The organism is Pseudomonas sp. (assembly GCF_017744435.1).
GTDB lineage: Bacteria > Pseudomonadota > Gammaproteobacteria > Pseudomonadales > Pseudomonadaceae > Aquipseudomonas.
In genome coordinates, this window is sequence record NZ_JAGIBG010000003.1 from 1 (window position 1) to 57,671 (window position 57,671).

At 65.2% G+C, this 57,671-nt stretch carries 45 protein-coding genes (1 of these 45 running past the window's edge); 21 read left to right on the forward strand and 24 right to left on the reverse strand.

What is annotated here, in order from left to right:
* Window positions 1-165: 165 nt before the first annotated feature.
* From J7573_RS03135 to J7573_RS03145, 3 genes are read right to left on the reverse strand one after another with little or no spacing between them, the layout of a single operon-like run.
* Window positions 166-2,553 (reverse strand): hybrid sensor histidine kinase/response regulator, encoded by a 2,388-nt coding sequence (locus J7573_RS03135; protein ID WP_294325568.1) that lies wholly within the window; start codon window positions 2,551-2,553, stop codon window positions 166-168.
* A 13-nt stretch (window positions 2,554-2,566) separates the two neighbouring features.
* Window positions 2,567-3,028: a response regulator gene (locus J7573_RS03140; protein ID WP_294325569.1), complete on the reverse strand. Its 462-nt coding sequence runs from the start codon at window positions 3,026-3,028 to the stop codon at window positions 2,567-2,569.
* Window positions 3,029-3,043: 15 nt separating this feature from the next.
* Window positions 3,044-5,293, reverse strand: coding sequence for an ATP-binding protein (locus J7573_RS03145; RefSeq protein ID WP_294325571.1), 2,250 nt, complete (start codon window positions 5,291-5,293; stop codon window positions 3,044-3,046).
* A gap of 256 nt (window positions 5,294-5,549) precedes the next feature.
* Here J7573_RS03145 and J7573_RS03150 point away from each other — a divergent pair, with 256 nt between their 5' ends.
* The 7 genes from J7573_RS03150 to J7573_RS03180 all read left to right on the forward strand — a co-directional run bounded on the left by J7573_RS03150 (window position 5,550) and on the right by J7573_RS03180 (window position 11,895).
* Window positions 5,550-6,077, forward strand: coding sequence for a spore coat U domain-containing protein (locus J7573_RS03150; protein ID WP_294325572.1), 528 nt, complete (start codon window positions 5,550-5,552; stop codon window positions 6,075-6,077).
* 30 nt (window positions 6,078-6,107) lie between these two features.
* Window positions 6,108-6,644 carry a spore coat U domain-containing protein gene (locus tag J7573_RS03155; RefSeq protein WP_294325574.1) on the forward strand — a complete coding sequence of 179 codons (537 nt, stop codon included), beginning with the start codon at window positions 6,108-6,110 and terminating at the stop codon, window positions 6,642-6,644.
* A gap of 19 nt (window positions 6,645-6,663) precedes the next feature.
* Window positions 6,664-7,197, forward strand: a complete 534-nt coding sequence (locus J7573_RS03160; RefSeq protein ID WP_294325575.1) for a spore coat protein U domain-containing protein — start codon at window positions 6,664-6,666, stop codon at window positions 7,195-7,197.
* Between the two features lie 15 nt (window positions 7,198-7,212).
* The gene (locus J7573_RS03165; RefSeq protein ID WP_294325957.1) at window positions 7,213-7,716 is read left to right on the forward strand and encodes a spore coat U domain-containing protein; all 504 of its coding nucleotides are present in this window, start codon (window positions 7,213-7,215) and stop codon (window positions 7,714-7,716) included.
* 40 nt (window positions 7,717-7,756) lie between these two features.
* Complete coding sequence (locus tag J7573_RS03170) at window positions 7,757-8,533, forward strand: molecular chaperone (RefSeq protein ID WP_294325577.1); 777 nt, start codon at window positions 7,757-7,759, stop codon at window positions 8,531-8,533.
* 108 nt (window positions 8,534-8,641) lie between these two features.
* Complete coding sequence (locus J7573_RS03175; RefSeq protein ID WP_294325961.1) at window positions 8,642-10,939, forward strand: fimbria/pilus outer membrane usher protein; 2,298 nt, start codon at window positions 8,642-8,644, stop codon at window positions 10,937-10,939.
* Complete coding sequence (locus J7573_RS03180) at window positions 10,930-11,895, forward strand: spore coat U domain-containing protein (RefSeq protein ID WP_294325579.1); 966 nt, start codon at window positions 10,930-10,932, stop codon at window positions 11,893-11,895. The genes J7573_RS03175 and J7573_RS03180 overlap by 10 nt, the downstream gene beginning before the upstream one ends.
* A gap of 118 nt (window positions 11,896-12,013) precedes the next feature.
* Here J7573_RS03180 and J7573_RS03185 read toward each other — a convergent pair whose 3' ends face one another.
* From J7573_RS03185 to J7573_RS03195, 3 genes are all read right to left on the reverse strand, one after another.
* Window positions 12,014-13,162 (reverse strand): M14-type cytosolic carboxypeptidase, encoded by a 1,149-nt coding sequence (locus tag J7573_RS03185; protein ID WP_294325580.1) that lies wholly within the window; start codon window positions 13,160-13,162, stop codon window positions 12,014-12,016.
* Between the two features lie 79 nt (window positions 13,163-13,241).
* Window positions 13,242-13,757 (reverse strand): DUF4880 domain-containing protein, encoded by a 516-nt coding sequence (locus J7573_RS03190; RefSeq protein WP_294325581.1) that lies wholly within the window; start codon window positions 13,755-13,757, stop codon window positions 13,242-13,244.
* Window positions 13,758-14,190: 433 nt separating this feature from the next.
* A complete protein-coding gene (locus J7573_RS03195; protein WP_294325582.1) occupies window positions 14,191-14,502 on the reverse strand; it encodes a hypothetical protein in 312 nt (103 codons plus the stop codon).
* Window positions 14,503-14,589: 87 nt separating this feature from the next.
* Between J7573_RS03195 and J7573_RS03200 the strand changes: the two genes are divergently transcribed.
* Window positions 14,590-15,297 (forward strand): LexA family transcriptional regulator, encoded by a 708-nt coding sequence (locus J7573_RS03200; RefSeq protein ID WP_294325584.1) that lies wholly within the window; start codon window positions 14,590-14,592, stop codon window positions 15,295-15,297.
* 118 nt (window positions 15,298-15,415) lie between these two features.
* Here J7573_RS03200 and J7573_RS03205 read toward each other — a convergent pair whose 3' ends face one another.
* The 4 genes from J7573_RS03205 to J7573_RS03220 are packed head-to-tail and all read right to left on the reverse strand — an operon-like array spanning window position 15,416 to window position 20,974.
* Window positions 15,416-17,368: an acetyl/propionyl/methylcrotonyl-CoA carboxylase subunit alpha gene (locus tag J7573_RS03205; RefSeq protein WP_294325586.1), complete on the reverse strand. Its 1,953-nt coding sequence runs from the start codon at window positions 17,366-17,368 to the stop codon at window positions 15,416-15,418.
* Complete coding sequence (locus J7573_RS03210) at window positions 17,365-18,180, reverse strand: gamma-carboxygeranoyl-CoA hydratase (RefSeq protein WP_294325588.1); 816 nt, start codon at window positions 18,178-18,180, stop codon at window positions 17,365-17,367. The genes J7573_RS03205 and J7573_RS03210 overlap by 4 nt, the downstream gene beginning before the upstream one ends.
* A 3-nt stretch (window positions 18,181-18,183) precedes the next feature.
* Complete coding sequence (locus J7573_RS03215; RefSeq protein WP_294325590.1) at window positions 18,184-19,791, reverse strand: carboxyl transferase domain-containing protein; 1,608 nt, start codon at window positions 19,789-19,791, stop codon at window positions 18,184-18,186.
* A gap of 19 nt (window positions 19,792-19,810) precedes the next feature.
* The gene (locus tag J7573_RS03220) at window positions 19,811-20,974 is read right to left on the reverse strand and encodes an isovaleryl-CoA dehydrogenase (RefSeq protein WP_103448111.1); all 1,164 of its coding nucleotides are present in this window, start codon (window positions 20,972-20,974) and stop codon (window positions 19,811-19,813) included.
* Between the two features lie 217 nt (window positions 20,975-21,191).
* Here J7573_RS03220 and J7573_RS03225 point away from each other — a divergent pair, with 217 nt between their 5' ends.
* Window positions 21,192-22,874 carry an AMP-binding protein gene (locus J7573_RS03225; protein ID WP_294325596.1) on the forward strand — a complete coding sequence of 561 codons (1,683 nt, stop codon included), beginning with the start codon at window positions 21,192-21,194 and terminating at the stop codon, window positions 22,872-22,874.
* A 116-nt stretch (window positions 22,875-22,990) separates the two neighbouring features.
* On the opposite strand, the gene J7573_RS03230 is transcribed toward J7573_RS03225, so the two are convergent.
* Together J7573_RS03230 and J7573_RS03235 are read right to left on the reverse strand one after the other, a co-directional pair.
* Window positions 22,991-23,227 carry a hypothetical protein gene (locus J7573_RS03230; RefSeq protein WP_294325600.1) on the reverse strand — a complete coding sequence of 79 codons (237 nt, stop codon included), beginning with the start codon at window positions 23,225-23,227 and terminating at the stop codon, window positions 22,991-22,993.
* Window positions 23,228-23,324: 97 nt separating this feature from the next.
* Complete coding sequence (locus tag J7573_RS03235) at window positions 23,325-23,486, reverse strand: hypothetical protein (RefSeq protein WP_294325603.1); 162 nt, start codon at window positions 23,484-23,486, stop codon at window positions 23,325-23,327.
* 140 nt (window positions 23,487-23,626) lie between these two features.
* Between J7573_RS03235 and J7573_RS03240 the strand changes: the two genes are divergently transcribed.
* The 3 genes from J7573_RS03240 (at window position 23,627) to glgB (ending at window position 31,314) form a co-directional block, all read left to right on the forward strand.
* Window positions 23,627-25,645 carry an alpha-1,4-glucan--maltose-1-phosphate maltosyltransferase gene (locus J7573_RS03240; protein ID WP_294325604.1) on the forward strand — a complete coding sequence of 673 codons (2,019 nt, stop codon included), beginning with the start codon at window positions 23,627-23,629 and terminating at the stop codon, window positions 25,643-25,645.
* 140 nt (window positions 25,646-25,785) lie between these two features.
* On the forward strand, window positions 25,786-29,103 hold the full coding sequence (gene treS, locus J7573_RS03245) for a maltose alpha-D-glucosyltransferase (protein WP_294325608.1): 3,318 nt from the start codon (window positions 25,786-25,788) through the stop codon (window positions 29,101-29,103).
* Window positions 29,104-31,314: a 1,4-alpha-glucan branching protein GlgB gene (glgB, locus tag J7573_RS03250; RefSeq protein WP_294325610.1), complete on the forward strand. Its 2,211-nt coding sequence runs from the start codon at window positions 29,104-29,106 to the stop codon at window positions 31,312-31,314.
* Between the two features lie 117 nt (window positions 31,315-31,431).
* Here glgB and J7573_RS03255 read toward each other — a convergent pair whose 3' ends face one another.
* The 9 genes from J7573_RS03255 to J7573_RS03295 form a co-directional block, all read right to left on the reverse strand.
* A complete protein-coding gene (locus J7573_RS03255; protein WP_294325612.1) occupies window positions 31,432-32,511 on the reverse strand; it encodes an autotransporter outer membrane beta-barrel domain-containing protein in 1,080 nt (359 codons plus the stop codon).
* Window positions 32,512-32,831: 320 nt separating this feature from the next.
* Window positions 32,832-33,626, reverse strand: coding sequence for an endonuclease/exonuclease/phosphatase family protein (locus tag J7573_RS03260; protein ID WP_294325614.1), 795 nt, complete (start codon window positions 33,624-33,626; stop codon window positions 32,832-32,834).
* Window positions 33,627-33,661: 35 nt separating this feature from the next.
* Window positions 33,662-35,815 carry a glycogen debranching protein GlgX gene (gene glgX / locus J7573_RS03265; protein WP_294325616.1) on the reverse strand — a complete coding sequence of 718 codons (2,154 nt, stop codon included), beginning with the start codon at window positions 35,813-35,815 and terminating at the stop codon, window positions 33,662-33,664.
* A 153-nt stretch (window positions 35,816-35,968) separates the two neighbouring features.
* Entirely contained in the window at window positions 35,969-36,235 is a 267-nt protein-coding gene (locus J7573_RS03270) for a DUF2934 domain-containing protein (protein ID WP_294325618.1), read from the reverse strand.
* 14 nt (window positions 36,236-36,249) lie between these two features.
* Complete coding sequence (locus tag J7573_RS03275) at window positions 36,250-39,024, reverse strand: malto-oligosyltrehalose synthase (RefSeq protein ID WP_294325620.1); 2,775 nt, start codon at window positions 39,022-39,024, stop codon at window positions 36,250-36,252.
* A complete protein-coding gene (gene malQ, locus J7573_RS03280; protein ID WP_294325622.1) occupies window positions 39,021-41,090 on the reverse strand; it encodes a 4-alpha-glucanotransferase in 2,070 nt (689 codons plus the stop codon). The genes J7573_RS03275 and malQ overlap by 4 nt, the downstream gene beginning before the upstream one ends.
* On the reverse strand, window positions 41,087-42,829 hold the full coding sequence (gene treZ, locus J7573_RS03285; protein ID WP_294325624.1) for a malto-oligosyltrehalose trehalohydrolase: 1,743 nt from the start codon (window positions 42,827-42,829) through the stop codon (window positions 41,087-41,089). The genes malQ and treZ overlap by 4 nt, the downstream gene beginning before the upstream one ends.
* Before the next feature lie 13 nt (window positions 42,830-42,842).
* Window positions 42,843-44,402: a glycogen synthase GlgA gene (gene glgA / locus J7573_RS03290; RefSeq protein WP_294325626.1), complete on the reverse strand. Its 1,560-nt coding sequence runs from the start codon at window positions 44,400-44,402 to the stop codon at window positions 42,843-42,845.
* A gap of 522 nt (window positions 44,403-44,924) precedes the next feature.
* On the reverse strand, window positions 44,925-45,092 hold the full coding sequence (locus tag J7573_RS03295) for a DUF6026 family protein (protein ID WP_165837327.1): 168 nt from the start codon (window positions 45,090-45,092) through the stop codon (window positions 44,925-44,927).
* Between the two features lie 204 nt (window positions 45,093-45,296).
* Between J7573_RS03295 and gnd the strand changes: the two genes are divergently transcribed.
* From gnd to J7573_RS03330, 7 genes are all read left to right on the forward strand, one after another.
* Window positions 45,297-46,277 carry a phosphogluconate dehydrogenase (NAD(+)-dependent, decarboxylating) gene (gnd, locus tag J7573_RS03300; protein WP_294325629.1) on the forward strand — a complete coding sequence of 327 codons (981 nt, stop codon included), beginning with the start codon at window positions 45,297-45,299 and terminating at the stop codon, window positions 46,275-46,277.
* Entirely contained in the window at window positions 46,277-47,782 is a 1,506-nt protein-coding gene (zwf, locus tag J7573_RS03305; protein ID WP_294325632.1) for a glucose-6-phosphate dehydrogenase, read from the forward strand. Before gnd ends, zwf begins: the two co-directional genes overlap by 1 nt.
* Window positions 47,783-47,908: 126 nt before the next feature.
* Complete coding sequence (locus tag J7573_RS03310) at window positions 47,909-49,705, forward strand: glycoside hydrolase family 15 protein (protein WP_294325635.1); 1,797 nt, start codon at window positions 47,909-47,911, stop codon at window positions 49,703-49,705.
* A gap of 106 nt (window positions 49,706-49,811) precedes the next feature.
* Window positions 49,812-50,090, forward strand: coding sequence for a type II toxin-antitoxin system RelE/ParE family toxin (locus J7573_RS03315; RefSeq protein ID WP_294325637.1), 279 nt, complete (start codon window positions 49,812-49,814; stop codon window positions 50,088-50,090).
* Window positions 50,091-50,105: 15 nt separating this feature from the next.
* On the forward strand, window positions 50,106-50,393 hold the full coding sequence (locus J7573_RS03320; protein ID WP_294325638.1) for a HigA family addiction module antitoxin: 288 nt from the start codon (window positions 50,106-50,108) through the stop codon (window positions 50,391-50,393).
* A gap of 59 nt (window positions 50,394-50,452) precedes the next feature.
* Window positions 50,453-50,809 carry a VOC family protein gene (locus tag J7573_RS03325; protein WP_294325639.1) on the forward strand — a complete coding sequence of 119 codons (357 nt, stop codon included), beginning with the start codon at window positions 50,453-50,455 and terminating at the stop codon, window positions 50,807-50,809.
* Window positions 50,809-51,429 (forward strand): TetR/AcrR family transcriptional regulator, encoded by a 621-nt coding sequence (locus J7573_RS03330; RefSeq protein WP_294325963.1) that lies wholly within the window; start codon window positions 50,809-50,811, stop codon window positions 51,427-51,429. The genes J7573_RS03325 and J7573_RS03330 overlap by 1 nt, the downstream gene beginning before the upstream one ends.
* Window positions 51,430-51,469: 40 nt before the next feature.
* Here J7573_RS03330 and preA read toward each other — a convergent pair whose 3' ends face one another.
* From preA to hydA, 3 genes are all read right to left on the reverse strand, one after another.
* On the reverse strand, window positions 51,470-52,744 hold the full coding sequence (preA, locus tag J7573_RS03335; RefSeq protein ID WP_294325640.1) for an NAD-dependent dihydropyrimidine dehydrogenase subunit PreA: 1,275 nt from the start codon (window positions 52,742-52,744) through the stop codon (window positions 51,470-51,472).
* Window positions 52,745-54,112, reverse strand: coding sequence for an NAD(P)-dependent oxidoreductase (locus J7573_RS03340; RefSeq protein WP_294325642.1), 1,368 nt, complete (start codon window positions 54,110-54,112; stop codon window positions 52,745-52,747).
* 126 nt (window positions 54,113-54,238) lie between these two features.
* On the reverse strand, window positions 54,239-55,678 hold the full coding sequence (gene hydA / locus J7573_RS03345; RefSeq protein ID WP_261940790.1) for a dihydropyrimidinase: 1,440 nt from the start codon (window positions 55,676-55,678) through the stop codon (window positions 54,239-54,241).
* A gap of 357 nt (window positions 55,679-56,035) precedes the next feature.
* Here hydA and J7573_RS03350 point away from each other — a divergent pair, with 357 nt between their 5' ends.
* Window positions 56,036-57,535 (forward strand): NCS1 family nucleobase:cation symporter-1, encoded by a 1,500-nt coding sequence (locus J7573_RS03350; protein WP_294325647.1) that lies wholly within the window; start codon window positions 56,036-56,038, stop codon window positions 57,533-57,535.
* Window positions 57,536-57,546: 11 nt separating this feature from the next.
* A protein-coding gene (locus tag J7573_RS03355) for a Zn-dependent hydrolase (protein WP_294325649.1) crosses the window boundary here: on the forward strand, window positions 57,547-57,671 show its 5' end (the start). The gene runs 1,159 nt beyond the window's last position; only the first 125 of its 1,284 coding nucleotides appear in the window; its start codon is at window positions 57,547-57,549; its stop codon lies off the right edge, out of view.

Sequence of the window (57,671 nt, forward strand, 5' to 3'; positions counted from 1 at the left end):
GTTAGATTCGCTTTGCCTGCACCGGCCTCTTCGCGGCGGTTCGGCGCCCCGACGCGCCCGCTCCCACAGGTACTGCACTGCCCTCAAGGGCGGCGATATCCCTGTGGGAGCGGGCGCGTCGGGGCGCCGAACCGCCGCGAAGAGGCCGGTGCAGGCAAAGCGAATCTAACTGGCTATCCGCAGCAGTTCATTCAGCACCCTGGCCAGTTCATCCGCCTGCACGGGCTTCTGCATCACCAGGCTCCCCGGCACTTCCAGCCCTTCCAGCTCCGCATACCCGGTCAGGAACACCACCGGCAACTGCGGGTAGCGGTCGCGCGCTGCGAGGGCCAGTTGGCCGCCGTTGAATTCGGGCATGGCAAAGTCAGTCAGCAGCAGATCGATATCGTCGTCCAGCAGGGCCAGCGCCTGCTCCCCACTGTGCGCCTGGCGCACCTGGTAGCCATACTGGCGCAGCACGTCACCGAGCATGTCGCGTACCAGGTGATCGTCATCCACCAGCAGCACCGTGCGGTCCCGGCCACTGTCATCGCTCGGCAGGGCGGCTGTCGGCGCTACAGGATCGATGGCCATCTCCTGCTTCACCGCCGGCAAGTACACCGCCACCTGGGTACCATGGCCAGGCTCGGTATCGATGCGCACACCGCCGCCGGACTGCTTGGCAAAGCCAAACACCTGGGCCAGGCCCAGGCCAGAGCCCTTGCCGATGTCCTTGGTGGTGAAGAATGGCTCGAACACCTTGGCCAGCACCTCTTCACTCATGCCGCAGCCGGTGTCACGGATGCTCAGCATCACGTACTCGCCGGGCTCGGGATCTTCCGGGCGCTGCGGGCGGGCCTTGATGCGGGTGTTTCGGGTCGACAGGGTCAACTGGCCGCCTTCGGGCATGGCGTCGCGGGCGTTGATGGCCAGGTTGAGGATGATCATCTCGGTCTGGGTCGGATCGGTCAGCGCCTGCCACAGGCCGTGGTCCAGGTCCAGGCGCACCAGGATGTTGCCGCCGAGGGTGCGGCGCAACAACTCTTCCAGGCCGGCGAGGGTGCGGTTCAGGTTCAGCGGCACCGGTTCCAGGCGCTGGCGACGGGAGAAAGCGAGCAATTGCGAGGTCAGCTTGGCGCCGCGTTCACCGGCTTCGCGGATATGCGTCAGGCGGCTGCGGGCCTTGTCCAGGTTACCCTTGGCCAGGTCGCGCTCAAGGAAGCTGGCGCCGGTGAGGATGACCGTGAGCAGGTTGTTGAAGTCGTGGGCGACCCCGGCGGTGAGCTGGCCGACGGCCTCCAGCCGCTGCATCTGCTGCAGCGCCGCTTCGATGCGTTCGCGTTCGGTAATCTGTTCACGCAGCCGGGTGTTGGCTTCGGCCAGGCCCAGTGCCGTTTCGCGCTCGCTGGTGATGTCCCGCGCCACCACGTAGAGCAAGGTGTCTTCCGGCACCACCACCCAGGACAGCCAGCGCAACTGGCCGCTGGCATGCTGGATGCGGCCGACGAAGCGGGCGCTGGTACGACCGTGGGCGAGGGCGGCCAGCTCGGTGAGCAACGCCTCCTGATCCACTTCGGGCAGCAGGTGCAGCAGCGACGTCCGGCTCAGGCGCTCGCGGGAAAAGCCCAGGCTGGCCTCCCAGGCCGGGTTGAGGGCCACCGGGGTCAGGTCCTTGTTGAGCACCGCCAGCAGGTCCTGGGACAGCTCCCAGGCACGGTCCCGTTCACGGGTGCGGCGCTCGACCCGTTCGCCGAGCATTTCGTTGAGCTGCCTGAGCGCCTGGGTCGCCTGGCGCTGGGTATGGATGTCCTGCAGAACCCCGGAAAACCGCGTGCACTGGCCGTCGACGAACTGGCACTGGCCGCTGCTGAGCAGCCAGCGAGGCTCCAGGCCGTTGGGCTGGGCGATGCGGAACTCGACCCGGTACAGGCCGTCGCTGTCCGGGCGCATGGCCTGCTCGACGGCTTCGCGCACCTTGGCCTGGTCGTCGGGGTAGATGCCGGCATAGAACACCTGCAGGCTCATCTCGGTATTGACCGGCAGGCCGAACAGGGTCTTGCAACGGTCGTCCCAGACCAGCTGGCCCTGTTGCGGCCGGAAGTCCCAGGTGCCCATGCCGGCGGCATCGATGGCAATGCGTGCGCGGGCCTCGACTTCGGCCAGGGCTTCTTCCGCACGGCGCCGGCGCTGGCGCTCCTGCACTTCGGTGAGGGCCCGGCGCACGGCCTTGGGCAGCAGCGGCAGGTTCTTCTTCAACACATAGTCGGTGGCGCCCAGGCGGACCATTTCCACCGCATGTTCTTCGCCATAGATGCCCGAGAGAAAGATGAACGGCGTGTCCGGCGCCAGGCGCTGGGCGATGGCCAGCACCTCGGTGCCGGAAGAACCCGGCAGCACGCAGTCGCAAAGGATCAGATCGAAGCTGGCCTGGAGCAGCGCGTGCTCGACGCCGACATGGTCGAACACCAGCCGTGATTGCACCTGCAACCCGCTGCGCTCAAGGCGCATCAGGGTCAGCTCGGCATCCATCGAGCTGTCTTCGACCATCAACAATCTGAGCGGTGTCGGCAACATCTTGGTGGGGGCCTCAGTTACTGGCGCGACGGTTCAGGCGCAGCGAGCCGGGTGGCGGCTCGTTGAGTACTGCCCAGAATACCCCCAAGTCGGAAATCGCCGCGACGAACTCCTTGAACTCCACGGGCTTGACCACGTAGGCATTGACCCCCAGCTCATAGGCGCGCAGCAGGTCGGGTTCCTCACGGGAAGAGGTCAGCATCACCGTCGGGATGCTGCGCAGCTCTGTGGTGGCGCGGACTTCCTTGAGCACTTCCAGGCCATCGACCTTGGGCAGTTTCAGGTCCAGCAACAGCACGGCCGGGTTGCCATCGTCGCGATTGGCGTAAGCGTTGCGCCGCAGCAGGTAGTCGAGGGCATCGGCGCCGTCGCGCAGGACGATGACCTCGTTGGCCAGCTGGCTGCGCTCCAGGGCCAGCAGCGTCAACTCCAGGTCCCGGGGGTTGTCTTCGACCAGCAGGATGGGCTTGAGCATGGTGATAGGGGTACCTCAGTGGCTTGCCGGTTGGCGGGGCAGGGTGAAGTGGAAGCTGGCGCCCTGGTCGACCTGGCCTTCGGCCCAGACTCGCCCGTCATGGCGCTCGATGATCCGCCGCACGCTGGCCAGGCCGATGCCCGTGCCTTCGAAGTCTTCCATGCGGTGCAGGCGCTGGAACACCCCGAACAGCTTGTTGGCGTAGGCCATGTCGAAGCCTACACCATTGTCACGGATGTACACTTCGGTCTCGCCCCGGTGCTGGCGGGCGTGGATCGCGATGTGGGCGGGTTCACGGCCACGGGTGTATTTGATGGCGTTGGCGATCAGGTTGTGCAAGGCCATGTTGATGAACGCCGGGTCGGCGATCACCTTGGGCAGTGGCGCGATGTCCCAGACGATGTCGCGGCCTTCATAATCGGGGGCCAGTTCCTGGCGGATGCTGTCGACCAGCGCGTTGAGGTCGACATCCGACAGGCGCAACGCCGAGCGGCCCATCTGCGAGAAATTGAGCAGGTTGTCGACCAGGCTGCCGGCGAAGTGTGCGGCTTCCTCGATGTGCTGGAGGAAGCGCTTGCCGCGTTCGCTGAGGCCCTGGCCCTCGATTTCGCCGAGCAGCTCGGAATAGCCGGCGATGTGGCGCAACGGGGCGCGCAGGTCGTGGGACACACTGTAGGAAAAGGCTTCGAGCTCCTTGTTCGAGCGGCGCAGTTCGTTGGCCAGCTGTGCCAGCTCCTCGGCCTTGCGCAGCACGATCCCCAGCACTGCCGTGCGCAGTTCGAGCACGCCCTCGATGACCAGCGGGTCCCAGGGTTGGCTGTAGCCGCTGATCTGTTCCCGCCAGCGATCGAAGCTGTGGCGCGGGTTGAGCGCACCTTGGGCGTCGATCTGCTTGTCGGGGCGCCCGGCCCAGTCGACCGTGCGCACCTGCTCGGGGCGGAACCACAGCAGGTAATGCGAGTGGATCTGCGAGATGGCCACTGCCAGCACGCCGCCGGCATGGGTTGCCAGCTCTGGCAGCTCATCGATGTCATGGCGCAGGTTGTCGCTGTGGAACACCGTCTGCCCGCCGCGTTGCTCCAGCCAATGCACCAGGGCCGTGACTTGCGCCGCAGGCGGGGTCTGGCCGATCAGGTCGCAGCGCTCGGCGGAAATGACCGCCGCGCCGCTGGCCCCGGCGAATGCCAGCAGCACCTCGGGCAAGTCACGCAGGCCCTCACTGACGCTGTCGTGGTCGGCCATCGACGAGATCATGCGCACGATGTGCTGGCGCAGGTCGAGCAACTGGCGGGTCCTGACGTGCGACTCGCGGGTCTCGATCTGCAGCGACAGCACGCTGGCCAGCAGTTCGCAGGCGGTGCGAGTACGGAACTCGACCGCGCGCGGCTGGGCGTGGTGGCAGGAAATCAGGCCCCAGAGCTGGCCCTCGACCACGATCGACAGCGACATCGACGCCAGGGTGCCCATGTTGCGCATGTACTGCAGGTGCACCGGTGACACGCTGCGCAGGGCGGCGAAACTCATGTCCAGGGGCTTGCCGGTACGCGGGTTGATGGCGGGCAGCAGGGGTGAGGCCTGATAGTTGGCATCTTCGATCACGCGGATGCGGTTGACGCGGTACAGCTCGCGGGCCTGGCGCGGGATGTCCGCAGCGGGAAAGCGCAGGCCGAGGTAGCGCGGGTAATCGGCGTCGGCCAGCTCGGCGAGCACCTGGCCATTGCCCTCGGCGTCGAAGCAGTAGGCCTTGACCCGGCCGAAGCCGGTGATGCGCTTGACCTGCACCACGCACTGCTGGAGCAGTTCTGCGAGGCTGTCGGCATTGTGCAGGCTGCTGACGAATCCGCGCACCAGCGGGTAATAGTCGCCCTGGTCGGCCAGGTCCGCTGGCTGGCGGAACGGTTCGAACTCGGCGATCAGCACCTGGTCGTGGCGGTGCGTCAGCAGGCGCAGCGTGTCCGTGCAGGGTGCCCCTTGGCGCAAGCGCACATCGCCGATGTGGAACGGGAAGGCCTCGTCGTTGGGCAGGCGTTCGAGCCTGGCGCGCAGGTCGAAGCTTTCGCTAACCACCTCGGCGAAGGTGCAGCCGACCAACTCACGTGCTGGCAGCCCCAGCCACTGCTCGACGTTTTCGCTGGCCTGGAGGATGCGCAGGTCGTGCTCATCCAGTACCAGCAGAAAACCGTGCGGCTGGATGCTGCCGGGCACCTGGATCGGCTCCTCGGCGCAGCGCTCCATGGCTGCGCCGAACGCGTTGTCTGCAGTCATCAATGGAAAGGCTCCTGTGATGTTCTTCCATGCATGCCACCTGCGTCGGGTGCCGGGCACCGTAACAGAATGTCGACCGCTTTGCCGGCCCATGGCCATTGGAGGCACGGGATGCCCAGGGGTTCGCCCGGATTGGGAAATTTCTTGGTGGTTCGCCAGCGCTTTGTCGTTAACACAAAAGAATGGCACCCAGCCATCACGGTTCGGCCACCTGCTGCTACGCTCAAATTCACAATAGAGGAACAAGGAACATCCAGTGACGGAACGCTTTCTGGCCGCGCTGTTGGGCCTGTTTTTGAGCGGCATTGCCGGGGCGGCGGACTTCCTTGTGGAAGTGCGGGTCCTGGTAGAGCGTGGCTGCATGCTGACCCACCAACAGCGTGATGCGGGTGCACAGGCCCTGGGCGTGATCGACCTGGGCACTGCCGCACGCCTGGATGGGCCCGGCGGGCCATTGAGTGGTGTGCTGATCAACCAGCGGCCTCCGCGCCTCGAGTGCAACCCCGACACGCCTTACCAGGTGCGGGTCGACGGCGGTCAGCACGGCGGCGTCGGCGAACTGCGGTTTCTGGGCAGCGACGATGGCAAGGCCAGGCCGATCCCATATCGGCTGTACCGCGATGCTGCCTGGCGCGAGCCGGTTGTCGTCGGTGAGGCCCATGCCGCACGCGTACCGGACAGCGGTTCGGTTGAGCTGCCGCTTTACGCCCGTATCGACAAACTGGCCTGGGTGCCACGCGCCGGGCAGTACGCCGACCTGCTCAAAATCACGGTCACCTGGTAGCGAGGCCGCCATGCGCAAGGACGTCACGCCATGAACCGCACATCCATCCTGTTGCTCAGTCTCGGCCCGCTGCTGTTGCCCGGTGGCGCAGTGCATGGTAGCACCACCGGGTTCATCCAGGCGCGCCTGGTGATCAGCGCTGCCTGCCAGATCAACAGTGGTGACCAGCCGCCGGCCACGCTGGGCAACCCCGGCCTGATGGATTTCGGCCAGCGCGGCCCGAACTGGGACACGCCGCTGCGCAGCCGGGTCGACGAGGCAGGTGGCGAGGGTAGTTTGCAGATCAGTTGCACGCCCGAGGTCAGGGCGTTCAATGTGCGCATCAATGGTGGCCTGAATGGCGACGATGGCGTGCGCCGGCTCAGCAACGGCCGTGAAATGATCCCCTACCAACTGGCGGTCGACCCGGGTGGCAACAACCGCTACGGCATCGGCCAGGCCCGTGCCTTCACCATCAGCAGTTCCGAGCAGATTCCTATTCCCATCTACGGTGTGGTGGTGGCGCAACCGCGTGCGCTGCCGGCCGGGCTGTACCGCGACACCCTGAGAGTGACTTTGGACTGGTAAACGACGCAAGGAGACTCCGATGCGAACGACTTTCACCCATTGCATGCTCGCCGGCCTCGGCCTGGCCATGGCAGCTCACGCCCAGGCCGCCACGGTGACCGGGACCATCTCCTCGACCCTGACCCTGACCTCGGCTTGCCAGGTCAACGGCAGCGGCGGCACCTCAGGGATCAACTTCGGCGCCCTGAACTTCGGCACCCAGGACGCCCTGTTCACCACGGCCAGTGCCCAGGTGCTGGGCGGCGGCGGTGGCGCCATGAGTATCCTCTGTTCGGCCGGCACGGTACCCGCGATCCGCGTACGCGCCGGGACCCACGACGGTCAGTCGACCGGCGGTTCTCGAGCGCTGGCCGACGGCGCCGGCAATTTCGTGCCTTACGACTTCTACACCGATGCCGGGCACACCACGCTGCTGGCCATCGACGGCACCATCACCTTGCCGACCAGCACCGGCGTGGCGCAGACCGTCAACCTGTATGGCCAGGCGCGTGGCAAGGCCGGCCTGCCGGCCGGGACGTACACCGACACGGTGGCGGTCGAGCTGTCGTTCTGAGCCATGTTCGCCGCCATGCGCGCCTGGCTCGGTGGTTGCCTGACGGGGCTCGGCCTGTTGCTGGCCACGCCTCTGGATGCGGCGACCAGCAGTACTTTCCAGGTGAGCGCGCAGATCGTTGCCGGTTGCCTGGTAGTGGGCGGGGTGACCAGCTATGGCGTGCTCGATTTCGGCACCCAGTCGGCGCTGTCCACCGGCATTCTCAGTACCTCGCTGGGCGGTACCACGGTGACCTTCCAGTGCACCCCCGGGGTGACCCTGAGCATGAGCCTGGACGGTGGCCAGAACAGCGCCAGTGGTACGCGCAACCTCAAGCGCACGGGCGGCACACAGGTGCTGGCCTACCAGTTGTACCGGGACGCGGCCTACAGCCAGGCCCTGGGCATTGGCCAGAGCGTGGCGGTGAGCTACACCGACGCCACGGCCATCAAATTGCCGGTATATGGCCGTACCCAGTTGCCCGGCACCTTGCCGGCCGGGACCTATACCGATGTGGTGCAAGTATCGGTGACCTGGTGAGCACACCAGCACCCAAGAAAAAGAGACCAAGGAGAGTGGCATGTGGGTAGGCGCGAAGTGGGCGCAAGGTGTGATCGGTATGTTGTTGTTCGCGAGCCTGCCGGCGGGGGCGGCCACCTCGGTGCTGATCTGGCCGATCGACCCGGTGCTGGAGGCTGACCAGAAAGCCGGTGCGCTGTGGCTGGAGAACCGTGGCTCGGCGCCGGCCAGTCTGCAGGTGCGGGTGTTCGCCTGGCGCCAAGGCGACTACCAGGAACAGTTCCAGGCCCAACGCGAAATCATAGGCAGCCCGCCTGTAGCCACCATTCCCCCAGGGCAGAAGCAGCTGATCCGCCTGACCCGTACTGGCAGCTCGCCGGTCGGCCAGGAGCAGGCCTACCGCATCATCATCGATGAAATCCCTTCGCCATTGCCGACCGATGCTGCCAGCCAAGGCACCACGGCGGCGATCCGCCTGCAGATGCGCTATTCCGTTCCGCTGTTCGTCTATGGCGAAGGGCTGTGGGGCAAGGCTGACCCGCAAGGCAAGCGCAATGCCGACGGCGTCGGCAAGCCACAGCTCAGCTGGCGCCCGGTGATGGTGCAAGGCAAGCCCTATGTGGAGATGCGCAACACCGGCCCGGTACATGCGCGCCTGACCGATGTAGTGGTGCAGCAGGGCGGCCAGGGTAAACCCTTGGCCGAAGGCCTGCTTGGCTATGTGCTGCCCGGTGCCAGCATGCGCTGGCCGGCACCGGTGGCGCCGAACGCTGGCAGCGTGATCAAGGGGAGGGTGAACGGTCAGGAAACGGCCGAAGCGATCCGGCAAGGGCAATGAGCCCGCCGCTGAATGAAGGGCAAGGGCCATGGAGGACCTGGCAATGGTCGGAATCCGTGTGTGAGATGGCTGTCGCGGGCTTCGCGCTGCTGGTGCCTGGGGCTGAGCTTGTTCGGCCCCAGCCTGGCGTTGGCCGACGACTTGCCACCGCCGCCCAGCGAAACCACGGCCATTGCCGACGCCACGCTGTACCTCGACCTGCTGGTGAACCAAGTGCCCAGGGCTGAGCTGGTAGCGGTGCAGCAACGTGCCGGGCGCCTGTACCTGGGCAGCGATGTGCTGCGCAACCTCGGCATCCAGCTGCCGGGCGATCCGCAGGGTGAACTGGCGCTGGACGATGTACCGGGCCTGCACACCGATTACGACAGCCAGAACCAGCGCCTGCTGCTGCAGGTGCCACCGGCCTGGCTGCCAGACCAGCAGGTCGGTGACCGTGGCCTGTATCCGGCCAGCGAAGCGCGCAGCAGCTTCGGCGCCTTGTTCAACTACGACCTGTACCTCAACGACACCGACGATGGTGGTTCCTACCTGGCCGCCTGGAACGAACTGCGGCTGTTTGACAGCTGGGGCACGTTCTCGACCACCGGCCAGTGGCGCCAGTCGTTCAATGGCGCGCAGAGCGATGGCAGCCGCCAGGGCTTTCTGCGCTATGACACCACCTGGCGCTTCACCGACGAGCAGCGCCTGCTGACCTACGAGGCCGGCGACTTCGTCACCGGGGCATTACCGTGGACCAGCTCGGTCCGGGTCGGCGGTCTGCAGCTGTCGCGGGATTTTGGCGCGCGCCCGGACCTGGTCACCTATCCCTTGCCGGCCTTCGCCGGTGAAGCCGCGGTGCCGACCTCGCTCGACCTGTTCATCAACGGCTACAAGTCCAGCACGACCGAATTGCAGCCCGGCCCCTATACCCTGACCAACGTGCCGTTCATCAACGGCGCTGGCGAGGCAGTGGTAGTGACCACCGATGCCCTGGGCCGGCAGGTGTCCACTACCTTGCCGTTCTATGTCACCAGCAGCCTGTTGCAGAAAGGCCTGTCGGACTTCTCGGTGGCTGCCGGCAGCCTGCGGCGTGACTATGCCGTGGAAGATTTCGGCTACGGAACCGGTGTCGCTTCGGCCAGCCTGCGCCACGGCATCAGCGACAGCTTCACCCTGGAATCCCACGTCGAAACTGCCGAGTCGCTGCTGCTCGGCGGCCTGGGTGGCAACATGCGTCTGGGCACGTTCGGCGTGCTCAATGCGGCCTTGGCGCAGAGCCAGTTCGAGGGGGAGAAGGGCCATCAGGTTGCCCTTGGCTACCAGTACAACAGCCAGCGCTTCGGCTTCAACTACCAGCGCCTGCAGCGGTATGGCGAGTACTCGGACCTGACCCGGGTCGACACCCCCGACATGCAACTGAGCCAGCGCAGCGAGCAGGTGACCCTGAGCGTCAACCTCGACCAGTACGGCAGCCTCGGCGCCGGCTATTTCGATGTGCGCGCCGGCGACGACACGCGCACCCGGCTGATCAACCTGAGCTGGAGCAAGCCGCTGTGGGGCAACAGCAGCCTGTATCTGTCGGCCAACCGCGAGGTCGGCGACAGCAGCTGGGCAGTGCAGGCGCAAGTGGTGATCCCGTTCGACTTCGGCAGCACCCTGGCGGTGAGCACCGAGCGCAGCAAGGACGGCGAGCGCCTGCAACGGGTCAACTACAGTCGCGCCGTGCCGGTGGGCGGCGGCGTCGGCTACAACCTCGGCTATGCCAGCGGCAGCGACCGCGATGCCTATCGCCAGGCCGACGTCACCTGGCGCCTGCAGTCGGTGCAGTTGCAGGCCGGCGTGTACGGCAGCAGCGGCGAGATGACCCGCTGGGCCGACGCCAGTGGTTCGCTGGTGTGGATGGATTCCGGCGTGTACGCCGCCAACCGCATCGACGATGCCTTCGTGGTGGTCAGCACCAGTGGCTACGCCGATGTGCCGGTGCGCTACGAAAACCAGGAAGTCGGCCGCACCGACCGTAGCGGCCACCTGCTGGTGCCTTACAGCAGCGGCTACTATCGTGGCAAGTATGAAATCGACCCGATGGACTTGCCGCCCGATGTGCTGACGACGGAGGTCGAACAGCGGGTGGCGGTGCGCCGTGGCAGTGGTTACCTGCTGGAGTTCCCGATCAGGCGTGTCATGGCGGCGAGCGTCGAACTGGTCGATGGCAATCAGCAGCCGCTCAAGCTGGGCAGCAAGGTCACCCACCAGCAAAGCGGCAGCCAGGCGGTGGTCGGCTGGGACGGCTTGGTGTACCTGGAGAACCTGTCGCCGCACAACCGCCTGCAGGTGGCGTTGGAGGGGGGCGGGCAGTGCCAGGTCGAATTCGATCTGCCGGAATCGGCAGGCTCGATTCCGCTGATTGGTCCGCTGGTATGCAGATGAAAGGCCTGTTGTGCAGCCTGCTGCTGTTGCCGGCCGGTTCCGCCTGGGCGCTGTGCTCGTCGGTGGTAACCCAGCCCGCGGGATTCGGCACGGTCAACTCGACCCTGGTGCGTACCACGGTACAGAACGCTTCAAGCACCAACTCCGGGCTGCAGTGCACCGGCTCGCTGCTGAGCTTGCTCAGCTCCACCGACCACTTCTACGCCACCATCACGTCCTCCACCAGTGGGCTGGTCGGCCCTACGGGCGACGTCATTCCGTACACCCTGTACGCCGACAACAGCACCAGCTATCCGATCACCCGCGGCGTTGCCTTTGACTTCGCCCGTAATGGCATCCTCGATCTGCTGGGGTTGCTCAATGGCACCACACCCAAGTCCGTTCCGCTGTACATGAGGACCCAGGTCGGCAGCAACGTCGCCGCGGGTTTGTACCAGGAGACCCTGACCATTGCCTGGAGCTGGGACTACTGCTCCGGGATCGGTATTGGCAACCTCTGCGTGGGGCGCGACGTAGGCTCCGGCAGCCGGACATTGAACGTCAGCCTGACCGTGAGCAACGACTGCCAGATCACCACGCCCAACATCAGCTTCGGCAGCGCGCCGGTGGTGGCCGGGTTTGGCACGGTAAGCCAGAGCGTGAACCTATCCTGCACCAAGGGCAGTGCCTACACAGTGGGCTTGAATGATGGGGAGAATGTGTCGGGTGGGCGGCGGCGGATGAAGTCCACGGCCGGCAACTACCTGGCCTATGACATCTTCAAGAGCGCCGGCACCGTGCGCTGGGGCTCGCTGACCACGGCCCGGCGCTCCAGCAGCGATGCCGACGTGAACCCCGGGAACGGCACAGGCACCGGGAGCCAGGTGTTCAACTACAACGCCAAGGTCTATACCGACCAGGCCACACCGCCGGCGGCGAGTTACCTCGACAATGTGATTCTCGATGTGCAGTTCTAAGGGTGTAGTCCTGTACTGGCCCCTTCGCGGGCACGCCCGCTCCCACAGGGACCGCGCCGCCCCTGAGGTCACGCTGTACCTGTGGGAGCGGGCGTGCCCGCGAAGAGGCCGGTCCTGCTCAGCGCAGATCGTCGACCACTTTCAGCAAGGTCTCCAGCACCGCCCCAGCCAACGCCTTGGACCGCGCCCCTGACCACTGGGCCACCGGCTCCGGCGCATCGTCATGGTCCTTGAACGGCATCTCCAGGGTCAGCGACAGGCAGTCATAGGCCATCCCCACCGCATTGCACGCCAGCGTGGTATTCGCCTGGCCCGGCTCGTCCCGGGTGTAGCCATGCACTGTCTGGAAGTCTTTGGTCACGCTGCACAAGGTCGTGCGGAACTGCTCTTCCAGCTTGGCCAGCCGCGGCGTGTACCCTGGGTTGCCCTCACAGGCCGCAGTGAACACATGGGGGATTTCCTCATCCCCGTGCACATCGATGAACGCATCCACCCCGTACTGCTTCATCTGCGCCTGGGCGAAGAACACCTCCGGGCTGAGCTCGACACTGGCATCCTGCCAGGCCCGGTTCAGGTCCTTGCCCTTGAAGTTGGTGCGCAGGTGGCCGAGGAAGGCGCCGTCCGGGTTCATGTTCGGGATCAGGTACAGGTCGGCCTTTTCCAGCAGTTTCTGCACGCTTGGGTCATTGGCTTGCAGCCGGTCGATCACCCCCTCCATGAACCACTCGGCCATGTGCTCGCCCGGGTGCTGCTGGGCAATCAGCCACAGCTTGCGCTTGCCCGCCGCGCCATCACCTGCGCGCAGCAGCGGGATATCCCGGCCTTGCACGCTGCGCCCGTGAGCCAGCAGCTCGACGCCAGGAATCTGTTGGGCACGTTCGATCAGCTGATTGTGGCGGGCACGCGGGTAAGGCTCGAAGTAGGCGAACCAGACTTGCTCCTGCTCGGCCTTGAGCTCGAACGACAGCGCCTTGCCATCGAACTGGCTCGGCACGCGGAACCAGGTCTGTTGGTCGTAAGAGGCCACGGCGTTGTAGCCGCTCCAGGCGTTCTTGTAGGAAGACTCGCTGGCGTTGTCCAGGCTGAAGCGATGGACCTGGCCCGGGGTGAGGCCGCTGACCTTGAAGTGGAACCACTGGAAGTGGCCGCTGTTTGTGTCCGGGCGGATGGCCAGGTGCACCTGGGCCGGGTTGCTGGCATCCAGGATCAGGATGTTGCCGGAATCGAAATCGCAGTCGATTTGCAGGGGGGACAGCGTCACGGTCATTGCCAGACTCCTTAGGCATTGTTGTGACGGTTACTGTACACCGCTTGGCCAGCTTGCTGGGTCCCTGATAGGGCTCAAGTCACGCCCAATAGCCAAGTAGCAGCAATGCAGCCACGCCCAAGCCGACCGCCACTGAACACCCACCCACCGAAATTGCCGCCCGCCCTTGCCGGTACCAACCATCCTGCCCCAGCTCCCGCGCCGGGGCGAGCAGGCTGCGCCAGCGCAGTTCGGTGTCATGAAACGCCTGCAAATGCGCAGGCGCCGCATCCAGCCAACGGCGAAAATCGATGCGCTCGCACGATGTCACGTCAGGGCTCTGCAGCCGCACATACCATTGCCCGGCCACACTGGCCAACGCATCCCCGCGTGGTTGTACCACCTGCAGGGCCTGGTTCATGTTGCGTTCGATGCTGAGCAGCGGGAGGTCGAGGCGTTTGGCGATGCTGGCAAAGTCCAGCTGATCGAGGCGATTGAGCAGGAACACTTGCTGCACGCGCCGGGGCAGGCGCTTGAGTGCGAACAGCAGCGCAGTCTCGGCAGCCTGCTCGCTGGAAGGCGTGGGGTGCTCAAGGGGCAGCAGCAGACGGCTCATGGACAGCTCCTTGCTCGGGGTAGGGGTGGGGGCATCGTCCTTGATGCAGAAACAGCGTAGTCAAAACGAGATTGATTCTCAAGTGCTGATTCCGCAAAGATTTGTAATGAGCATTCACGCTCTGAAACACTTTTGCTATCATGCGCGCCATCAACGATCTTCATTAGCCTGAAGAGCCAAAAAAAATGACCCGGCAAAAAGCCGGGTCAAAAACCGTGATTAGCCTGATGAGGAGATAATCTGGAGCGACCTAAGCTCCGGGTTATCCAGCAGATCTTGCGATCAGCTGAGTGCAATAATAATCGTTATCATTTGCCAGTCAAATGAATTTTCATTTATCCGGTAAAAAAGTTTTACCGGTGCGCTTCCTCCTCCCGGCAAACGGGGCCTTTCGCCGATTTGCGGCCATCACGTTTCTCCCTTCTTTTTGTGCCTACAGCCCGTTCTGCAGGGCGCGCCTGTGCTCCAGCAGGGCCCTGGCCATATCGATCATGTGCATCAGTGCGAACGTCAGCTCGCGGGTGCTGCCTTCCTGATGGGTGGCGGTTTCGTGGGCGGTGGCGGCGGCACAGCGGAGCAATTCGATGGCGTGGTCCTGGGCCTGCTCGGCGGTGACGCCGGCGTGCAGGGTCCAGATCTGATTGTGCGCGCTGGGGCGCGTGGGGTTGGGGTTCAGGTAGTAGTCGAGGGCGCGGCGGGCCGCTTCGCTGTCGAGATCTGTTACGTCGTTTTTCGTTGGTTTCATCCTGATACCTGCGCAAGCCAATGGGAAAAGGTTCTGGCTGAGTTTAATACCTTGGGTATTTATGTGCTTTTCTAGAAATAATACTGAATGTTTATTGAGCGCCAGAAGGCAGTCCGTATCGTGCCAGCGATGAATATGGATAAATGGATTGCCCTCGTCCGTGACCGGATGGAGGAGTTGAAGCTCACTCAAGAGCAGCTTGCCGAGCGCGTTGGCGTGTCTCAAGGCAGCGTGGGGCATTGGGTGAACAAGCGGCGCCAGCCCAAGATCGAGTCGATGAACCGCACGTTCGTCGAGATTGGCATGCCCCACTACAGCGTCAGCTTGCAGCTACGCATTCAGGGGCAGGTTGGCGAGGAGCGTGGCATCTACGAGGTGGATGACGCCGATGACGAACTGGACCTCATGCAATACATCGTGTGTTTCCGCTACCCGGTGATGGCGTGGGATGAGCTAGGTGCTGCGGAAATTGGCGAGCCTGGTGTGTTCGAACAAACGGATTACCTGGCCCAGGGCAAAGCGTTCTGGCTGACCGTGGAAAACGACACGATGAGCTCGACCAGTGGCCGTAGCGTGCCGCAGGGCATGCGGATCCTGGTGGATCCGGGGCTGGAGGCGGAGCCCGGGCGGCTGGTGATTGCCCGGCAACCGGGGAAGACGGCGATTCTGCGCGAGCTGGCCGAGGAGGGTGGGCAGCAGTACTTGAAGGCGCTGAACCGCAGTTATCCGACGCTGGTGTGTGAAGAAGGTTGCGAATTTCTCGGGGTGGTCGTACGGGTGCACGGCGTCTTCTAGATCGCTGGGGCTGCTGCGCAGCCCTTTCGCGACACAAGGCCGCTCCTACAGGGTCACGCGATCCCCTGTAGGAGCGGCCTTGTGTCGCGAAAGGGGCGCAACGCGGCCCCCAGTTGTCTTACTCAGCCAGTTCGACCAGCACCGTCCCTTCGCTGACCATATCCCCTTCCTGGCAGAACAGCGCTTTCACCGTCCCACCATGGGGTGCACGAATGCTGTGCTCCATCTTCATCGCCTCCAGCACCACCAGTGCTGTTCCAGCCTCCACTACCTGCCCAGGCTCCACCAGCACCCGCACGATGCTGCCGTTCATGGGCGCCCCCAGCCCGCCCTGATGGCTGTGGCTGGCCTCGGCCTCGGCGATCGGGTCGAAGGCTTCGACGGCATGCACCTCGCCATCCCAGCGCAGAAACAGCGTGCCGCCGCGACGTACCGCCAGATAGCGGCGGCGGACACCGCCCTCGTCATGGCCCAGCTGTTCGCCATCCAGCTGCCAGGCCGAAGCGGCGCTGCGCTCCAGGGCCACCGCCTGGCTTTCGCCACCACTCACCAGGTGCAGGCTGCTGCGCGCCGGTAGCCCCAGGCGCAGGCCATTGCGCTCGGCCCATGGTGAGCGTGCATCGTCAGCCCGCTGATGCGGCGCCTGGCCTTGCAGCCAGGCTTCTGCTGCGGCTTCCCAGAAAGCCGCAGGCAATGCCTGAGGTGTTGGCAGCAGCACGTCCTGATGCCGGGGAATGAAGCCAGTATCCAGCTCGGCTGCGGCAAAGGACGGGTGGGCCAGGATGCGGCGGAGGAAGGCGATGTTGGTCTTCAGCCCGCCGATGGCGAATTCATCGAGCATCGCCAGCAAGCGCAGGCGTGCCTGCTCGCGGTCCTGACCCCAGGCAATCAGTTTGCCCAGCATCGGGTCGTAGAACGGCGAGACCACATCACCTTCGCTGACCCCGCTGTCCACCCGGCGGCCTTCGCCCGCTGCCGACTCGCGGTACAGCGTGAGCGTGCCAGTGGCTGGCAGGAATTCATTGGCCGGGTCCTCGGCATACAGGCGCACCTCGATGGCATGCCCGATCAGCGGCACCTGTGCCTGGGTGATCGGCAGCGGCTCGCCGCAAGCCACGCGAATCTGCCAGGCCACCAGGTCGAGGCCGGTGATGGCTTCGGTGACCGGGTGTTCGACCTGCAGGCGGGTGTTCATCTCCATGAAGAAGAACTCGCCACGGGCATCGAGCAGGAACTCGACGGTGCCGGCACCGACGTAGCCGATGGCCTGGGCCGCGCGTACCGCTGCCTCGCCCATCGCCTGGCGCAACTCGGCGGACAGGCCCGGCGCGGGCGCTTCCTCGACCACCTTCTGGTGGCGGCGCTGGATCGAGCAGTCCCGCTCGTTGAGGTACAGGCAGTTGCCGTGCTGGTCGGCGAACACCTGGATTTCCACATGGCGTGGCTTGAGCACGTACTTTTCCACCAGCATGCGCGCATCGCCGAACGACGACTGCGCCTCACGCTGGGCCGAGGCCAGGGCGTCGGCCAGCTGGCTTTCGTCTTCGACCACTTTCATGCCCTTGCCGCCACCCCCGGCGCTGGCCTTGAGCAGCACCGGGTAGCCGATGCGCTCGGCGGCGGCGCGGAAGGTATCCAGGTCTTGCGCTTCACCGTGGTAGCCGGGCACCAGCGGCACGCCGGCTTCTTCCATCAGTGCCTTGGCCGCCGACTTGCTGCCCATGGCATCGATGGCACTGGCCGGTGGGCCGAGGAAGATCAGCCCGGCCTGTTCGATGGCACGGGCAAAACCCGCGTTCTCGGACAGGAAGCCGTAGCCCGGGTGGATGGCCTGGGCACCACTGGCCTTGGCTGCGGCGAGAATCTTGTCGATCACCAGGTAGCTGTCGGCGGCCTTGCTGCCGCCCAGGTCGACGCGAATATCCGCTTCGCGGCTGTGGCGGGCATCACGGTCGGTGGCGCTGTGCACGGCGACGGTGGTCAGGCCCATGGCCTTGGCGGTGCGCATCACCCGGCAGGCGATTTCGCCGCGGTTGGCGACCAGCAGGGTGGTCAAAGCGGGGCGGCTCATGGGCGCGGCTCCTTCTTGTCGTCGGTTTGCCAGGCCGGGCGGCGCTTTTCCAGGAAGGCGCGCAGGCCCTCCTGGCCTTCGGCGCTGACCCGGATGCGGGCGATGGTGTTTTCACAGTAGCGGCGCAGGGCCGGGCTGAGTTCGCCGTCGTCCACTTCGCGCAGCAGGTCCTTGGTGGCGCGCAGTGCTTGCGGGCTGTTCTGCAGCATATTGCTCACCCAGGCTTCGACCTGTGCATCCAGTTCGCTGGCCGGGTACACCTCGGCCAGCAGGCCCAGCTCGCGGGCCCGCACGCCGCTGAAGCGCTCGGCGGTCAGGGCGTAGCGGCGCGCGGCGCGTTCGCCGATGGCCTTGACCACGAACGGGCTGATCACTGCCGGGGCCAGGCCGATGCGCACTTCCGACAGGCACAGCTGGGCGTCTTCGGCGCCAATGGCCATGTCACAGCAGCTGATCAGGCCCAGCGCGCCGCCGAAGGCCGCACCTTGCACCACGGCCAGGGTCGGCGCCTTGAGGCGGTGCAGGGCATACATCAGCTCGCCGAGCTCGCGGGCGTCATCCAGGTTGGTGTTGAAGTCCAGTTGCGCCGATTGCTGCATCCAGGCCAGGTCGGCACCGGCGCTGAAGTGCCGGCCGCGGCCGCGCAGCAGCAGGAAACGCAGGCCGGCGTCTTCGGCCAACTGGTCGAGGGCGACGATCAGCTCGCGGATCATCAGCGCGTTGAAGGCGTTGTTCTTGTCCTCGCGGCTCAGCCACAGGGTGGCGAAGCCGCGTGGGTCGCGAATCACTTCGAGGGTGCTGAAATCGCTCATGGGTCACATCCGGAAAATGCCGAAGCGGCTCTGTTCGATCGGGGCGTTCAGCGCGGCGGACAACGCCAGGCCGAGCACGTCGCGGGTTTGCGCCGGGTCGATGACACCGTCGTCCCACAGGCGGGCGCTGGAATAGTAGGGGTGGCCCTGGTGCTCGTACTGGTCGAGGATCGGCTGTTTGAGCTTGGCCTCGTCCTCGGCGCTGAAGGCCTGGCCGCTGCGTTCGCTCTGCTCGCGCTTGACCTGGGCCAGCACCCCGGCGGCCTGCTCGGCGCCCATCACGCCGATGCGGGCGTTGGGCCACATCCACAGGAAGCGCGGGTCGTAGGCGCGGCCGCACATGCCGTAGTTGCCGGCGCCGAAGCTGCCACCGATGATCACCGTGAACTTCGGCACCTGGGCGCAGGCCACGGCGGTGACCAGCTTGGCACCGTGCTTGGCGATGCCGCCTTCTTCGTACTTCTTGCCGACCATGAAGCCGGTGATGTTCTGCAGGAACAGCAGCGGGATGCCGCGTTGGCAGGCCAGTTCGATGAAGTGCGCGCCTTTTTGCGCGGCCTCGGCGAAGAGGATGCCGTTGTTGGCCAGGATCGCCACCGGGTAGCCGTGCAGGTGGGCGAAGCCGCACACCAGGGTGGTGCCGAACAGCGCCTTGAACTCATCGAATGCCGAGCCGTCGACCAGCCGCGCGATCACTTCGCGCACGTCGAACGGCTGCTTGGCATCGGCCGGCACCACGCCGTACAGCTCGTCGGCGTTGTACAGCGGTGCTACCGGCGCCTGGCGCTGCAGCTTGCCGAGCTTGTGCCAGTTGAGGTTGGCCACGCTGCGCCGGGCGATGGCCAGGGCGTGTTCGTCGTTGTCGGCATAGTGGTCGGCGACGCCGCTGGTGCGGCAGTGCACATCGGCGCCACCGAGGTCCTCGGCGCTCACCACCTCACCGGTTGCTGCCTTCACCAGCGGTGGCCCGGCGAGGAAGATGGTCGCTTGCTGGCGCACCATGATCGCTTCGTCGGCCATGGCCGGCACGTAGGCGCCGCCAGCGGTGCACGAGCCCATCACCACGGCGATCTGCGGGATGCCCAGCGCGCTCATGTTGGCCTGGTTGAAGAAGATCCGCCCGAAGTGCTCGCGGTCGGGGAACACTTCGTCCTGGCGCGGCAGGTTGGCGCCGCCGGAGTCCACCAGGTAGATGCACGGCAGGCGGTTCTGCAGGGCGATTGTCTGCGCGCGCAGGTGCTTCTTCACCGTCAGCGGGTAGTAGGAGCCGCCTTTGACCGTGGCGTCGTTGGCCACGATCATGCATTCCACGCCTTCGACGCGGCCGATGCCGGCGATCACGCCCGCCGCCGGTACGTCTTCGCCGTACACCTCATGGGCGGCCAGCTGGCCGATCTCGAGGAACGGCGAGCCCGGGTCGAGCAGGCGGTCGATGCGCTCGCGCGGCAGCAGCTTGCCACGCGAGGTGTGCCGCTCCTGGGCTTTGGGCCCGCCGCCCTGGGCCACCTGGGCGAGCAGGCCGCGCAGGGCCTGGACCTGTTCGAGCATGGCCGCGCTGTTGCCGGCGAACTCCGCCGAACGCGGGTTGATCTGGGTGTGCAAGGTAGCCATGTGCGCCCGTCCCTCGTGCTCAGCGGGTTTCGTTGAACAGTTCGCGGCCGATCAGCATCCGGCGGATTTCGCTGGTGCCGGCACCGATCTCGTACAGCTTGGCGTCGCGCAGCAGGCGGCCAGCCGGGAATTCGTTGATGTAGCCGTTGCCGCCGAGTATCTGGATCGCTTCCAGGGCCATTTGTGTAGCGCGTTCGGCGGTGTAGAGGATCACCCCGGCGGCGTCCTTGCGGGTGGTCTCGCCACGGTCGCAGGCCTGGGCCACGGCATACAGGTAGGCGCGGCTGGCATTGAGCTGGGTGTACATGTCGGCGATCTTGCCCTGGATCAGCTGGAACTCGCCGATGCTCTGGCCGAACTGCTTGCGGTCGTGGATGTACGGCACGACGAGGTCCATGCAGCTTTGCATGATGCCGGTCGGGCCGCCGGACAGCACCACGCGCTCGTAGTCCAGGCCGCTCATCAGCACGCGCACGCCGCCGTTGAGCTGGCCGAGGATGTTCTCTGCCGGCACTTCGACGCCGTCGAAAAACAGCTCGCAGGTGTTGGAGCCGCGCATGCCCAGCTTGTCGAACTTGTTGCTGCGGCTGAAGCCTTTCCAGTCACGTTCGACGATGAACGCGGTGATGCCGTGGGGGCCCTTGTCCAGGTCGGTCTTGGCGTAGATCACGTAGGTGTTGGCGTCGGGGCCGTTGGTGATCCACGTCTTGCTGCCGTTGAGCACGTAGTGGTCGCCGCGTTTTTCGGCGCGCAGTTTCATCGACACCACGTCGGAACCGGCGTTGGGTTCGCTCATGGCCAGGGCGCCGATGTGCTCGCCGCTGATCAGCTTGGGCAGGTACTTGAGCTTCTGCTCGTGGGTGCCGTTGCGGTTGATCTGGTTGACGCAGAGGTTGGAGTGGGCGCCGTAGGACAGCGCGACCGAGGCCGAGCCGCGGCTGATTTCTTCCATCGACACCACGTGGGCCAGGTAGCCCAGGCCGGCGCCGCCGTATTCTTCCGAAACGGTGATGCCCAGCAGCCCCATGTCGCCGAACTTGCGCCACATGTCGGCGGGGAACAGGTTGTCATGGTCGATCTGTGCGGCGCGCGGGGCCAGCTCGGCGGCAACGAAGGTGCGCACCTGGTCGCGGAGCATGTCGATGGTTTCGCCCAGGGCGAAGTTCAGGGTGGGGTAATGCATGCTGGGGCACCTTGTTGTTCTTGAAATAGGGGTAACACCGTATCTCAGGGTTCGGCGTCAAGCCTGGGGTCGGTGTCGTTTGTCACCTTTACGTTAACGTAAACCTGCCTTCTGTCACTGTCAATCGGCTCATCACCTTTACGTAAACGTAAATCTGCGCCAGAGTATTCCCAGCTCGTTTCAGCCGTGCCCAGAACAACCACAAGAAGGGACACCCATGAGTCAACCAAGCTACACCCGCGGCCGCCAGGACCAACCGCTGCTGACCCTGACCATCGGCCAGGCCTTCGATGCCACCGTGGCCCGCTGCGCCAACGGCGAAGCGCTGGTGGTGCGCCACCAGGGCCTGCGCTACAGCTGGCGGCAGTTGGCCGAACAGGTCGACCTGCATGCCCGTGCCCTGATGGCCCTGGGCGTGAACACCGGCGACCGGGTCGGCATCTGGTCGCCCAACTGCGCCCAGTGGTGCATTTTGCAGCTGGCCAGCGCCAAGGTCGGCGCGATCCTGGTCAACATCAACCCGGCCTATCGCGTGGGTGAACTGGAGTACGTACTACGCCAGTCCGGCTGCCGCTGGCTGGTGTGTGCCGATGCCTTCAAGAGCTCCGATTACCATGCCATGGTTCAGGCGCTGGTACCGGAACTGGCGACCAGCAACCTGGGTGAGCTGGCCAGTGAACGCCTGCCCGAACTGCGCGGGGTGATCAGCCTGGCGGCCAACCCGCCCAGCGGCTTCCTGCCGTGGCCGGCTTTGGCCGAGCGGGCAGGGCAGACTTCGACCGAAGCCTATGCGGCACGTCAGCAGGGCCTGCAGTTCGACCAGCCGGTGAACATCCAGTACACCTCCGGCACCACCGGCGCGCCCAAGGGCGCCACGCTCAGCCACTACAACATCCTCAACAACGGCTTCATGGTCGGCGAGAGCCTGGGCCTGAGCGAACGTGACCGCATGGTGATCCCGGTGCCGCTGTACCACTGCTTCGGCATGGTCATGGCCAACCTCGGCTGCATCACCCACGGCAGCACCATGGTCTACCCCAACGACGCCTTCGACGCCGAGCTGACCCTGCGCGCCGTAGCCGAGGAGCGCGCCAGCATCCTCTATGGCGTGCCGACCATGTTCATCGCCATGCTCGACCACCCTTCGCGCACGCAGCTGGACCTGTCGACCCTGCGCAGCGGCATCATGGCCGGCGCCACCTGCCCGATCGAGGTGATGCGCCGGGTGATCGACCAGATGCACATGGCCGAAGTGCAGATCGCCTATGGCATGACCGAGACCAGCCCGGTGTCGCTGCAGACCGGCCCGGAGGATGAACTGGAATTGCGCGTGACCACCGTCGGCCGCACCCAGCCACAGCTGGAAACCAAGCTGGTGGACGCTGATGGCTGCATCGTCGGCCGCGGCGAGATTGGCGAACTGTGCACCCGTGGCTACAGCGTGATGCTCGGCTACTGGGACAACCCCCAGGCCACGGCGGACGCCATCGACCCGGCCGGCTGGATGCATTCGGGCGACCTGGCAGTGATGGACGAGCAGGGCCATGTGCGCATCGTCGGGCGCAACAAGGACATGATCATTCGCGGCGGCGAGAACATCTATCCGCGAGAGCTGGAAGAGTTCTTCTACACCCATCCGGCGGTGGCCGATGCGCAGGTGGTCGGTATTCCGTGCAGCCGTTATGGCGAGGAAATCGTGGCCTGGATCAAGCTGCACCCGGGGCATAGCGCCACGGTCGAGGAATTGCAGGGCTGGTGCAAAGCGCGCATTGCGCACTTCAAGGTGCCACGGCATTTCCGCTTCGTTGACGAGTTCCCGATGACGGTGACCGGCAAGGTGCAGAAGTTCAGGATGCGCGAGATCAGTGTGGCGGAAATTGCCACTGTAACTGCCGGTTGATGTGTTGGCTTGTCCGGCCCTTTCGCGGGCACGCCCGCTCCCACAGGTACCGCGCCAGACTTGAAGACGGCGCGGTACCTGTGGGAGCGGGTTTACCCACGAAAGGGCCGGAAGGGTCAGCGCAGCTCCATTGCCTTGCAAAGCCCCGCGGCAAGCTCGGCAACGGTCTGGTAATCACGGCGCAAGTGCACGCCGTAACGTGCCTCCAGCCCCATCAGCGCGAATTCGCATTTATCCCTGTCCTGATGCGCCAGCCAAGTCCCCAGCCATGGATCGACCACCCCGGCATCCTGCAGGTAGTCGATTACTTGTCGCTCGAATTCCATGCGCAGCCAATGGGTCGCGATATGCACGATAGGGGCTCCTTGGCATAAAAAGGGAGCCCTCATCTTCAACACCGCCGGCAAACCGCGCTACTGGCAAAAATATCAGTCCGCCGTCGTCTACCCTTTAAGCCTTCACCGGTGGTTCTTCACTCGGCGGATCGCCCACTGTCGGCGGCATGGTCGGCTTGATCGGCAGCTCGTTCGGATCGTCTTCCGGCACGGGCGGCGGCAAGCTTGGGTCGTCGATATTGGGATCGGGTGTTTCCGGTGGAATCGGAATGTTCATTGCCTGACCTCGCGTGGATGAATTGAAGAGGTGCTGCAGGCTGTGACCGCTGGCAGCTGCCGTTCGCTCAATTTTTTTGAACCCCACGCCTGTGCCCGGCTCTGAACCCTTACCGCCACCAGCCTGAGGGAGCAAGGTCGATGTCACGAAACGAGCCCTTTGAAAGCGTGCCCATGGCGAACGATCACCCGGACCAGGCCATCAGCCTGTCCCAGGCGCTGCTGGCACCGCGCATCGTGATCGAAGACACCCAACCCGTGCTCGAAGCCGGCACCTTCGCCGCCAAGGCCATCAGCGGCCAGCCGGTCGCCGTCAGCAGCAAGGTCTACGGCGACGGCCACGACCGCCTGGCGGTGGTGCTCAACTGGCGCCAGGCTCACAGCCGCCGCTGGCACTGCGTGCCGATGCAATCGCCGGGCAACGACCTGTGGCTGGCCGAGTTCACCCCCACCGAACTGGGCCCGCACCTGTTCAGCATCGAGGCCTGGATCGACCCGTTCGCCACCTACTGCCACGACCTGGAGAAGAAGTACCACGCCGGGGTCGAGGTCAAACTGGAGCTGGAAGAGGGCCGACTGATGCTCGGCCAGGGTATCGACCTCAGCGAAGGCGAGCTGCGCGAGGAGATCCAAGCCTTGCAACAGCAGCTGGTTTCGCTCAAGGCCGATGACCAGGTGGCGTTGCTGCTGCACCCTGACACCGCCCGGCTGATGGCCGAAGCCGAGCACCGCAGCTACCTGACCCGCAGCCGTGAGTTTCCCGTCGATGTCGACCGGCCGGCTGCGCTGTTCGCCAGCTGGTACGAGCTGTTCCCGCGCTCGATCACCGATAGCCGCGAGCGCCACGGCACCTTCAACGACGTCCACGAACGCCTGCCGATGATCCGTGACATGGGCTTCGACGTGCTGTACTTCCCGCCGATCCACCCGATCGGCACCCAGCACCGCAAGGGCCGCAACAACGCCCTGCGCGCAGAGCCCGGCGACCCCGGCAGCCCCTATGCGATCGGCAGCCCGGAGGGCGGCCACGAGGCCATCCACCCGCAGCTGGGCACCCGCGAGGACTTCCGCCGGCTGGTCGCCGCCGCCGCCGAACACGGCCTGGAAATCGCCCTGGACTTCGCCATCCAGTGCTCCCAGGACCACCCCTGGCTGAAGGAGCACCCCGGCTGGTTCAGCTGGCGCCCCGACGGCACCATTCGTTACGCCGAGAACCCGCCGAAGAAGTACCAGGACATCGTCAACGTCGACTTCTACGCCGCCGACGCCGTGCCGAGCCTGTGGCTGGCCCTGCGTGACGTGGTGGTTGGCTGGGTCGAGGAGGGCGTGAAGACCTTCCGCGTCGACAACCCGCACACCAAGCCGCTGCCGTTCTGGCAATGGCTGATCGCCAATGTGCGCAGCCAGCACCCCGAGGTGATCTTCCTCGCCGAAGCCTTCACCAAGCCTGCGATGATGGCGCGCCTGGGCAAGGTGGGCTATGCGCAGAGCTACACCTACTTCACCTGGCGCAACAGCAAGCAGGAGCTGCGCGAGTACTTTGAGGAACTCAACCAGCCGCCGTGGCGCTACTGCTACCGGCCGAACTTCTTCGTCAACACGCCAGACATCAACCCCTATTTCCTGCACACCTCGGGCCGCTCCGGGTTTCTCATCCGTGCCGCACTGGCGACCATGGGCTCGGGTTTGTGGGGCATGTATTCAGGCTTCGAACTGTGCGAAGGCACGCCGCTGCCGGGCAAGGAGGAGTACCTGGATTCGGAGAAGTACGAGATCCGCCCGCGCGACTTCAACCAGCCCGGCAACATCGTCGCCGAGATTGCCCAGCTCAATCGCATCCGCCGGCAGAACCGAGCATTGCAGACGCACCTGGGCGTGGCGTTCTTCAACTGCTGGAACGACAACATCCTGTATTTCGCCAAGCGCACGCCCGAGCGCGACAACTACATCCTGGTGGCGATCAGCCTCGACCCGCACAACGCCCAGGAGGCCAGCTTCGAGTTGCCGTTGTGGGAGCTGGGGCTGGACGACAACGCCGACACCCTGGGCGAGGACCTGATGAACGGCCACCGCTGGACCTGGCATGGCAAGACCCAATGGATGCGCATCGAGCCCTGGCACCAGCCGTTTGGCATCTGGCGCATCGAGAAAGCTCGCTAGCACGGCACACCACTATCCCTGTGGGAGCGGGCGTGCCCGCGAACACCGGCAAAGCCGGTGCCATGCACCGAGGTGCCTGCTTCGCGGGCTAGCCCGCTCCCACAGGAAGTTGCGCGCAACCGGACAGAAAGGAGTCACCCATGGCCAAGCGTTCCCGCCCGGCAGCCTTCATCGATGACCCGCTGTGGTACAAGGACGCCGTGATCTACCAGCTGCACATCAAGTCGTTCTTCGATTCGAACAACGACGGCATCGGCGATTTCGCCGGCCTGATCAGCAAGCTCGACTATATCGCCGAGCTTGGCGTCAACACTCTGTGGCTGCTGCCGTTCTACCCCTCGCCACGGCGCGACGACGGCTACGACATCGCCGAATACAAGGCCGTGCACCCGGACTACGGCAGCATGGCCGACGCCCGCCGCTTCATTGCCGAGGCGCACAAGCGCGGCCTGCGGGTGATCACCGAGCTGGTCATCAACCACACCAGCGACCAGCACCCGTGGTTCCAGCGTGCCCGCCATGCCAAGCGCGGCAGCAAGGCGCGGGACTTCTACGTGTGGTCGGACGATGACCAGAAGTACGACGGCACGCGGATCATCTTCCTCGACACCGAGAAGTCCAACTGGACCTGGGACCCGGTCGCTGGCCAGTACTTCTGGCACCGGTTCTACTCGCACCAGCCCGACCTCAACTTCGACAACCCGCAGGTGCTCAAGGCGGTGATCGGGGTGATGCGCTTCTGGCTCGACCTGGGCGTCGACGGCCTGCGCCTGGACGCCATCCCGTACCTGATTGAGCGCGACGGCACCAACAACGAGAACCTCCCCGAAACCCACACAGTGCTCAAGGCGATTCGCGCCGAGATCGACGCCAACTACCCCGACCGCATGCTGCTGGCCGAGGCCAACCAGTGGCCCGAGGATACTCGCCCGTACTTTGGCGAAGGCGATGGCGACGAATGCCACATGGCCTTCCACTTCCCGCTGATGCCGCGCATGTACATGGCCCTGGCCATGGAAGACCGCTTCCCGATCACCGACATCCTGCGCCAGACCCCGGAAATCCCGGCCAACTGCCAGTGGGCGATCTTCCTGCGCAACCACGATGAGCTGACCCTGGAAATGGTCACCGACCGCGAGCGCGACTACCTGTGGAACTACTACGCCGAAGACCGCCGCGCGCGCATCAACCTCGGCATCCGCCGACGCCTGGCGCCGTTGTTGCAGCGTGACCGGCGGCGCATCGAGCTGCTCACCAGCCTGCTGTTGTCGATGCCCGGCACACCCACCCTGTACTACGGCGACGAACTGGGCATGGGCGACAACATCTACCTCGGCGACCGCGACGGCGTGCGCACACCGATGCAGTGGTCACCGGACCGCAACGGCGGTTTCTCCCGGGCCGACCCGCAGCGCCTGGTACTGCCGCCGATCATGGACCCGCTGTACGGCTACCAGACTGTCAACGTCGAGGCCCAATCCCACGACCCACACTCGCTGCTGAACTGGAACCGCCGCCTGCTGGCGGTGCGCAAGCAGCAGAAGGCCTTTGGCCGCGGCAGCCTGCGCACGCTGACACCGAGCAACCGACGCATCCTGGCGTATATCCGCGAGTACACCGACGAAGTCGGCAACACCGAGGTGATTCTCTGCGTCGCCAACGTCTCGCGTGCGGCCCAGGCTGCCGAGCTCGAACTGTCGCAATACGCTGACAAAGTGCCTGTGGAGATGCTCGGCGGCAGCGCCTTCCCGCCAATCGGCCAGCTGCCGTTCCTGCTGACCTTGCCGCCTTATGCCTTCTACTGGTTCCTGCTGGCTGCCCACGACCGCATGCCCAGCTGGCACGTTCAAGCTACCGAGGGATTGCCGGAATTGACCACGCTAGTACTGCGCAAACGCATGGAAGAACTGCTCGAATCCCCCTCCAGCGACACCCTGAACGACACGGTCCTGCCACAATACCTGCCCAAGCGCCGCTGGTTCGCCGGCAAGGAAGGCCCGATCGACCAGGTGCGCCTGCGCTACGGCGTGCGCTTTGGCACCGCCACCACACCGGTGCTGCTCAGCGAGATCGAAGTGCTCAGCGACGGCGTGGCCACCCAGTACCAGCTGCCGTTCGGCCTGCTGCCGGAAGAGCAGATCAACACGGCGCTGCCGCAGCAGCTGGCGCTGTCGCGGGTACGCCGTGGCCGCCAGGTTGGGCTGATCACCGACGCCTTCGTCCTCGAACCGTTCATCCGTGCCGTGCTGCGCGCCTGTCAGGACGGCATGCACCTGCCTTGCGGCAACGGCCAGGGCGAGCTGCGCTTCGCCTGCACGGCCCAGCTGGCCGGCCTTGAGCTAAACGAGGAAAGCGAGGTGCGCTACCTAAGCGCCGAACAGTCCAACAGCTCGGTGGTGATTGGCGACCGCGTGGTGCTCAAGCTGATTCGCCGGGTCAACCCGGGCATTCACCCCGAGCTGGAAATGAGCGCCTACCTCACTGCCGCCGGCTTCGCCAATATCTCGCCGCTGCTGGCCTGGGTCAGCCGCGTCGACGAGCAGGGCGCGCCGCACCTGCTCATGATCGCCCAGGGTTACCTGAGCAACCAGGGCGATGCCTGGGCCTGGACCCAGAACACCCTGGAGCGGGCCATCCGCGACGAGATGGAACCGACCAGCGTCGACGCCGAAGCGCACACCGACGCGCTGGCTGAGCTGAATGGTTTCGCCGCCTTGCTCGGCCAGCGCCTGGGTGAGATGCACCTGCTGCTGGCGGCACCGACCCACGATGAAGCCTTCCAGCCACGCCCCAGCGATGCCGACGACAGCCATCGCTGGAGCGCGCAGATCAGCGCCGAACTGAACCACGCTCTCGATCTGCTGGCCCAGCACCGCGAACACCTCGACACCGACAGCCAGGCCCTGGTCGACGACCTGCAACAGCAGCGTGACGGCCTGGCCCAGCACATCGCCAGGCTCGCCGAACAGGCCCAGGGCGGCCTGCTGATGCGCGTGCATGGCGACCTGCACCTGGGGCAGGTGCTGGTGGTGCAGGGCGATGCCTACCTGATCGATTTCGAAGGCGAACCGGCCCGTCCACTGGACGAACGCCGGGCCAGACACAGCCCGTACAAGGATGTCAGCGGCGTGTTGCGATCCTTCGACTATGCTGCTGCGATGATCTTGCGCAGCGCGTCTGCCGTGGACCTTTCCGACCCGGCGCGGCAAGCCCGGCAACGGGTTGCCCGGCAGTACCTGCACCAGTCGCGGCATGCCTTCGTCGAAGCCTATGGCCTGGCCACCGCCGCCATGCCCCACGCCTGGCAACAGGCCGAGGGCGAGCGCGCCGCACTGGAGTTGTTCTGCCTGGAAAAAGCCGCCTACGAAATCACATACGAAGCCGAGAACCGTCCGAGTTGGCTGGCCGTGCCCTTGCATGGCCTGCATGGACTGATCAGTACCTGGGGAGAGTCATAGATGAATGCAACCACGCGTGAAAACGGCGGCCTTCGGCAACGGGACCTGGATGCCCTGGCCCGCGCCGAGCACGCCGATCCCTTTGCAGTGCTGGGCCCCCATGGTGACGGGCAGGGCGGCGTGTTCGTCCGTGCCTTCCTGCCCAATGCCCTGAACGTGCGGGTGCTGGCGCGCCAGGATGGGCGCATCCTCGCCGAAATGGTGCAGGGCAGCCTGCCCGGCCTGTTCAGCGCGCACCTCGATGAGGCACAGCCGTACCTGCTGCACATCGGCTGGGCCGGTGGCGAGCAGGTGACCGAAGACCCCTACAGCTTCGGCCCGCAACTGGGCGACATGGACCTCTACCTGTTCGCCGAAGGCAACCACCGCGACCTGTCCGGACGTTTCGGCGCCCAGCCGATCCAGGTCGATGGAATCGACGGTGTGTGCTTCTCGGTGTGGGCGCCGAATGCGCGGCGGGTGTCGGTGGTGGGTGACTTCAACAACTGGGACGGTCGCCGCCACCCCATGCGCTTGCGCCACAGCGCGGGCGTGTGGGAACTGTTCGTGCCGCGCCTGGGTGTGGGTGAAACCTACAAGTTCGAAGTACTCGGCAAGGACGGCATTCTGCCGCTGAAGGCCGACCCGCTGGCCCGCGCTACCGAGCTGCCGCCGAGCACCGCGTCGAAGGTGGCCGCTGAACTGAGTCATGCCTGGCAGGACCACGACTGGATGGAACATCGTGCTCAGCGCCACGCCTACAGCGCACCGCTGTCGATCTACGAGCTGCACCCGGGTTCCTGGCAATGCGAGCTCGACGAGCTGGGTGAAGTGTCGCGCTACTACAATTGGCGTGAACTGGCCGAACGCCTGGTGCCTTACGTCCAGCAACTGGGTTTCACCCATATCGAGCTGCTGCCGATCATGGAGCACCCGTTCGGTGGCTCGTGGGGCTACCAGCCGCTGTCGATGTTCGCACCGACCTCGCGCTATGGCACGCCTGAAGACTTCGCTGCATTCATCGATGCCTGCCACCAAGGCGGCATCGGCGTGATCCTCGACTGGGTGCCGGCGCATTTCCCCACCGACGAACATGGCCTGGCCCGGTTCGACGGCACCGCACTGTACGAGTACGACAACCCGCTGGAAGGCTACCACCAGGACTGGAACACGCTGATCTACAACCTCGGCCGCAACGAGGTGCGTGGCTTCATGATGGCGTCGGCCTTGCACTGGCTCAAGCACTTCCACATCGACGGTTTGCGCGTCGATGCGGTGGCCTCGATGCTGTACCGCGACTACTCGCGCAAGGCCGGTGAGTGGGTACCCAACCGCCACGGCGGGCGCGAAAACCTCGAGGCCATCGACTTCATCCGCCACCTCAACGGCATCGCTGCCCACGAGGCACCGGGCGCACTGATCATCGCCGAGGAGTCCACCGCCTGGCCGGGCGTGAGCCAGCCGACCCAGCAGGGCGGCCTGGGCTTTGCCTACAAGTGGAACATGGGCTGGATGCATGACACCTTGCACTACATCCAGAACGACCCGGTGCACCGTACCTATCACCACAACGAGATGAGCTTCGGCCTGATCTATGCCTATTCCGAGCATTTCATCCTGCCGATCTCCCACGACGAGGTGGTGCACGGCAAGCACTCGCTGATCGACAAGATGCCCGGTGACCGTTGGCAGAAGTTCGCCAACCTGCGCGCCTACCTGACCTTCATGTGGACCCACCCGGGCAAGAAGCTGCTGTTCATGGGCTGCGAGTTCGGCCAGTGGCGCGAGTGGAACCACGACCATCAGCTGGACTGGTACCTGCTGCAATACCCCGAGCACCAGGGTGTGCAGCGCCTGGTCGGTGACCTTAACCGCCTGTACCGCGAGCTGCCGGCGCTGCACGAGCAGGACTGCCAGCCCCAGGGCTTCCAGTGGCTGATCGGCGATGACGCGCACAACAGCGTGTATGCCTGGTTGCGCTGGAGCAGCCAGGGCGAGCCGCTGCTGGTGGTGGCCAACTTCACCCCGGTGCCGCGCGAGGGCTACCGGATTGGCGTGCCGTTCGGTGAGCGTTGGCAGGAGCTGCTCAACAGCGATGCCGAGCTGTATGCCGGGTCGAATGTCGGTAACCTGGGGGCGGTGCAGAGTGATGAGGTGGCCAGCCATGGGCAGCCATTGTCATTGGCCCTGAACCTGCCGCCGCTGGGTGTGCTGGTGATGAAACCAGCCTGATTTATTGCCTGTACTGGCCTCTTCGCGGGCAAGCCCGCTCCCACAGGTAGTGCACCCACCTCAAGGTCTGTGTAGTACCTGTGGGAGCGGGTCTACCCGCGAAGGGGCCAGGCCTGCCTACCACCGCATCCGCACCCCAAGGCTGCCAATCAGCCCATTGATGTCGTTGCCATCCACATCACTGCTGTAATCGGCACTGACAAACAGCGCCACCGTCGGTGTCACCCGCGCCACCAACCCCAAGCCCAATTCCACCGTGGTCGAATAGCGCGAGCTGGAGATCTTGTCGACCTGGTCCAGCTTCACATCGTTGCCATCGTTGAAGTCATACCAGACGTTGGTCCGCACATAGGGTTCGATCGGCATGCCTTTCACATCGTAGCGTCCGGACAACTTGGCACCGACCCGGCCGCTCCAGCTGGGCTGGCTGTCGAACGCCTTCAAGGTCTCTGCCTGCACCTGGTTGCCCGGGAAGAACTGCTGGTTGATCAACTGCGCCTGGGGCTCGATGACCCAGCCACCCCCCAGGCCGATCGGGTAACCGCCTTCCAGCGAAAAGGTCATCGCATGGCCGCTGTCATCCAGGCGCTGGCCATTGTCGTCGCGGCCCATCACTTCGATGCGCGAGCCCATGGCCACGGCATCCAGGTGCCAGCCCTGTTCATGGGTCATGCTCCAGTACACCCCCAGGCTCTCGCCACTGAGGTTGACCGCGTTGCGCTGCTGATCCCCCAGCAACGGCCGCACACCGTTGAAGCTGCTCTGCAGGTTGTTGTGCCCCACGAAAATCCCCGCACGGTGGACGTTGCCATCGGCGGTTTCACGCACGAACAGGTCCGGGCCGATCATCAATTGCTGGCTGGGCGCTTCCAGTTGCTCTGGCATCCGCGCGCCAGGTTGCGGTGTGGCACCCGGGAAGAACTGTGCCCACTGGCCGCCCACCAGGTCGGGTGCCGGCAGGGTGTGCCGCTCGCCCATCTTCTCGCTGAAGGCGTTCAGCGTTCCCATGTTCAGGCCGCTGGCGCTGACCGGGTCGAGCGACAACGTCGGCACCGTCGCTTGTTGCAGGTAGCTGGGGGAGATCGGATCTTCCTGCAGTTCGAACGCGAAAGTTTCCACCGGGGTTGCCAGAAGCATCGACGTGGAAACCGCGTAGAAAATACGATCGAAGCGCAAGGGATTCGAGGTTCTTTTCATGGCGGATCTCCTCTGTTTTTTTGTGGTACAGCCCAAGGACCTGGCCTGCGCGTCACGAGCTGTACGACAAAAACAGAGGGCGACCCAAACCAGCACGCCAGCTTTCGCAGGCGCGAGCAAAGGCGCGAGCTAGAGGCCCGGCGCGAGTTTTTACATCTAGTGATAGTGTTCAGCTAAGGAGAGACCAGCGCTTGCGTCAAGAAAGCGTGAAAGGTCTGTTCAAACGCTGTGGCTGTCATTAACCCTTTGAATAATTGAGTTAATTTGTCGGGTATAGCGGGGATCGCTATTTCTGTGGCACTGGCTATGCCGAATCATTGTTACAACCTGACCTCCACGGCCAGTGGCAGATGGTCGGAAAGATGCGTCCAAGGTTTGTACCCCAGAATCTGCGGCGCATGGCTATCGGCATTGCGCAGGTAGATGCGGTCCAGGCGCAGCAGCGGCAGGCGAGCGGGGTAGGTGCGGGCGAGCAGGCCGTGGTGGCGCTCGAAGGCCTCGTGCAGGTCGCGCTGCAGGCGCAGGGTGCGGTTGCCGTGTTGCTGCCAGTCGTTGAAGTCGCCGGCGATGATCACCGGCGCATCGGCAGGTAGCCCATCGAGCAACTGGCGCAGCAGCTGCAGCTGCTTCTGGCGGTGGCTTTCCAGCAGCGACAGGTGCACGCAGATGGCATGCACCTGTCGCTGGCCGGGGACGTCGAGGATGCAGTGCAACAAGCCGCGCCGCTCGGGGCCGGTGATCGACACGTCGAGGTTGCGGTGTTCGATGATCGGGTACTTGGACAGCAGTGCATTGCCGTGGTGGCCGTCGGGGTAGACCGCGTTGCGGCCGTAGGCGAAGTCGCTCCACATGCTGTCGGCGAGGAATTCGTACTGCGAGGTCTGTGGCCAGCCAGGGTAGCGGGCGGCATGGCGGTCGTGGCTGCCGAGTACTTCCTGAAGGAACACGATATCGGCCTGGGTGCTGCGCACCGCCTCGCGCAGCTCAGGCAGGATGAAGCGCCGGTTGAACACGGTGAAACCCTTGTGCGTGTTCACCGTCAGCACCCGCAGGCGTTTCACGGGAGGGGCCTGGCGGGTGCTGGCGAAACCTGGGCTGCCGGCTTCGAGGTTCACGGTGACTCCTTCATAGTCGTTGAAGTCTGATGGGTTCAGTCTTCCTCGCGCTGCAACACCATCAACAGCAACGACCGACCCTTGACCTCGAACGTGCTGTCGAACTGCAGGTGTTGCGGCTTGCGCATTTCTGGCCGGTCAGTATCGATCAGGCAGCTCCAGTACTCGCCTTCCGGCACGCTCGGCAGCTGGAACGGCACCACATCATGGTGTGCGTTGACGATCAGCAGCATGGTCGCCTCCGACCCGGGCCGTGCGATGCCACTGACCTGTGCGCGGCCATCGATCAGCATGCCCAGGCAGCGCCCGTGCGGGTCTTCCCACTGCTCCACGCTCATCTCGCTGCCATCCGGCGCCAGCCAGGTGACGTCCTTGACCCCGATCGCCTCATTGTAATCGCCCACCAGGAACCGCGAACGGCGCAGCACCGGGTAGGCCAGGCGCAGGCGGGTCAGGCGCTTGACGAAGGCCAGTAGCTCTTCGCCGTCCTGGTCCAGGTCCCAGTTGACCCAGCCGATCTCGCTGTCCTGGCAATAGGCGTTGTTGTTGCCGTGCTGGGTGCGGCTGAACTCGTCGCCGGCGACGATCATCGGCGTGCCCTGGGCCAGCAGCAGCGTGGCGAAGTAGTTGCGCATCTGGCGCATGCGCAGGGCGTTGACCTGCGGGTCGTCGGTAGGGCCTTCCACGCCGCAGTTCCACGACAGGTTGTTGTCGGTGCCGTCCTGGTTGTTCTCGTCGTTGTCTTCGTTGTGCTTGCTGTTGTACGACACCAGGTCGCGCAGGGTGAAGCCATCGTGGGCGGTGATGAAGTTGACCGAGGAGTACGGCCGGCGCCCGCGATTGTTGAACAGGTCGCCCGAAGCGGTCATGCGTGAGGCGAAATCGGCCAGCTGGCCCTCGTCGCCTTTCCAGAAGGCCCGTGCGGTATCGCGGAAGCGGTCGTTCCACTCGGCCCAGCCCGGTGCGAAGTTGCCCACCTGGTAGCCGCCAGGGCCGCAGTCCCAGGGTTCGGCGATCAGCTTGACCTGGCTGAGCATCGGGTCCTGGCGGCAGGCGACGAGGAAGCCGTGGCGCTCGCTGTAGCCTTCGTGGTAGCGGCCGAGGATGGTCGCCAGGTCGAATCGGAAACCGTCCACGCGCATTTCCCCGGCCCAGTAGCGCAGTGAATCGGTGACCAGTTGCAGCACCCGCGGGTGGCTGAGGTCGAGGGTGTTGCCGGTACCGGAATCGTTGATGTAGAAGCGCTTGTCGTCGGGCATCAGCCGGTAGTACGAGGCGTTGTCGATGCCACGCATGGACAGGGTCGGGCCACGCTCGTTGCCTTCTGCGGTGTGGTTGTAGACCACGTCGAGGATCACCTCCAGGCCGGCGTCGTGCAGGTGCGCGACCATCTCCTTGAACTCGGCGATCTTGCCGCTGGCCAGGTAGCGCGGGTGCGGTGCAAAGAAGGCGATGCTGTTGTAGCCCCAGTAGTTGTTCAGGCCCTTCTCCAGCAGGTGCTGGTCGTTGACGAAGGCGTGGATCGGCAGCAGCTCGATGCTCGAAACGCCCAGGTCCTTGATGTGCTTGAGCAGCTCGTCGTTGGCCAGGCCGGCGAAAGTGCCGCGGAGTTTTTCCGGCACCGCCGGGTGGCGCATGCTGATGCCGCGGGTGTGGGCTTCGTAGATGATGGTGCGTTCCCAGGGTGTCTGCACCGGCTGGTCGCGGCCCCAGGTGAAGGCCGGGTCGATGACCTTGCATTTGGGCACGAAGGGCGCGCTGTCGCGTTCGTCGAACGACAGGTCGCCGTCGGGGTGGCCGATGGTGTAGCCGAACAGCGCCTCGGACCATTTCAGGCTGCCGACCAGTTGCTTGGCATAGGGGTCGATCAGCAATTTGTTGGGGTTGAAGCGGTGGCCGTTTTCCGGCTCGTAAGGGCCGTACACGCGGTAGCCGTAGACCAGCCCGGGATGAGCATCGGGCAGGTAGCCGTGGTAGATCTCGTCGGTGTACTCGGGCAGTTCGATGCGCTCGATTTCCTGCTCGCCGGTGGAGTCGAACAGGCACAGTTCGACCTTGGTGGCGTTGGCCGAGAACAGGGCGAAGTTGACCCCCAGGCCGTCCCAGGTGGCGCCCAGGGGGAAGGGCAGGCCTTCGCGGATGCGCGACGGGGCGACGGAGCGGGTTTTCTTCGGGGTGCGGGGGCTCATGGCGGTCCTCGATTGGCCGTGGTGGAGGGAGTGTTGCGGGGACCTGGGCCGGCCCCTTCGCGGGCGAGCCCGCTGTCACAGGTACTGCACTGCGCTTGAGGTGGGTGCAATCCGTGTGGGAGCGGGTTTACCCGCGAAAGGGCCGGAACAGGCTTAACCGGCAGTCGGCTTTTTCACTGCTCTGGGCTTCTTGGCAGCAGGCGTTTTCGCCGCAGGCAGGGCAGTCACCTTGGGCTCGGCAGGCGCCTTGGGCTTGGCCGGTGCCCGCTTGCGAGGTGCCGCCTTGGGTGCCAGCGCCTCGGCTTCGGCAAGCTTGCGGGCCATGTCCCAATGGCGCTCCTCTTGCCCCTCCGGCTTACCTTCCGATTCCCAGATCTGGTAAGCGAATTCGCGTACTCGTTTTTCTTCGACACTCATCACGACGCTCCTGAATGCTATGCATGTTCAATCAACAGGTTGACTGGAAATTGCGACAGAACCGCGCTCAACATCAGCTCCCTTGTAGGGCTGACAGCGGCCACACCGAAAAGTCCAGTCCAAGTGGCAGGCGACAAGGCAAACGGCAGGATCACCCGGGTGTCGTCCCAGTTCTGTGCCGGGATCAACGGTGAAGTGGCGCCGCCGAGCAGGCCGCTGGCCAGGCGCGGGGCGACGACGATGGCGCGTTGGCCTTCACCCAGGCGGGCGAAGGCGATGACCTGCTCGGCATGCCGGCCCTGCACGTTCAGCGGCAGGTAGGCGCCCCGGCGGAACAGCTCGGCATTGGCCTGGCGGCAGTCCAATACCCGGGCGATCAGGGCCTGCTTGATGCGGCCGTCGCGCCAGTGCGCCAGCAGCTCGGCGGGCGCGGTGGCATCGTCCAGGGTGCGACGCCTGCAAGCGTAGTCGACAGCGCGGCGGTTGTCCGGGTCGACCAGACTGAAGTCCCAGTATTCGTTGCCCTGGTACAGGTCGGGTACACCCGGCACGGTCATGCGCAGCAGGCTCTGCACCAGGCCGTTGAGGGCACCGGGGCAGGCGATCAGCTGTGCGGCATCGGCCAATGACTGGCGCAGCTGCTGGTTTTCCCGATCCAGCAGCAGGCCGTCGACATAGGCGGCGCAGGCCGTTTCATAGGCCTCGTTCGGCGCGCTCCAGCTGCTGCGCAGCTTGGCTTCGCGCAGGGCCTTCTGCTGCCATTGGCGGATGCGCTCGGCGTACTGGCGCAGTGCGTTGTCGTCGTGCAGGTCGAGGCTCAACGGCCAGCTGCCCAGCAACGTCTGCAACAGCAGCAGCTCATCGCCGGGGCTTGGCGCCACGCCGTCGTCCAGCTGTTCACGCAGCGGTGCGGCCAGCTCGCGCCAGTGCTCCACGCGGCTGGCCAACCAGGGCCCGCGCTCGCTCAGCACGGCCAGGCGCGCACGGCTGTCTTCGCCACGCTTGTGGTCGTGGGTGGCGGTGGCGAGCAGGTTGTCGGGGAAGTCGCGCAGGCGGCGCTGGGCCTCGTTATGGAAATGCTCGGGGCCGGCGCTGAAGCGCTCGGCCTCGAAGCCGACATCGTTGCGCGACAACAGCCGCGCCGAGCGATAGAAGGCGGTGTCCTCCACGGCCTTGGCGGCACTGGGGGCGGTGAGCTGCTGGAAGCGCACACAGGCATGGCGCAGGTGTTTGCGCGGTTTGCCCGGTGGCAGCTGGCGCCAGGGCTGCCCGCCGAGCCACTGTTCGAGCTGGTCGAGCAGTGGCCAGTCGGCCTCCCCCAGGTCATGGCGGGCACTGCTCAGGGCCTGCTGGAAGAACCGTTCATCTTCGGCCGGGCGCCCGCAGGCATTGAAGTAGGTGCGATACACCGGGTAATGCGCGATCAGCGCCTGCAATGCGCGGCGAATGGCGCCGAGGGTCAGGTCGCGGGTCATCAGGTCGTCGCGGGCGACCTGCAACAGGGCCTGGGCCACGGATTCGCAGTCGCCGGCCAGGCTGGCATTGAGCACCAGGTGGCGCGCCAGGCGCACTTCCTCGGCGAAGTCGGGGCGTTCGCTGACGGTGGCCCACAGCTCGGTCAGCGGCGCCTCGCCGGCCGGGTCGTGCTGCAGCAGCGAGACCTGGTTCATGAACTCGTAGCCGGTGGTGCCGTCGGTGAGCCAGTCGCGGTGCAGGTGTTCGTCGGCACCGAGGATCTTTTCCACGTAGATCGGGAAGTGTTCCAGCGCGGCCTGCAACGGGCGCCCGGCGAGCAGGCTGTCGACCCGGCGCCGCAGCTTGCGGCAATAGCCGCGCGGGTCGGCCAGGCCGTCGATATGGTCGATGCGCAGGCCGTCCACCAGGCCGCGCTCGATCAGCTCGAACAGCTTGGCGTGGGTCGCCTCGAACACCACGGCACGCTCCACCCGCAGGCCGCCGAGTTCGTTGATGTCGAAGAAGCGCCGCCAGTTGATGTCATCGGCGGCGGTGCGCCAGCTGGCCAGGCGGTAGGTCTGGCGTTCGAGCAGCAGGTGCAGGCGCTTGAAGCCGTGTTCGCTGCGGCTGTCGAAGGCGACCAGGGCCGATTCCAGGTCCGCGCCTTCGCGCACCAGGCGTGCCAGCTCGGCGTGCAGGGGCAGGGCGTCTGCCAGTGGCTCAGGCGCCTCGCGCAGTGCGGTGAAATGCTCGGCCAGGGCCTTCAGCGCAGGCTCGGGGCTCTGCGCGAGGATCCAGCCATAGTCCAGCGGGCATATCGGGAAGCGGTGCTGGTAGTGGGCGATCTGCAGCAAGCCCGATTGCTTGTCGAATTGCAGCGGGATTTCGCCGTTCTTCAGCGCTGCGCCATAGTCGCTGCCAAGGAACGGCAGCAGCAACTGCCCGGCCAGCAGCGGATCGCTGGAATGCCACTGGATGTCGAAAAACTCCGCATGAGGGCTGCGCCGGCCCCAGGCCAGCAGGCTCTGCCACCAAGGGTTGTCGGCGCCACCCACGGCCATGTGGTTGGACACGGTGTCGAGGATCAGCCCCATGCCATGCTGGCGCAGCGCAGCCACCAGCCGTTGCAACGCGGCCTCGCCACCTAGCTCGGGGTTGACGCAGGTCGGGTCGACCACGTCGTAACCGTGGCGCGAGCCGGCGCGGGCCTTGAGGATCGGCGAGGCATACAGGTGGCTGATACCCAACTGGGCGAAATACGGCACCAGTGGCACGGCGTCATCGAGGCTGAAGTCGCTGTGAAATTGCAGGCGCAGGGTCGCGGTCAACGGCTTCATCGGTCCCGCTCCCAGGCTTGCTCACGGGCTTGGGCCAGCACCTCCAGGCGCCGTGCGGCGTCTTCGTCGTCGAGCAGCTCGCGCACTGGTGCGGCGAAGCGCCGGCGCCAGTTGGGGTGGCCGCTGGTAGTGCCGGGCAGGTTGGGCTGCTCGTCGCTGCCGAGCAGGTCTTCCAGCGGGATCAGCACCAATGGGGCGCGGGTGTGGCCAACGTAGCGGATGGCGGCATCGATCAGCGCGTCATTGTCCGCCTGCGGGCCGTAGTTGGCTTCCAGGGTGCGGCGCAGGCCTTCGCACTCCTTCTGTCGCTCATGGCGCCAGTGCAGTTCGGTGGCGGCGTCGATCAGCTGCAGGCGCTGGCTCCATTCGATGTCGCGGCTTTGCAGCCAGCCGGCCAACGGTGCCAGGTCGTGGGTGCCGGTGGTGGCCAGGGCGTCGTCCGGCCAGTCGAGGATCGGTTTGAAGTGGCCGGGCTGGGTCTGCTCGAAAGGCAGCACGCGCATGCCCAGTACGGCCTTGGCCGCCAGCTGTTCGCGCAGGCCCTCGGGCACGGTGCCGAGGTCTTCGCCAAGGATGATCGCCTGGTGGCGCACCGACTCCAGGGCCAGCAGGCGCAGCAGGTCTTCCAGCGGGTAGTTGAGGTACGCGCCTTCGGCAGGCTTGCAGCCACGGGGGATCAGCCACAGCCGGCGCAGGCCCATCACATGGTCGATGCGCAGGCCACCAGCATGGGCCAGGTTGGCCCGCAGCATCTCGATGAAGGCACGGTAGCCGTTGCGCTTGAGGCCCTCGGGGGAGAAGGCGCAGATGCCCCAGTCCTGGCCCGAGCGGTTGAGGATGTCGGGCGGCGCGCCGACCTTGAGGTTGGCCAGCAGCTCGTCCTGGCGGCTCCAGGCCTGGCTGCCGGCACCATCGGCTCCGACGGCCAGGTCGGCGATCAGGCCGACCGCCATGCCGTTGCTGCGTGCGGCGTGCTGGGCGCGTTGCAGGCTGCGCTCGGTCAGCCACTGGCAGAAGGCATGGAACTCGACCTTGGCCGGGTACGCGTTGGCGAAGGCCTCGACTTCCGGGTGGTACGGGTCGTGCCAGGCGCTGGGCCAGTTGCGCCAGTCGGCGCCCAGGCCATGCTCGACCGCTTGCGCCTGCAGCACTTCAAAGCGGCAGTGGTGCTCCAGGGCCTGGCCGCGGGCCTCGCGGAAGCTGTCGAAATCCTTGCGCAGCGGGTGGTCGGCCTGGCTGAAGTCCTGGTACAGCGCTTCGAGCAGGCGCAGGCGGGCGTCGGCGGCACGGGGCCAGTCCACCAGCGGGCGCTGCTCCAGGTCTTCGAGCACTTGCTCCAGGCCACAGGCCTCGATCGCCATGCGCACGGCGCGCTCGCCCAGCAGCGCGGAGGGGCTGGCGTACAGGGTGTTGAGCAACAGGCGGCTGGACGGTGAGTAGGGGCTGTAGTGCTGCTGGTCGACGGCCGAGAGCGCGTGGATCGGGCTGATCGCCAGGGCATCGGCGCCGCGCTCGGCGGCGCTGCGCGCCAGTTGTTCCAGGGCCAGGCAATCGCCGTAGCCACCATCACCGCTGCGGCGCAGGCTGTAGAGTTGCACCGCCAGGCCCCAGCAGCGCGGCGGCGGTTCAGCGACCGCGTCGGCCAGGCTGTGGCAGCGCGGCGGAGCCACGGCGAGGGTGAAGCTGCGGTCGTTGATCTGCAGCAGGTGGTAGCCGACCGGTAGGCCGCCGGGCAGGTTGCCTTGGGCATCGAGGGTCAGGTACTGCAGGCGGTTGCTTTCCAGGGTACAGCGCACGGCGCTGCCCGGCGGGAAGTAGCGCTGCAGGGACAGTGGCTGGTCAAGGTCGGCGGTGATCAGCGGGGGCAGGTGATCGGCGTCTTCGGCGGCCTCCACGGCGCGCAGGCTGGCCTGGATGGCAGGCTCGTCGCCGGCGGGGTGGCCCAGGCCGTCGAGGACCTTGCGCAAGACCTCGTCGCTGACCTGTTGTGGCCGGTTGTTGGCGTCGATCCAGTCGCGGGCCAGCCCGACGCGGGCGGCCAGTCGGTGCAAGGCGGTTTCGCTCATGGGCGCTCCTGGCCAGGTGATAGCAGGCTGACCACACAGCTGTGGGCGGACAGCGCAGTGTCGGGGTGGGTGGTGTCGCTGCTGTCGAACAGGCGCCGTTCGACGGCGGGCAGGGCGACCGCCTGGGGCGCGGCGGCCAGGTTCAGGTCGATGCGCAGGGTGCTGCCATCGCCCAGCTGCCAGCGCGCAGTGAGCGCCTTGTCGCCCAGCACTTCGGCGCCCAGGGCGCGGCTGCCGGGCAGGTGGGGGATGACGTGGCGCCGGCGCAGGTCGAGCAGCTGGTGATAAAGACCGTGCCAGCCGGCGATGACTTCCTTGTTTTGCGGCCGCGATGCCTCGAAGGTCTGTTCGGCATTGGGGTCGGGTATGTGTTCGCGTTGCTCGGGGTCGGCGAATGCCTTGAAGTGGGCGAACTCACCCCGGCGGCCCTCGCGCACGGCGTCGGCCAGGTCGTCATGGAAATCGGTGAAGAACAGGAATGGCCGGCAGCTGCCATCGTCATCGCCCATGAACAGCAACGGGATCATTGGCGCCAGCAGCAACAGGCCGGTGGCCGCACGCAACGCCGGGGGAGGGCAAAGGCGGGTCAGGCGTTCGCCCAGGGCGCGGTTACCGACCTGGTCATGGTTCTGCAGGAACAGCACGAACGCACTGGGCTCCAGATGCCCGCTGGGTTCGCCACGTGGTGTGCCGTGGCGGTTGGCCTGGCCCTGGAACACGAAGCCTTCGGACAGGCAACGGGCCAGCTTGTCGATGGGACTTTCCTGGTAGTCGGCGTAATACCCTTCGGTTTCCCCGGTCAGCAGCACATGCAAGGCATTGTGGCCATCGTCGTTCCACTGGGCATCGAAACCCTGTTCGAGCAACGAAGCCTGGTTGTGCTCGTTCTCCAGCACCAGCCACACATGCCGGCCTGGCTCGACGGCGGCGCGCACCCGCTGAGCCAGTTCGACCAGGAAGTCGGGTTGGTCGATGGCGTGCACGGCATCCAGGCGCAGGCCGTCGCAGCGGTAGTCGCACAGCCACATCAGGGCGTTCTGGATGAAGTACTCGCGCACTTCGTGGCGGCGAAAATCGATGGCCGCGCCCCAGGGCGTCTGGCGGTCTTCGCGGAAGAACGGGCTGGCGTACTGGTGCAGGTAGTTGCCGTCCGGGCCGAAGTGGTTGTAGACCACATCCACCAGCACCATCAGCCCCTGGCCGTGGGCGCGGTCCACCAGTGCGCACAGTTGCTCGGGGCTGCCGTAGCTGTGCTGGGGCGCATAGGGCAGCACACCGTCATAGCCCCAGTTGCGCTCGCCGGGGAACTGGCCCAGGGGCATCAGCTCGATGGCGCTGATGCCCAGTTCGGCCAGCCTCGGCAACTGCCGGGCGACGCCCGGGTAGCCTTCGAGCACGCCGATGTGCAGCTCCTGGATCACCGCTTCGTGCCACGGCCGGCCTCGCCACGGGTGCTGCCAGGCGTAGGCACTGGTATCCACCACCTGGCTCGGCCCGTGCACCCCTTCGGGCTGGTAGCGCGACGCCGGGTCGGCTACCTGCAGTGTGCCGTCGATACGGTAGTGGTAGCGGTCACCGGCCTGGCACGGGGCAACCCCCGTGTACCAGCCGTTGTCCTCGGGCAGCAGCTCGATGGCGGGCTGCTGCTCCAGTTCCAGGCTCACGCTGCGCGCATCGGGTGCCCATAGGGCGAAGCGCGCCGACGTGGCGTCCAGCAGGTGTGCGCCATGCCTGTGCATCTTCGACCCCCGCTCAGTAGTGGCTCAGGTGTGCCTGCTTGACCAGGTCCTCGTAGAGGCGCGCGTAGGGCTCCACGGCCTGGCACCAGTTGAACGGCTGGGTCATCGACAGGCAGCGCATGGCATTGAGCAGGTCCTTCTTGCTGTAGATGTAGAAGGCCCGGCTCAGGGCTTCGCGGTAGCTGTCGACGGTCGACTCATCGAACAGGAAACCGGTGACGCCGTTCTCGATGGTGTCGGCCAGGCCACCGGTGTTGCGAGCCACCGGCAGCGACCCGAAGCGCTGGGCGTACATCTGGCTCAGGCCGCAGGGCTCGTAGCGCGAGGGCATCAGCAGGAAGTCACTGCCGGCGAACATGCGCCGGGCGTCGGTTTCGTTGAAGCCGATGCGCACGCCGATGCGGCCTGGGTGGCGCAGGGCCAGTTCGCGCATGGCCTGCTCCTCTTCCGGCTCACCGCGGCCGATGATCGCGATCTGCCCGCCTTGCTCGACGATGTAGTCGGCAACGCCCAGAGTCAGGTCCAGGCCTTTCTGGTAGACCAACCGCGAGACCACGGCGAACAGCGGCCCTTCGGACGGTTCCAGTTCGAACAGTTTGCGCACTTCGACGGTATTGCGTGCCTTGCCGTCCCAGTCGTTGATGCTGAAGTTGTGCTGCAGGTGCTGGTCGGTGGCCGAGTCCCAGCTTTCGTCGATGCCGTTGGGGATGCCGCCGAGCAGGCCTTGCTGGGCCTTGCTGGCCAGGAAACCATCGAGCCCGCAGCCGAATTCCGGGGTGGTGATTTCCTGGGCGTAGGTGGCGCTGACCGTGGTGATGTGGCTGGAGTAGGCAAGGCCGGCCTTGAGGAACGACAGCTTGCCGTAGAACTCCATGCCTTCCTGTTGCATGGCATGGTCGGGGATCGCCAGTTCCGGGCTGCAGCCACGGCTGTAGACGCCCTGATAGGCCAGGTTGTGAATGGTGAACAAGGTCGGCGTGTTCAGCCCGCGCCAGTGCATGTAGGCCGGCGCCAGGCCGGCGGGCCAGTCATGCGCATGCACCACTTCGGGCTTCCAGTGGATCTTGCCTTCGCCCGCCGCGATCTCGGCTGCAGCCAGGCCCAGGCGGGCGAAACGGATGTGGTTGTCGGGCCAGTCGCGGCCGTTGTTGGCGCCATAGGGGGTGCCGTCACGCTGGTATAGCTCGGGGCAGATCAGCACGTAGATGACCAGCCCGTCGGCCATGTCCATGCGGCCGATCTTGCACGGTGGCAGGGCCGCGTGGCCGCCGAGTTCGCCGACGATATGAATCGGGTTGTCGCTTTCCATCACCTGGCGGTAGCCGGGGATCAGCACCCGCACATCGTGCAGGTGCGCCAGCGCGCGGGGCAGCGCTGCAGACACGTCGCCGAGGCCGCCGGTCTTGACCAGGTCGGCGATTTCAGAGGTGACGAACAGGATCTTGCGCTTGTTCGGGTTGTGCTGGCGCTGGGCGCCGGGTGCCGTGCCTGTCTTGGCGAAGTCCGGGGTGAGCGGTTCGCGGTTGTCCGGGTTGAATGAATCTACGTGAGGCTCGACAGCGGCACTGATCATACTTCTCTCCGTCCCTAAGTGTTGGCAGGGTGCTGGCACCCGTTGCGATCTTTCGTGTTGGTCTCTCTGAATTTTGTCGTTGCGTAAAGCGATCCATGCCCCGAAGTCGTGCGCGCAGGCACAACGCGATCAGCATTCCGGCCGAAGGCGATTGGACTGGTTGGGGTAGGCGGGCCGTGCGAAGGAAGTCCTTTTGCGTTTGGCCTACTTAGTTGCTGACCCGCCACCGTTTCCAAAAGTTCGACTTTTTTTCGTCGCTCTTCCTCTGAGCAAATGGCGGGCCGAAACCTGAGTGTAGGAGAGCTGGAGATAAAAAGGTGACCCACTGGTCACTTTCGTTATGACGCGAGATAGACGCAAACGTTGGCGTGTGTGACCGGATATGAACAGGGGTGTTCGAGGGTGGGGCAAGGCTGATTGACGCGTGCGCCATCGGGTGGCTGGCCAGCGTGTCGCGCACCATGATGGGGCGAGATTTCTGCAGTGTGGGAGCGCGAAGCTCCCACCCAGGGAGGGGATGAATCAGAGGCTGACGGTTTTGCCGTCGCTACGTGCCTGTTCCAGCAACATGTGCAACTGAGCAACCTGCTGACGCAGCTGGTCACGTTCGTCCTTCAGTTTACGCAGCTCATCGCGGCGCACGGAGACATAGAGGGTCTGGGTTGGAGTAGCAGGCATCAAGGTACCCATGAGCACACCTCGCGGTTTTGGCTGGTGACAGTTAAAGCGTAGACGCTTCACGCGGCGCGCATTCTGAATTCTTTCTCCGCTCATGGGAACTTTTTTGTTTAACGTTGTCTCGCCGTTCGTCGCTGAACCCTCGGGCGCCGTGCTGGACTAATCTGAAAAGTTGAACTGTGTTTGTCATCCATTTCGAAAGGGGAGCATCGGCTCATGCAATTGGGAATCGTCGGGCTGGGCCGCATGGGCGGCAATATCGCAAGGCGGCTGATGCGCGCCGGCCACCAAACCGTGGTGCACGATCGTAACCGTGATGCCGTCGATACCTTGCATCGCGAGGGCGCCCTGGGCGCCCATGACCTCGGCGCGCTGGTGCAGAAGCTCAAGGCGCCGCGCGCGGTGTGGGTGATGCTGCCGGCTGGTGAGCCTACCGAGCAGACCATCGCCCAGCTGGCCGAACTGCTGGAGCCGGGCGATGCGATCATCGACGGCGGCAACACCTTCTATAAGGACGACATGCGCCGTGCGGCCGAACTGGGCAAGCGCGGCCTGCATTACCTGGATGTCGGCACCTCTGGCGGCGTCTGGGGCCTGGACCGCGGTTACTGCATGATGATCGGTGGCGAGAAGGACGTGTTCGAGCGCCTGGAACCGCTGTTCAAGGCGCTGGCACCGGGCGTCGGCGACATTCCGCGTACCCACGGCCGCAGCGGTGAGCACGCGCGCGCCGAGTACGGCTACATCCATGCCGGCCCACCGGGTGCCGGGCACTACGTGAAGATGGTGCACAACGGGATCGAGTATGGCCTGATGCAGGCCTACGCCGAAGGCTTCGACCTGCTGCGCAGCAAGGGCGGCAACGAACTGCCGGAAGACCAGCGCTTCGACCTTAACGTGGCCGAGATCGCCGAGGTCTGGCGCCGTGGCAGCGTGGTCACCTCCTGGCTGCTCGACCTCACCGCCGATGCACTGGTGGCCGACCCGACGCTTGCGCAGTTCAGTGGTTCAGTGTCCGACAGCGGCGAAGGCCGCTGGACCATCGACGCCGCCGTCGAACAGGCGGTGCCGGTGCCGGTGCTGTCCAGCGCGCTGTTTGCCCGCTTCCGCTCGCGCCAGCAGCAGGGCACCTATGGCGACAAGATCCTCTCGGCCATGCGCCTGGGCTTCGGTGGCCACGTCGAGAAAAAAGACTGATGACCAAACAGACCATTCCTGCTGCTCCGCCCTGCACGCTGTTCCTGTTTGGCGCCAACGGTGACCTGGTCAAGCGCCTGCTGATGCCGGCGCTTTACAACCTCAGCCGTGACGGTTTGCTGGACCGCAACCTGCGCATCGTCGGCGTCGACCACAACCCGGCCACGGCCGATGAATTCGCCGGGCGCCTGCATGCCTTCATGCAGGAGCGTGACAAAGGCGGCGAGGGCGCTGCCAAGTGCCTGGACGAAAAGCTCTGGGCACGGCTGGCCAAGCGCCTGGACTACCAGACTGGCGACTTCCTCGACCCTGCGACCTATGCGGCGTTGGCCAGGCGCATCGAAAAAACCAGCCACGGCAACGCCATCTTCTACCTGGCCACTTCGCCGCGCTTCTTCCCCGAGGTGGCTCAACGCCTGGGCGAAGCCGGCCTGCTCGACGAGTCTGCCGGCGGTTTCCGGCGTGTGGTGGTGGAAAAGCCCTTCGGCACCGACCTGGCCAGTGCCGAGGCGCTCAACGCCTGCCTGCTGAAGGTGATGAGCGAGCGGCAGATCTACCGCATCGACCATTACCTGGGCAAGGAAACGGTGCAGAACATACTGGTCAGCCGCTTCTCCAACGGCCTGTTCGAGTCGTTCTGGAACAACCACTACATCGACCATGTGCAGATCACTGCCGCCGAGACGGTCGGTGTCGAGACCCGTGGCGCGTTCTATGACACCACTGGTGCCCTGCGCGACATGGTGCCCAACCACCTGTTCCAGCTGCTGGCAATGGTGGCCATGGAGCCACCGGCGGCGTTTGCCGCCGATGCCGTGCGCGGTGAGAAGGCCAAGGTGATCGGTGCCATCCGCCCCTGGTCGGCAAAGATGGCCCTGAAGAACTCGGTGCGTGGCCAGTACATGGCGGGCAAGCAGGGCCGCAAGCCGCTGCCGGGGTATCGCCAGGAAAGCAACGTCGCAGCCGACAGCCAGACCGAAACCTACGTGGCGCTCAAGGTGATGATCGACAACTGGCGCTGGGCCGGGGTGCCGTTCTACTTGCGTACCGGCAAGCGCATGAGCGTGCGCGACACCGAGATCGCCATCTGCTTCAAGCCGGCGCCCTACGCGCAGTTTCGCGAGTCGGAGCTGGAACGGCCCAAGCCCAATTACCTGAAGATCCAGATCCAGCCCAACGAAGGCATGTGGTTCGACCTGCAGGCCAAGCGGCCAGGGCCCGAGCTGGTGATGGAGAACATCGAGCTGGGCTTTGCCTACAAGGACTTCTTCAAGATGACCCCGGCCACGGGTTACGAAACGCTGATCTATGACTGCCTGACCGGCGACCAGACCTTGTTCCAGCGGGCCGACAACATCGAGAACGGCTGGCGCGCGGTGCAGCCATTCCTCGATGCCTGGGCCCAGGGGGGCGAGGTGCATGAGTACCCGGCAGGGCAGGACGGCCCCGAAGAAGGCAATGAATTGCTGACTCGCGACAAGCGCGAGTGGCACAAGCTGGGGTGAAAATTCTTTGTTGCCTGCTCGGGCCTCTTCGCGGGTAAACCCGCTCCCACAGGGGTTTGAGTACTCCTGTAGGAGCGGGTTTACCCGCGAAGAGGCCCGAGCAGGCAACCTCATAAAGGAGGTTGAATGCCCGCCCACATCGAAGACTACGCCCTGCTCGGCAACTGCCGCAGCGCCGCCCTGGTCAGCCGCGACGGCTCGCTCGACTGGCTGTGCCTGCCGCGCTTCGACGCCCCGGCCGTGTTCGCCGCGCTGCTGGGCAACGAAGAGAACGGCCGCTGGCGCCTGGCGCCCAGCGACCCCGTCGAGCACAGCAGCCGCCAGTACCTGGGCGACACCCTGGTGCTGGAAACCACCTGGGTCACGGCCAGCGGCCGCGCCCGGGTGCTCGACTTCATGCCGCTGGACGAGGTCAACGCGGTGGTGCGCATCGTCGAGGGGCTGTCAGGTGAAACCAACTTTGAAATGGACCTGGTGCTGCGCTTCGACTACGGCCGTAGCGTGCCGTGGGTAGAGAAAATCGACCCGCTGACCCTCAGCGCGGTGGCCGGCCCCGATCGTGTGATCCTGCGCAGCAGCGTGGTACCCCACGGCCTCGACCACCACACCGTCGCCCGTTTTCGCGTGGGGGCGGGTGAGCGCCAGCTCTTCAGCCTGCGTCACCAGCCCTCGCACTTGCCGGTGCAACCCGACTGCGACATCGACCAGGCGCTGCAACACACTCTCACGCACTGGCAGGCGTTCGCCGACCGTTGCCCTGAGGTCGGCCCCTACACTGGCCTGGTGCGCCGCTCGCTGCTCACCCTCAAGGCCATGACCTACGCGCCCACCGGCGGCATCGTCGCCGCGGTCACCACCTCGCTGCCCGAACGCATCGGCCACGAGCGCAACTGGGACTACCGCTTCTGCTGGCTGCGCGACGCCACCATGACTTTGCTGGCGTTCATGAACCTCGGCTATTTCGACGAAGCCCAGGCCTGGCGCGAATGGCTGCTGCGTTCGGTGGCCGGCAACCCTGAGCAGATGCAGATCATGTATGGCCTGGCGGGCGAGCGCGACCTCACCGAGTACACCTTGCCCTGGCTGGCCGGCTACGAACACTCGCAGCCGGTGCGGGTCGGCAATGCGGCATCGGAGCAGGTGCAGCTGGACATCTACGGCGAACTGGCCGACGCCATGACCCAGGCGATCAAGGGCGGCCTGCCGCGCCACCCACGCAGTGCAGCGATTTCCCGGCTGATCCTGCCTTATGTCGAGCGCATCTGGCGCGACCCTGACGAGGGGCTCTGGGAAGTGCGCGGTGGCCGTCAGCATTTCGTCCATTCCAAGGTCATGGCCTGGGTCGCCTTCGACCGTGCGGCGGGGCTGGCCGACACCACCGAGGAAGGCCGCGAGCAAGGCCGGCACTATCGGCAGGTGGCTGACGAGATCCATCGGGAGGTCTGCGCGCGCGGGCTCGATGGCAGCGGCCAGCACTTCGTCCAGGCCTATGGTTCGAGCGAGATGGACGCCAGCCTGTTGCAGATCGCCCTGACCGGCTTCCTGCCGGCCGAGGACCCGCGCTTTCAGCGCACCCTGGCGCAGATCGAGCAGCGCCTGCTGAAGAACGGCCTGCTGCTGCGCTACGACAGCGACAGCTGCAGCGACGGGCTGACGCCGGGGGAGGGCACGTTCCTGGTCTGCTCGTTCTGGCTGGCGGATGTGTACGTGCTGCTGGGGCGCGAGGCCGAGGCCCAGGCGCTGTACGAAAAGCTCACCGGGCTGTGCAACGACGTCGGCCTGCTGGCCGAGCAGTACGACCCTGCCGGCAAGCGCATGCTCGGCAACTTCCCCCAGGCGTTCAGCCATATCGGCATCATCAACACGGCGCTGAACCTGCACCGGGCAGAGTGCCCGGTGCGCGATCGGGCGCGTTGTGGTTAGGGATCAATTTAGTGTGTGACGCATTGCGTCACACATGATATTTTGCTTCGTGTGATGCGTGGGGTCACACTCTGGCTGTCTCCCAAATGGACGCGGCGAGCTACCCATGATCATCAGTTTTCGACACAAGGGACTGCGATTCTTCTACGAAACGGGTAACACCCGGGGTATTCAGGCCACTCACGCAAAACGCTTGAAGCGGCAGCTGCAGTTTCTCGACCGCGCCATCGTTGCGCAGGACTTGAGCCTGCCAGGCTGGCAACTGCATCCGCTCAAGGGCGAGCTTTCGGGTTTCTGGTCAGTGAGTGTTTCCGGTAACTGGAGGTTGATCTTTCGTTTCGTGGGTTCGGATGTCGAATTGGTCGATTACCTTGATTATCACTGAACAGGAGGGCTGATCATGCCTTTGCACAATCCGCCGCATCCCGGCGAAACCTTGCGTGAGGATGTCTTGCCAGCGCTTGGCCTGACGGTTAAGGCCTTCGCAGCGCATCTGGGTTTTTCTCGAGAAGCGCTTTCGCGGGTACTGCATGGCCGCGCGGCCATGTCGCCAGACCTGGCACTGCGCCTGGAAATGGCAGGTATCAGCACTGCACGGCTGTGGCTCGCCATTCAGGCCGACTATGACATCTGGCAGGCACGCCATCGCCATCAGCCCGTCATCGCCCGGTTATTTCAGGCGGCCTGATTCAATCGGGTGAAAGTACCGGAGTAGACTAAGGCAACCCCATTCGGCAAGGAGCACGCATGAGCGTTCGTGGTCACGATCGGCAGATCGACAACATCGAGTTCAACGTCAGCGACATCGCACGGAGCAAGGCTTTCTATGGCAGCGTGTTCGGCTGGCGCTTCACCGACTACGGGCCGACCTACACCGAGTTCAGCGATGGTCGCTTGACCGGCGGTTTCACCACCGGCGAAGCGGTGCGGCCGGGCGGGCCGCTGGTGATCCTGTATGCGGACGACCTGGAGGCCACGCTACAGCGGGTCGAGGCGGCCGGGGCAAGCATCAGCCGGGCGACCTTTGCCTTTCCGGGTGGCCGCCGTTTTCACTTCATCGACCCGGACGGGTACGAGCTCGCTGTGTGGACGGCCCAAGCCTGATGGCCAACCACAAGATCGAAATCCGCCGTCGCAATATCGAGAAAATCCTCGTCGCCGCAGAAAAGGTGTTCGCCGAAAAAGGCTATGGCGCCACCTCGATGGGTGACATCGCCGAACAGGCCGAGCTGCCGCGTTCCAACCTGCATTACTACTTCAGCACCAAGGACGAACTGTTCCGCGCGGTGCTGCAGGACCTGCTGGATGTGTGGAAGCAGGACGCGCTGTGCTTCGAGAATTTCGATGACCCGCGGGTGGTGCTGACCAGCTACATCCGCGCCAAGATGGGCCACTCACGATCACGGCCGCTGGGCTCGAAGATCTGGGCCGAGGAGATGCTGCATGGGGCGCCGGTGCTGGGGGTGAACCTCGCTGAGAGCCTGGTGCCTTGGGCGAAGCTCAAGGAAGACAAGATCCGTCGCTGGGTGACGGAGGGGCGCATCCTGCCGGTGGAGCCTTCGGCGCTGCTTTACATGATCTGGGCCTCGACCCAGCACTATGCCGACTTTGGTTATCAGGTGGCGTTGCTGAACGAAGGCGAGCCATTGTCGGACCTTGCGTTCGAAAGTGCGGTGCAGACGGTGACCTGCGTGATCTTGCGCGGAATAGGCCTGGAGCCATGAGTGAATGGGGCTGCAAAGCAGCCCCATCGATCTCCTGGCCTCAGCTGGCCTCGCGGTAGGGGTTGCGCGGATCCTGGGTCCAGTTCAGGTAAGGCTTGCCGGTATCCTGCGCCACCATCTCGATGCAATTCTCCACCGGGCAGGTGATCTGGCATAGGTTGCAGCCCACGCATTCGTCCTCGATCACGCTGTAAGCATGGGTCCCGTCTGCCTTCAAGGTGCTGGCAATCGCCTGGTGCGAGGTATCCTCACAGGCAATGTGGCAGCGCCCGCAACCGATGCACGCCTCCTGGTCGATCTGTGCCACCGACTTGTAGTTGATGTCCAGGTACTTCCAGTCGGTGGTGTGCCCCACGGCCTGGCCGCGGAAGGCCTCGAGGTTGCGGTGGCCGTGCTGGTCCATCCAGCGTGCCAGGCCATCTTTCATGTCTTCGACAATGCGGAAGCCATGCAGCATCGCCGCGGTGCACACCTGCACCGCACCGCTGCCCAGGGCGATGAACTCGGCAGCATCGCGCCAGTTACCGATCCCGCCGATGCCGCAGATCGGCAGCCCACGGGTTTCCGGGTCGCGAGCGATTTCAGCAACCATGTTCAGTGCGATCGGCTTGACTGCCGAACCGCAGTAACCGCCGTGGGTGCTCTGGTCGCCGACGATGGGGTGGGCGACCATGCGGTCCAGGTCGACGCTGGTGATCGAGTTGATGGTGTTGATCAGCGACACCGCATCCGCGCCACCGCGATGGGCTGCGCGGGCCGACTGGCGAATATCGGTGATGTTCGGCGTGAGCTTGACGATCACCGGCAGCGAGCAGTGCAGCTTGCACCAGCGGGTGACCATCTCCACGTATTCCGGCACCTGGCCGACCGCCGCGCCCATGCCGCGCTCAGGCATGCCGTGGGGGCAGCCGAAGTTCAGCTCGATGCCATCGGCGCCGGTGGCTTCCACCAGCGGCAGGATGAACTTCCACGACTCCTCCACGCACGGCACCATCAGCGACACGACCAGTGCGCGGTCGGGCCAGTCCTTCTTCACCTGGGTGATTTCCCGCAGGTTGATCTCCAGCGAACGGTCAGTGATCAGCTCGATGTTGTTGATGCCCTGCACCTGGCGGTTGGGGCCGTAATGCGCGGAATAACGTGACGACACGTTGACCGCCGCCGGGTCCTCGCCCAGGGTCTTCCAGACCACGCCGCCCCAGCCGGCCTCGAAGGCACGGACCACGTTGTAGGCCTTGTCGGTCGGTGGCGCGGAGGCCAGCCAGAAGGGGTTGGGCGCCTTGATGCCGGCGAATTCGATGGACAGGTCGGCCATTTACGCTGCCTCCACGTTGAGCATGAGTTGGGCATGGATGGCTTCGGCGGCCAGCTTGCCGTGTTGCACGGCCTGGACGGTGAGGTCCTGGCCCAGCGCGGTGCAGTCGCCGCCGGCGTACACGCCCGGGAGGCTGGTGCGCATGTGGTCGTCGACGCGGATACGCTCGCCGTCACGCGCCAGTTGCGCGGCGACCGGGTCGCCGAGGCTGGCATCGTCGAAGCGTTGGCCGATGGCCTTGAAGATGGCGTCAGCGGCCAGCTCGTAGGTCTCACCGGTGTCACGCAGACGGCCGTCGGCCAGTTCGGTGCGCATGAAGCGCATGCCGCGCACACGGCCGTCGTCATCGAGCAGTACGGCATCGGGGCGGGCCCAGGTGTGCAGGCGCACCTGGTTGGCCTTGGCGATGTCCTGCTCATGGCCGGTGGCGCCCATGTCGGCGTGGCCGCGGCGGTACACCAGGTTGACGTCGCGGGCACCCAGGCGGCTCATCTGCACGGCCATGTCGATGGCTGTGTTGCCGGCGCCGATCACCAGGCAGCGGTCGGCCAGTGGCAGTTGCGTCAGGTCGTCGGCCTGGCGCAGTTCACGGATATACGCGGTAGCGGCGAGCAGGCCGGGGGCTTCTTCGTCTGGCAGGCCGAGTTGGCGCACAGCGTTCAGGCCCAGGCCGAGGAACACCGCGTCGAACTGGTCGCGTAGCTCGCCGAGGCTGAGGTTGGCGCCCAGGCGCTGGCCGTGACGGATCTCGATGCCACCGATGCCAAGCAGGAATTCCACTTCGCGCTGGGCATAGTCGTCCACCAGCTTGTAGCGGGCGATGCCGTACTCGTTGAGGCCGCCGGCCTTGTCGCAGGCTTCGAACACCACCACGTCATGGCCGTGCATGGCCAGGCGATGGGCGCACGACAGCCCGGCGGGGCCGGCACCGACCACGGCGATGCGCTTGCCGGTAGCGGGCGAGCGCTTGAACGGGTGTTCGCTGAAATGGGCATTGTCCAGGGCGTAGCGTTGCAGCTGGCCAATCAGCACCGGCGCGCATTCCTGGGCATTGTTGCGCACGCAGGCTTGCTGGCAGAGGATTTCGGTAGGGCACACGCGGGCGCAGCTGCCGCCGAGGATATTGGCCGACAGGATGCGCTCGGCGGCGCCTTGCAGGTTCTCGTCGCTGATGCGGTGGATGAACGACGGGATGTCGATTTCACTCGGGCAGGCGTTCACGCAGGGGGCGTCGTAGCAGTACAGGCAGCGGGCGCTCTCGACGGCCGCCTGGCGGGCGGTGAGGGGTGGGGCCAGGTCGGTGAAGCGCTCGGCCAACTGGTCGCTGCCGGCGCGCGGGCGCGGCAGATGGTTCAGGGCATCGATCACGGTTGTAGCCTCTCTTTTTTTTATGGATGCAGACGAGCGGAATCGCGTTGGATTCTGGGGGTGCTTTGCACCCCTTTCGCGACGCAAGGCCGCTCCCACAGGGGCTGCGCAGCAGCCCCGACGGCCTCAGCGCTGAACGGGTGTCGGGCGCTGTTGCTCGGCGCGTCGGCCCAGCACCTCGTACACCGAGGGGTAGGCCGGGCGCTCCACGTAACGACCGGCACCCGGTTCGGCGCGCAGGTCGCCATCGGCCCAGAGCACCTTGCCCTGGCTGATGGTGTGGCTGGGAATACCGCGCACGGTGCGGCCTTCGAAGATGTTGAAGTCGACCCGCTGGTGGTGGGTCTGGGCGGAAATGGTGCGCGTGCCCTGTGGGTCCCACAGCACCAGGTCGGCGTCGGCGCCGACGCGGATGGCACCCTTGCGCGGGAACAGGTTGAAGATCTTCGCGGTGTTGGTCGAGGTCAGGGCGACGAACTCATGCATCGACAGGCGCCCACTGTTCACCCCGGCGTCCCACAGCACCGCCATGCGGTCCTCGATGCCGGCAGTGCCGTTGGGGATGCGGCTGAAGTCGTTGCGGCCCATGGCCTTCTGCTCGGCGCAGAAGCAGCAGTGGTCGGTGGCGGTGGTGTGCAGGTTGCCCGATTGCAGGCCGCGCCACAGCGCCTCCTGATGCTCGCGCGGGCGGAACGGTGGGCTCATCACATAACCGGCGGCGGTCGCCCAGTCCGGGTGTCGGTAGACGCTGTCGTCGATCAGCAGGTGGCCCGGCAGCACTTCGCCGTACACCGGCTGGCCCTTGGCCCGGGCGTAGGTGATTTCGTCCAGCGCTTCACGGCTGGAGATGTGCACCACGTACAACGGCGTGCCGATGGTCTCGGCAATGCGGATGGCGCGGCTGGCGGCTTCGCCTTCGACTTGTGAAGGGCGCGACAGCGGGTGCGCTTCCGGCCCGGTCAGGCCCTGGGCCAGCAGTTTCTGTTGCAGGTGGTAGACCAGTTCGCCGTTCTCGGCATGCACCGTGGGCACAGCGCCCAGTTGCAGGCAGCGTTCGAAGCTGGCCACCAGGGTGTCGTCGGCCGCCATGATGGCGTTCTTGTAGGCCATGAAGTGCTTGAAGCTGTTGACCCCATGCTGGTTCACCAGCTCGCCCATTTCTTCGGCGACCTGCTCGCTCCACCAGGTGATGGCAACGTGGAAACCATAGTCGGACGCACTCTTCTGCGCCCAGCCGCGCCAGGTATGGAAGGCCTCCAGCAGTGACTGCTGCGGGTTGGGGATGACGAAGTCGATGATCGAGGTGGTGCCACCGGCCAGCCCTGCGGCGGTGCCGCTGAAGAAGTCCTCGCTGGCGACCGTGCCCATGAAGGGCAGCTGCATGTGGGTGTGCGGGTCGATGCCGCCGGGCATCAGGTACTGGCCGCTGCCGTCGAGGATCTCGCAGTCGGTAGGGGCTTCGAGGTCTTTGCCGATGGCGCGGATCTGGCCATCGACACACAGGACATCGGCGGGATAGCTCTCTTCATGGGTAACCACGGTGGCGCCACGGATCAACAGGGACATGCCGTCTTCCTCGCAGGCTGACCGGTCTGTGCCGGTTCTTGGAATTGTTGTATTGGCCATGGCCTGGAGGCTGGTTCAATCCTGTCAGACCTGACAAGAATCGAGGCTAGTTGCTGATTGGCATTTGAGCAAGAAAATATTCCAGATGAAGCTTGTGGTCATTATGTTGCTGATAAATATGAATAACTCTGAAAAAAGTGAGGCGGGTGGTGCTTTCCATTCATGCTGTCTGACTTGACAGGATCAAAAAATAGGCAAGATTTTCTACGCGAATCCAGCAGTTTCCAGCGTGCGTTTACTCCGGCCATCGCATTAGCCCGATGAGCATACAAATACAAGAAATCTGGAGAAGGCCCCATGCAACAGAGCAGATCGGAAGTGATCGAGCAGGCAGGCCTGTTCGAGCTGTCCGCGGGCAGTGACGTTCTCGACAGCCCGCGCTACAACCACGATATCGCACCGACCAAGGTGCACCAGCGCACCTGGAACAAGTGGCACATCACCGCGCTGTGGGTGGGCATGTCCATCTGCGTGCCCACCTACACCCTCGGCGGCGTGCTCACGGCCTACTTCGGCCTGAGCGTGGGCGAGGCGCTGCTGGCGATTCTGCTGGCCAACCTCATCGTGCTGATCCCGCTGACCCTCAACGCCTTCCCCGGCACCAAGTACGGCATCCCGTTCCCGGTGCTGCTGCGCTCGTCGTTCGGCATCCTCGGCTCCAACGTGCCGTGCCTGATCCGCGCGGTGGTGGCCTGTGGCTGGTTCGGCATCCAGACAATGTTTGGCGGCCTGGCCATCCACCTGTTCCTCGGCTCGATCTTCGACGGCTGGAAGGCGCTGGCCGGTACCGGCGAGGTGATCGGTTTCATGATCTTCTGGGCGCTGAACCTGTGGGTGGTGCTGCGCGGTGCCGAGTCGATCAAGTGGCTGGAGACCCTGTCAGCGCCGCTGCTGGTGGCGGTCGGCTTCGGCCTGCTGTTCTGGGCCTTGCCGCACATGTCGATGAGCGAACTGCTGGCCCAGCCGCCCAAGCGTCCGGAAGGGGCCAGCGTGGTCGGCTACTTCTGCGCCGGGCTAACGGCCATGGTCGGCTTCTGGGCCACGCTGTCGCTGAACATTCCCGACTTCAGCCGTTATGCGAAAAGCCAGAAGGACCAGATTCTCGGGCAGGTCTTCGGCCTGCCGCTGACCATGTTCCTGTTCGCCTCGTTGGGTGTGGTGATGACCGCCGCTTCGGCGTCGCTGGTGGGTGAAACGGTGTCCGACCCGGTCAGCCTGATCGGCAAGATCCACAGCCCCGGCTGGGTGGCGCTGGCCATGGCGCTGATCGTGATCGCCACGCTGTCGACCAACACCGCCGCCAACATCGTCTCGCCGACCAACGACTTCCAGAACATCGCCCCGCGCCTGATCGGGCGCAGCCGCGCCGTGTGGCTGACCGGTTTCATCGGCCTGGCGCTGATGAGCCACGAACTGCTGAAGAAGCTCGGCTGGATCGTCTCCGACATCAGCCTGGAAAGCGTCTATTCCAACTGGTTGCTGGGCTACTCCAGCCTGCTCGGGCCGATCGCCGGGATCATGGTGGTGGACTATTTCCTGATCCGCCGCCAACGCCTGGACCTGGCCGGCCTGTACCGCGACGACGTGTACCCGGCGTGGAACTGGGCGGGTTTTGCCGCCTTCGCCTTGCCGGTGGCGCTGACGTTGCTGGCCATCGGCAACAGCAGCTTCAGCTGGTTCTACGACTATGGCTGGTTCACCGGGTCGCTGCTGGGCGGGGCGCTGTACTACGCCCTGGGCGGCATGGCGGTGCGCGGGCCAGCGATCGCGCCAGCGCAAACCAATAAAAATGCCTGAGGAGAAACACCATGAGCCAATCCCAGCCTGTGCTGACATCCACCGAGCGCCACGTCGACAGCGCACGCCTGTGGCAATCTCTGATGGACCTGGCCCGTCTCGGCGCCACGGCCAAGGGCGGCGTGTGCCGGCTGGC

Bases quoted from the DNA above. Each gene is read 5' to 3' on its own strand.
- J7573_RS03135 (WP_294325568.1), bottom strand. From the start codon at position 2,553: ATGTTGCCGACACCGCTCAGATTGTTGATGGTCGAAGACAGCTCGATG.
- J7573_RS03140 (WP_294325569.1), bottom strand. From the start codon at position 3,028: ATGCTCAAGCCCATCCTGCTGGTCGAAGACAACCCCCGGGACCTGGAG.
- J7573_RS03145 (WP_294325571.1), bottom strand. From the start codon at position 5,293: ATGACTGCAGACAACGCGTTCGGCGCAGCCATGGAGCGCTGCGCCGAG.
- J7573_RS03155 (WP_294325574.1), top strand. From the start codon at position 6,108: ATGAACCGCACATCCATCCTGTTGCTCAGTCTCGGCCCGCTGCTGTTG.
- J7573_RS03160 (WP_294325575.1), top strand. From the start codon at position 6,664: ATGCGAACGACTTTCACCCATTGCATGCTCGCCGGCCTCGGCCTGGCC.
- J7573_RS03165 (WP_294325957.1), top strand. From the start codon at position 7,213: ATGCGCGCCTGGCTCGGTGGTTGCCTGACGGGGCTCGGCCTGTTGCTG.
- J7573_RS03170 (WP_294325577.1), top strand. From the start codon at position 7,757: ATGTGGGTAGGCGCGAAGTGGGCGCAAGGTGTGATCGGTATGTTGTTG.
- J7573_RS03180 (WP_294325579.1), top strand. From the start codon at position 10,930: ATGCAGATGAAAGGCCTGTTGTGCAGCCTGCTGCTGTTGCCGGCCGGT.
- J7573_RS03185 (WP_294325580.1), bottom strand. From the start codon at position 13,162: ATGACCGTGACGCTGTCCCCCCTGCAAATCGACTGCGATTTCGATTCC.
- J7573_RS03190 (WP_294325581.1), bottom strand. From the start codon at position 13,757: ATGAGCCGTCTGCTGCTGCCCCTTGAGCACCCCACGCCTTCCAGCGAG.
- J7573_RS03195 (WP_294325582.1), bottom strand. From the start codon at position 14,502: ATGAAACCAACGAAAAACGACGTAACAGATCTCGACAGCGAAGCGGCC.
- J7573_RS03200 (WP_294325584.1), top strand. From the start codon at position 14,590: ATGTTTATTGAGCGCCAGAAGGCAGTCCGTATCGTGCCAGCGATGAAT.
- J7573_RS03205 (WP_294325586.1), bottom strand. From the start codon at position 17,368: ATGAGCCGCCCCGCTTTGACCACCCTGCTGGTCGCCAACCGCGGCGAA.
- J7573_RS03210 (WP_294325588.1), bottom strand. From the start codon at position 18,180: ATGAGCGATTTCAGCACCCTCGAAGTGATTCGCGACCCACGCGGCTTC.
- J7573_RS03215 (WP_294325590.1), bottom strand. From the start codon at position 19,791: ATGGCTACCTTGCACACCCAGATCAACCCGCGTTCGGCGGAGTTCGCC.
- J7573_RS03220 (WP_103448111.1), bottom strand. From the start codon at position 20,974: ATGCATTACCCCACCCTGAACTTCGCCCTGGGCGAAACCATCGACATG.
- J7573_RS03225 (WP_294325596.1), top strand. From the start codon at position 21,192: ATGAGTCAACCAAGCTACACCCGCGGCCGCCAGGACCAACCGCTGCTG.
- J7573_RS03235 (WP_294325603.1), bottom strand. From the start codon at position 23,486: ATGAACATTCCGATTCCACCGGAAACACCCGATCCCAATATCGACGAC.
- J7573_RS03240 (WP_294325604.1), top strand. From the start codon at position 23,627: ATGTCACGAAACGAGCCCTTTGAAAGCGTGCCCATGGCGAACGATCAC.
- treS (WP_294325608.1), top strand. From the start codon at position 25,786: ATGGCCAAGCGTTCCCGCCCGGCAGCCTTCATCGATGACCCGCTGTGG.
- glgB (WP_294325610.1), top strand. From the start codon at position 29,104: ATGAATGCAACCACGCGTGAAAACGGCGGCCTTCGGCAACGGGACCTG.
- J7573_RS03255 (WP_294325612.1), bottom strand. From the start codon at position 32,511: ATGAAAAGAACCTCGAATCCCTTGCGCTTCGATCGTATTTTCTACGCG.
- glgX (WP_294325616.1), bottom strand. From the start codon at position 35,815: ATGAGCCCCCGCACCCCGAAGAAAACCCGCTCCGTCGCCCCGTCGCGC.
- J7573_RS03275 (WP_294325620.1), bottom strand. From the start codon at position 39,024: ATGAAGCCGTTGACCGCGACCCTGCGCCTGCAATTTCACAGCGACTTC.
- malQ (WP_294325622.1), bottom strand. From the start codon at position 41,090: ATGAGCGAAACCGCCTTGCACCGACTGGCCGCCCGCGTCGGGCTGGCC.
- treZ (WP_294325624.1), bottom strand. From the start codon at position 42,829: ATGCACAGGCATGGCGCACACCTGCTGGACGCCACGTCGGCGCGCTTC.
- glgA (WP_294325626.1), bottom strand. From the start codon at position 44,402: ATGATCAGTGCCGCTGTCGAGCCTCACGTAGATTCATTCAACCCGGAC.
- J7573_RS03295 (WP_165837327.1), bottom strand. From the start codon at position 45,092: ATGGGTACCTTGATGCCTGCTACTCCAACCCAGACCCTCTATGTCTCC.
- gnd (WP_294325629.1), top strand. From the start codon at position 45,297: ATGCAATTGGGAATCGTCGGGCTGGGCCGCATGGGCGGCAATATCGCA.
- zwf (WP_294325632.1), top strand. From the start codon at position 46,277: ATGACCAAACAGACCATTCCTGCTGCTCCGCCCTGCACGCTGTTCCTG.
- J7573_RS03310 (WP_294325635.1), top strand. From the start codon at position 47,909: ATGCCCGCCCACATCGAAGACTACGCCCTGCTCGGCAACTGCCGCAGC.
- J7573_RS03315 (WP_294325637.1), top strand. From the start codon at position 49,812: ATGATCATCAGTTTTCGACACAAGGGACTGCGATTCTTCTACGAAACG.
- J7573_RS03320 (WP_294325638.1), top strand. From the start codon at position 50,106: ATGCCTTTGCACAATCCGCCGCATCCCGGCGAAACCTTGCGTGAGGAT.
- J7573_RS03325 (WP_294325639.1), top strand. From the start codon at position 50,453: ATGAGCGTTCGTGGTCACGATCGGCAGATCGACAACATCGAGTTCAAC.
- J7573_RS03330 (WP_294325963.1), top strand. From the start codon at position 50,809: ATGGCCAACCACAAGATCGAAATCCGCCGTCGCAATATCGAGAAAATC.
- preA (WP_294325640.1), bottom strand. From the start codon at position 52,744: ATGGCCGACCTGTCCATCGAATTCGCCGGCATCAAGGCGCCCAACCCC.
- hydA (WP_261940790.1), bottom strand. From the start codon at position 55,678: ATGTCCCTGTTGATCCGTGGCGCCACCGTGGTTACCCATGAAGAGAGC.
- J7573_RS03350 (WP_294325647.1), top strand. From the start codon at position 56,036: ATGCAACAGAGCAGATCGGAAGTGATCGAGCAGGCAGGCCTGTTCGAG.